The 55481-nt window shown below is 68.9% G+C and carries 58 protein-coding genes (2 of these 58 cut by a window edge); 29 read left to right on the top strand and 29 right to left on the bottom strand.

The features are described from left to right. Positions 1–645 carry the 5' portion of a response regulator gene (locus IEY82_RS07380; RefSeq protein ID WP_189123256.1) on the bottom strand. Its footprint begins 24 nt before the window's first position, so the window shows 645 of its 669 coding nt (coding positions 1–645); the start codon lies at positions 643–645; its stop codon lies beyond the left edge, outside the window. A gap of 232 nt (positions 646–877) precedes the next feature. On the opposite strand from IEY82_RS07380, the gene IEY82_RS07375 reads away from it, so the two are divergent. After that, on the top strand, positions 878–1363 hold the full coding sequence (locus IEY82_RS07375; RefSeq protein ID WP_189123255.1) for a hypothetical protein: 486 nt from the start codon (positions 878–880) through the stop codon (positions 1361–1363). A gap of 6 nt (positions 1364–1369) precedes the next feature. Here the strand turns inward: IEY82_RS07375 and IEY82_RS07370 are convergent, their stop codons facing one another. Further along, positions 1370–2557, bottom strand: a complete 1188-nt coding sequence (locus IEY82_RS07370) for a sensor histidine kinase (protein WP_189123254.1) — start codon at positions 2555–2557, stop codon at positions 1370–1372. A 164-nt stretch (positions 2558–2721) separates the two neighbouring features. Between IEY82_RS07370 and IEY82_RS07365 the strand changes: the two genes are divergently transcribed. From IEY82_RS07365 to IEY82_RS07355, 3 genes are all read left to right on the top strand, one after another. Continuing rightward, positions 2722–3909 (top strand): cytochrome P450, encoded by a 1188-nt coding sequence (locus IEY82_RS07365; protein ID WP_189123253.1) that lies wholly within the window; start codon positions 2722–2724, stop codon positions 3907–3909. 339 nt (positions 3910–4248) lie between these two features. Continuing rightward, positions 4249–4932: a hypothetical protein gene (locus IEY82_RS07360; RefSeq protein WP_189123252.1), complete on the top strand. Its 684-nt coding sequence runs from the start codon at positions 4249–4251 to the stop codon at positions 4930–4932. Between the two features lie 137 nt (positions 4933–5069). Beyond that, positions 5070–5321 carry a hypothetical protein gene (locus tag IEY82_RS07355; protein ID WP_189123251.1) on the top strand — a complete coding sequence of 84 codons (252 nt, stop codon included), beginning with the start codon at positions 5070–5072 and terminating at the stop codon, positions 5319–5321. Between the two features lie 76 nt (positions 5322–5397). On the opposite strand, the gene IEY82_RS07350 is transcribed toward IEY82_RS07355, so the two are convergent. The 3 genes from IEY82_RS07350 to IEY82_RS07340 form a co-directional block, all read right to left on the bottom strand. After that, a complete protein-coding gene (locus tag IEY82_RS07350) occupies positions 5398–6510 on the bottom strand; it encodes a winged helix DNA-binding domain-containing protein (RefSeq protein WP_189123250.1) in 1113 nt (370 codons plus the stop codon). Between the two features lie 3 nt (positions 6511–6513). Further along, positions 6514–6972 carry a phosphoribosyltransferase gene (locus IEY82_RS07345; protein ID WP_189123249.1) on the bottom strand — a complete coding sequence of 153 codons (459 nt, stop codon included), beginning with the start codon at positions 6970–6972 and terminating at the stop codon, positions 6514–6516. Between the two features lie 194 nt (positions 6973–7166). After that, positions 7167–8174, bottom strand: coding sequence for an aldo/keto reductase (locus IEY82_RS07340; protein WP_189123248.1), 1008 nt, complete (start codon positions 8172–8174; stop codon positions 7167–7169). 300 nt (positions 8175–8474) lie between these two features. Between IEY82_RS07340 and IEY82_RS07335 the strand changes: the two genes are divergently transcribed. Further along, complete coding sequence (locus IEY82_RS07335; protein ID WP_189123247.1) at positions 8475–9524, top strand: saccharopine dehydrogenase family protein; 1050 nt, start codon at positions 8475–8477, stop codon at positions 9522–9524. Positions 9525–9797: 273 nt separating this feature from the next. On the opposite strand, the gene IEY82_RS07330 is transcribed toward IEY82_RS07335, so the two are convergent. Next, positions 9798–10766: a hypothetical protein gene (locus IEY82_RS07330; protein ID WP_189123246.1), complete on the bottom strand. Its 969-nt coding sequence runs from the start codon at positions 10764–10766 to the stop codon at positions 9798–9800. Next, positions 10763–11095, bottom strand: coding sequence for a PadR family transcriptional regulator (locus IEY82_RS07325; RefSeq protein ID WP_263647712.1), 333 nt, complete (start codon positions 11093–11095; stop codon positions 10763–10765). Before IEY82_RS07325 ends, IEY82_RS07330 begins: the two co-directional genes overlap by 4 nt. A 131-nt stretch (positions 11096–11226) precedes the next feature. On the opposite strand from IEY82_RS07325, the gene IEY82_RS07320 reads away from it, so the two are divergent. After that, a complete protein-coding gene (locus tag IEY82_RS07320) occupies positions 11227–11664 on the top strand; it encodes a methyltransferase domain-containing protein (protein ID WP_189123245.1) in 438 nt (145 codons plus the stop codon). 354 nt (positions 11665–12018) lie between these two features. Here the strand turns inward: IEY82_RS07320 and IEY82_RS07315 are convergent, their stop codons facing one another. From IEY82_RS07315 to IEY82_RS07305, 3 genes are read right to left on the bottom strand one after another with little or no spacing between them, the layout of a single operon-like run. Next, on the bottom strand, positions 12019–12429 hold the full coding sequence (locus IEY82_RS07315; RefSeq protein WP_189123244.1) for a DUF2000 domain-containing protein: 411 nt from the start codon (positions 12427–12429) through the stop codon (positions 12019–12021). A gap of 50 nt (positions 12430–12479) precedes the next feature. Further along, positions 12480–13316, bottom strand: a complete 837-nt coding sequence (locus tag IEY82_RS07310; protein ID WP_189123243.1) for an SRPBCC family protein — start codon at positions 13314–13316, stop codon at positions 12480–12482. Next, positions 13309–13866, bottom strand: coding sequence for a winged helix-turn-helix domain-containing protein (locus IEY82_RS07305; RefSeq protein ID WP_189123242.1), 558 nt, complete (start codon positions 13864–13866; stop codon positions 13309–13311). The genes IEY82_RS07310 and IEY82_RS07305 overlap by 8 nt, the downstream gene beginning before the upstream one ends. A 60-nt stretch (positions 13867–13926) precedes the next feature. Here IEY82_RS07305 and IEY82_RS07300 point away from each other — a divergent pair, with 60 nt between their 5' ends. Both IEY82_RS07300 and IEY82_RS07295 read left to right on the top strand, forming a co-directional pair. Continuing rightward, on the top strand, positions 13927–14838 hold the full coding sequence (locus IEY82_RS07300) for a helix-turn-helix transcriptional regulator (RefSeq protein WP_225262371.1): 912 nt from the start codon (positions 13927–13929) through the stop codon (positions 14836–14838). Positions 14839–14898: 60 nt separating this feature from the next. Beyond that, complete coding sequence (locus tag IEY82_RS07295; protein ID WP_225262369.1) at positions 14899–15663, top strand: alpha/beta fold hydrolase; 765 nt, start codon at positions 14899–14901, stop codon at positions 15661–15663. 133 nt (positions 15664–15796) lie between these two features. Here the strand turns inward: IEY82_RS07295 and IEY82_RS07290 are convergent, their stop codons facing one another. Beyond that, the gene (locus IEY82_RS07290) at positions 15797–16816 is read right to left on the bottom strand and encodes a GDP-mannose 4,6-dehydratase (RefSeq protein ID WP_189123240.1); all 1020 of its coding nucleotides are present in this window, start codon (positions 16814–16816) and stop codon (positions 15797–15799) included. A gap of 258 nt (positions 16817–17074) precedes the next feature. On the opposite strand from IEY82_RS07290, the gene IEY82_RS07285 reads away from it, so the two are divergent. From IEY82_RS07285 to IEY82_RS07270, 4 genes are all read left to right on the top strand, one after another. Further along, on the top strand, positions 17075–18313 hold the full coding sequence (locus IEY82_RS07285) for a glycosyltransferase family 4 protein (RefSeq protein ID WP_372459689.1): 1239 nt from the start codon (positions 17075–17077) through the stop codon (positions 18311–18313). Between the two features lie 76 nt (positions 18314–18389). Beyond that, positions 18390–19106, top strand: a complete 717-nt coding sequence (locus IEY82_RS07280) for a class I SAM-dependent methyltransferase (protein WP_189123238.1) — start codon at positions 18390–18392, stop codon at positions 19104–19106. Beyond that, complete coding sequence (locus IEY82_RS07275; RefSeq protein WP_189123237.1) at positions 19103–20143, top strand: glycoside hydrolase family 15 protein; 1041 nt, start codon at positions 19103–19105, stop codon at positions 20141–20143. Before IEY82_RS07280 ends, IEY82_RS07275 begins: the two co-directional genes overlap by 4 nt. 157 nt (positions 20144–20300) lie before the next feature. Continuing rightward, positions 20301–21266 carry a DUF1702 family protein gene (locus tag IEY82_RS07270; protein WP_189123236.1) on the top strand — a complete coding sequence of 322 codons (966 nt, stop codon included), beginning with the start codon at positions 20301–20303 and terminating at the stop codon, positions 21264–21266. A 25-nt stretch (positions 21267–21291) separates the two neighbouring features. Here IEY82_RS07270 and IEY82_RS07265 read toward each other — a convergent pair whose 3' ends face one another. Then, positions 21292–21939, bottom strand: a complete 648-nt coding sequence (locus IEY82_RS07265) for a class I SAM-dependent methyltransferase (protein ID WP_189123580.1) — start codon at positions 21937–21939, stop codon at positions 21292–21294. An 84-nt stretch (positions 21940–22023) separates the two neighbouring features. Between IEY82_RS07265 and IEY82_RS07260 the strand changes: the two genes are divergently transcribed. The 9 genes from IEY82_RS07260 (at position 22024) to IEY82_RS07220 (ending at position 28142) form a co-directional block, all read left to right on the top strand. Beyond that, positions 22024–22476, top strand: a complete 453-nt coding sequence (locus IEY82_RS07260; protein ID WP_189123235.1) for a pyridoxamine 5'-phosphate oxidase family protein — start codon at positions 22024–22026, stop codon at positions 22474–22476. Further along, entirely contained in the window at positions 22473–22664 is a 192-nt protein-coding gene (locus tag IEY82_RS07255) for a ferredoxin (protein WP_189123234.1), read from the top strand. The genes IEY82_RS07260 and IEY82_RS07255 overlap by 4 nt, the downstream gene beginning before the upstream one ends. Before the next feature lie 17 nt (positions 22665–22681). Then, complete coding sequence (locus IEY82_RS07250; protein WP_189123233.1) at positions 22682–23767, top strand: Zn-dependent alcohol dehydrogenase; 1086 nt, start codon at positions 22682–22684, stop codon at positions 23765–23767. Between the two features lie 131 nt (positions 23768–23898). Next, on the top strand, positions 23899–24264 hold the full coding sequence (locus IEY82_RS07245) for a transposase (RefSeq protein ID WP_189123232.1): 366 nt from the start codon (positions 23899–23901) through the stop codon (positions 24262–24264). Beyond that, positions 24261–25181, top strand: a complete 921-nt coding sequence (locus IEY82_RS07240; protein WP_189123231.1) for an IS3 family transposase — start codon at positions 24261–24263, stop codon at positions 25179–25181. Before IEY82_RS07245 ends, IEY82_RS07240 begins: the two co-directional genes overlap by 4 nt. A gap of 24 nt (positions 25182–25205) precedes the next feature. Further along, positions 25206–25736 (top strand): hypothetical protein, encoded by a 531-nt coding sequence (locus IEY82_RS07235; RefSeq protein WP_189123230.1) that lies wholly within the window; start codon positions 25206–25208, stop codon positions 25734–25736. 431 nt (positions 25737–26167) lie between these two features. Next, positions 26168–26308: a hypothetical protein gene (locus tag IEY82_RS07230; protein ID WP_189123229.1), complete on the top strand. Its 141-nt coding sequence runs from the start codon at positions 26168–26170 to the stop codon at positions 26306–26308. A 168-nt stretch (positions 26309–26476) separates the two neighbouring features. Further along, positions 26477–27115, top strand: a complete 639-nt coding sequence (locus IEY82_RS40255) for an AfsR/SARP family transcriptional regulator (RefSeq protein ID WP_194518785.1) — start codon at positions 26477–26479, stop codon at positions 27113–27115. After that, positions 27054–28142, top strand: coding sequence for a M48 family metalloprotease (locus IEY82_RS07220; protein ID WP_189123227.1), 1089 nt, complete (start codon positions 27054–27056; stop codon positions 28140–28142). Before IEY82_RS40255 ends, IEY82_RS07220 begins: the two co-directional genes overlap by 62 nt. Before the next feature lie 108 nt (positions 28143–28250). Here the strand turns inward: IEY82_RS07220 and IEY82_RS07215 are convergent, their stop codons facing one another. Next, complete coding sequence (locus IEY82_RS07215; RefSeq protein ID WP_189123226.1) at positions 28251–29135, bottom strand: lanthionine synthetase LanC family protein; 885 nt, start codon at positions 29133–29135, stop codon at positions 28251–28253. Positions 29136–29179: 44 nt separating this feature from the next. Here IEY82_RS07215 and IEY82_RS07210 point away from each other — a divergent pair, with 44 nt between their 5' ends. Next, positions 29180–30100, top strand: coding sequence for an ATP-binding cassette domain-containing protein (locus IEY82_RS07210; protein WP_189123225.1), 921 nt, complete (start codon positions 29180–29182; stop codon positions 30098–30100). Here IEY82_RS07210 and IEY82_RS07205 read toward each other — a convergent pair. Further along, a complete protein-coding gene (locus tag IEY82_RS07205; RefSeq protein WP_189123224.1) occupies positions 30038–30463 on the bottom strand; it encodes a hypothetical protein in 426 nt (141 codons plus the stop codon). The genes IEY82_RS07210 and IEY82_RS07205 overlap by 63 nt on opposite strands. 143 nt (positions 30464–30606) lie before the next feature. Between IEY82_RS07205 and IEY82_RS07200 the strand changes: the two genes are divergently transcribed. Continuing rightward, the gene (locus tag IEY82_RS07200; RefSeq protein ID WP_189123223.1) at positions 30607–30846 is read left to right on the top strand and encodes a hypothetical protein; all 240 of its coding nucleotides are present in this window, start codon (positions 30607–30609) and stop codon (positions 30844–30846) included. Beyond that, complete coding sequence (locus tag IEY82_RS07195) at positions 30846–31256, top strand: type II toxin-antitoxin system VapC family toxin (protein WP_189123222.1); 411 nt, start codon at positions 30846–30848, stop codon at positions 31254–31256. Before IEY82_RS07200 ends, IEY82_RS07195 begins: the two co-directional genes overlap by 1 nt. A gap of 155 nt (positions 31257–31411) precedes the next feature. On the opposite strand, the gene IEY82_RS07190 is transcribed toward IEY82_RS07195, so the two are convergent. The 14 genes from IEY82_RS07190 to IEY82_RS07125 form a co-directional block, all read right to left on the bottom strand. After that, entirely contained in the window at positions 31412–33124 is a 1713-nt protein-coding gene (locus tag IEY82_RS07190) for an ABC transporter family substrate-binding protein (RefSeq protein WP_189123221.1), read from the bottom strand. Further along, positions 33121–35190, bottom strand: a complete 2070-nt coding sequence (locus IEY82_RS07185) for an ABC transporter ATP-binding protein (RefSeq protein ID WP_189123220.1) — start codon at positions 35188–35190, stop codon at positions 33121–33123. The genes IEY82_RS07190 and IEY82_RS07185 overlap by 4 nt, the downstream gene beginning before the upstream one ends. Then, complete coding sequence (locus tag IEY82_RS07180) at positions 35187–36026, bottom strand: ABC transporter permease (protein WP_189123219.1); 840 nt, start codon at positions 36024–36026, stop codon at positions 35187–35189. Before IEY82_RS07180 ends, IEY82_RS07185 begins: the two co-directional genes overlap by 4 nt. Next, positions 36027–37004: an ABC transporter permease gene (locus IEY82_RS07175; protein WP_189123218.1), complete on the bottom strand. Its 978-nt coding sequence runs from the start codon at positions 37002–37004 to the stop codon at positions 36027–36029. Positions 37005–37431: 427 nt separating this feature from the next. After that, complete coding sequence (locus IEY82_RS07170; RefSeq protein WP_189123217.1) at positions 37432–38436, bottom strand: sugar phosphate isomerase/epimerase family protein; 1005 nt, start codon at positions 38434–38436, stop codon at positions 37432–37434. Beyond that, entirely contained in the window at positions 38433–39590 is a 1158-nt protein-coding gene (locus IEY82_RS07165) for a Gfo/Idh/MocA family protein (RefSeq protein WP_189123216.1), read from the bottom strand. The genes IEY82_RS07170 and IEY82_RS07165 overlap by 4 nt, the downstream gene beginning before the upstream one ends. Before the next feature lie 11 nt (positions 39591–39601). Beyond that, positions 39602–40645, bottom strand: a complete 1044-nt coding sequence (locus IEY82_RS07160) for an ABC transporter substrate-binding protein (protein ID WP_189123215.1) — start codon at positions 40643–40645, stop codon at positions 39602–39604. Further along, positions 40642–41586 carry an ABC transporter permease gene (locus IEY82_RS07155; protein WP_189123214.1) on the bottom strand — a complete coding sequence of 315 codons (945 nt, stop codon included), beginning with the start codon at positions 41584–41586 and terminating at the stop codon, positions 40642–40644. Before IEY82_RS07155 ends, IEY82_RS07160 begins: the two co-directional genes overlap by 4 nt. Beyond that, entirely contained in the window at positions 41586–43073 is a 1488-nt protein-coding gene (locus IEY82_RS07150) for a sugar ABC transporter ATP-binding protein (protein ID WP_189123213.1), read from the bottom strand. The genes IEY82_RS07155 and IEY82_RS07150 overlap by 1 nt, the downstream gene beginning before the upstream one ends. A gap of 31 nt (positions 43074–43104) precedes the next feature. Then, positions 43105–44262, bottom strand: coding sequence for an ROK family transcriptional regulator (locus IEY82_RS07145; protein WP_189123212.1), 1158 nt, complete (start codon positions 44260–44262; stop codon positions 43105–43107). A 272-nt stretch (positions 44263–44534) separates the two neighbouring features. Beyond that, the gene (locus tag IEY82_RS07140; RefSeq protein ID WP_189123211.1) at positions 44535–45407 is read right to left on the bottom strand and encodes an SDR family oxidoreductase; all 873 of its coding nucleotides are present in this window, start codon (positions 45405–45407) and stop codon (positions 44535–44537) included. 81 nt (positions 45408–45488) lie between these two features. After that, positions 45489–46559, bottom strand: a complete 1071-nt coding sequence (locus tag IEY82_RS07135; RefSeq protein ID WP_189123210.1) for an MBL fold metallo-hydrolase — start codon at positions 46557–46559, stop codon at positions 45489–45491. A gap of 35 nt (positions 46560–46594) precedes the next feature. Beyond that, on the bottom strand, positions 46595–47881 hold the full coding sequence (locus IEY82_RS07130) for an MFS transporter (RefSeq protein ID WP_189123209.1): 1287 nt from the start codon (positions 47879–47881) through the stop codon (positions 46595–46597). Further along, positions 47878–48453: a winged helix-turn-helix domain-containing protein gene (locus tag IEY82_RS07125; RefSeq protein WP_189123208.1), complete on the bottom strand. Its 576-nt coding sequence runs from the start codon at positions 48451–48453 to the stop codon at positions 47878–47880. The genes IEY82_RS07130 and IEY82_RS07125 overlap by 4 nt, the downstream gene beginning before the upstream one ends. Positions 48454–48542: 89 nt before the next feature. Between IEY82_RS07125 and IEY82_RS07120 the strand changes: the two genes are divergently transcribed. The 5 genes from IEY82_RS07120 to IEY82_RS07100 all read left to right on the top strand — a co-directional run bounded on the left by IEY82_RS07120 (position 48543) and on the right by IEY82_RS07100 (position 55110). Further along, on the top strand, positions 48543–49187 hold the full coding sequence (locus tag IEY82_RS07120; protein ID WP_189123207.1) for a B3/B4 domain-containing protein: 645 nt from the start codon (positions 48543–48545) through the stop codon (positions 49185–49187). Between the two features lie 204 nt (positions 49188–49391). Then, the gene (locus IEY82_RS07115; protein ID WP_189123579.1) at positions 49392–53054 is read left to right on the top strand and encodes a multifunctional oxoglutarate decarboxylase/oxoglutarate dehydrogenase thiamine pyrophosphate-binding subunit/dihydrolipoyllysine-residue succinyltransferase subunit; all 3663 of its coding nucleotides are present in this window, start codon (positions 49392–49394) and stop codon (positions 53052–53054) included. Positions 53055–53164: 110 nt separating this feature from the next. Continuing rightward, positions 53165–53341 (top strand): DUF6104 family protein, encoded by a 177-nt coding sequence (locus tag IEY82_RS07110; protein WP_189123206.1) that lies wholly within the window; start codon positions 53165–53167, stop codon positions 53339–53341. Positions 53342–53572: 231 nt separating this feature from the next. Continuing rightward, positions 53573–54376, top strand: coding sequence for a DUF4097 family beta strand repeat-containing protein (locus tag IEY82_RS07105; RefSeq protein ID WP_189123205.1), 804 nt, complete (start codon positions 53573–53575; stop codon positions 54374–54376). Further along, on the top strand, positions 54373–55110 hold the full coding sequence (locus IEY82_RS07100; RefSeq protein ID WP_189123204.1) for a PadR family transcriptional regulator: 738 nt from the start codon (positions 54373–54375) through the stop codon (positions 55108–55110). Before IEY82_RS07105 ends, IEY82_RS07100 begins: the two co-directional genes overlap by 4 nt. A gap of 78 nt (positions 55111–55188) precedes the next feature. Here the strand turns inward: IEY82_RS07100 and IEY82_RS07095 are convergent, their stop codons facing one another. Next, positions 55189–55481, bottom strand: the 3' end of a protein-coding gene (locus IEY82_RS07095) for an oxygenase MpaB family protein (RefSeq protein WP_189123203.1). 565 nt of this gene lie beyond the right edge of the window; 293 of the gene's 858 nt are visible here — the last part of the coding sequence; the start codon falls outside the window, past its right edge; its stop codon occupies positions 55189–55191.

Below are 55481 nucleotides of genomic sequence, written 5' to 3'. Positions count from 1 at the left end.
GCAGCGAGGTGTGACCAACCCGTAGTCGTAGGCCAGGGCCACCGCCTGAGCGCGGCTCGACACGCCCAGCTTGGCCATCAAGCGATTGAGGTGGGTCTTGACGGTGGCCTCGGAGATGTGAAGGTGGTCGGCGATCTGGTGATTGGACATGGTCCGGCCGACGAGGTGGAGCACTTCCGCTTCGCGAGAGGTCAGGTTCTGCGGCGCCGGCCGCGGTGATGGGTTGGCGAACGCCTCCACCAGCAGTTTGGTGGCGGCGGGCGAAAGAAGGGTGTCGCCCCTCGCCACCGTGTGGATGGCGGCCAGCACTCGCTCCGGCGGGGTGTCCTTGAGCAGGAACCCGGCGGCCCCCGCACGCAGCGCGTTGTAGACGTACTCGTCCAGATCGAAGGTCGTCAGGATCAGCACCTTGGGCTGCGGGGCGGTCACGTCGGTGAGGATCTGCTCGGTAGCGGCGATGCCGTCCATGCCCGCCATGCGGATGTCCATCAGGATGACGTCGGGGCGGGTCGTCAGGGCCAGCTTGACCGCCTCCTCACCGGAGGCCGCCTCGCCCGCGACCGTCAGCCCCGGCGCGGCCCGGATCAGCGCGGCCAGCCCCGCGCGGATCAGGACCTGGTCATCGACGACGAGCACGGAGAGCATGCGCCAAACCTTCAACAGTCGGCGGCCCTCGCCGCCGCGGGCGGGGGAATGGCGGCCGTGACCGTGAACCAGCTCGCGGGAAGGGGGCCTGCTTCGAAATGCCTCGGTACAGCTTGACTCGTTCTCTCATGCGGATCAACCCATGACCATGAGGACCGCTCACCGGCGTCGCCGGTGAGCAGCCCTTGACGACGCTGATGATCACGCCCTACCCGAGCGAAAGTGGGACCATATGAGGACGCATTCCCGACTCCGCCGCACCACCGTCACCATGCTGGCACTGGCCGGCCTACTCGCGAACGTCACTCCCGCGGATGCCACCGCAGCGGACTCGCTGGGGCTCTCCTGCGGTCCGAACAACGGCGCCGGCCTCAACCCCTACGCCTACGTGCCGGAGAATGAGCGCGTCCGTGTGGCTCGGCGGGGATACGACGACGGATCGACCGAGGTGGTCAACCTGTATCGCAGCGCGAACATCGAGTACAACGGCGCACGCATCTGGTGGGTGTGGGGCACAGGTCTCTCCGCCGGCGACAAGATCTCGCTGGACTGGTCGGACGACGGCACACATTCCTGGTGGGCCTGCCACGGCACCGTGACGGCCGGGCACACCACGTGGAGCACGCGTGCCGTCGACAAGGCGGGCAGCCGCAAGTTCCGAGCCTGCGTCAAGCCGTACAACCGGGCCTGGGCCTGCACGTGGGGCTGGCACCCCTAACGGCTGTCACGGATCGGTCCACCTCAGGGTCGCCTCGACCCGGAACCCGCCGCCGGGCAGCGCACCCGCGCGCATCGTGCCGCCGAACATCTCGGCGCGCTCCCGCATGCCGATCAGGCCGTGCCCGAACCGACCTGCCTCCGTCCCCTGGTCGGCGCTGCCCACGCCGTCGTCGGTGACCTGGATGTGCAGCCCCTCAGGGACGTACCGGAGTAACACCTCGGCGCTGGCATCCTTCCCGGCGTGCTTGAGCGTGTTGGTCAAGGCCTCTTGCACGATCCGGTACGCGGCCACCCCCGTCTCAGCCGGAACTTGACGGGCCTCGCCTTCGATCTTTAGCCGCACCTCGATCGGCAGCCACTCAGCCAGAACGTGGATCGCGTCGATGCCGGGCCGCAGGGCCATCGGGCCCTCCCGCAGAAAGCCCAGCAGAAACCGTAACTCGGCCAGAGCGGTCCGGCCCGCGTGCCCGATCGCCTCAACGGCCGCGCTCGCACTGACCTTGTCATCGTCCAGCAGCGCGGCGTTCGCCCCTGCCGACTGGATCACCATGGCGCTCACGTTGTGCGCCACGATGTCATGCAACTCACGGGCGATCCGCATCCGCTCCTCGGCCAGCGCGGCCTGCGTCCTGCTCGCCTCCTCGCGGACCACCGCGCGGGCCACGGCCTCCGCCTCCGATCGCCGCAGCCTCCCCAGCCCCCACGCGGCGAAGCAGGTCACGAACGACACCACGTACAGGTCGTCAGGAGGCGCGGGCAGCGGGAACGGCAGCGGCCCCGTCCACATGCGCACGATCGTCAGCGCCGCGGGCAGCAGCGTCCCGCCCAGGAACAGACCCGTCCATGCGGAGGACGTCCACCGCCCACCGGTGTAGAGCACGAGCATCAACGCGGTCGGCGTGCTCAGCTCCAGCCACGCGGCGTTCCATTCCGCCCAGATGTCCCACCGGCCGCCGATGAACCACAACGTCCACACCAGCGCCAGCACCGGCACCGGGAAGCGGCGCCGCCAGGCCAAGGCCGCGTATGCCAGCAGGTCGCCCCAGAACGTCACCGGCAGCCGCTCGGGATGGGCGATGGTCTGGTCGCTGTAGGGCACCACCACCAGGAGGACCGTGCAGGCGATCGCCGCCAGCAGCGCATCGGCCAACTGGGGGTGATCACTCCACCAATCCAAGGCCCGCCGCATCATGATCTTACGCTACGGCCCTGGCCTTGACCGCGCCACGGGCAGGCGTACCGCAGTGCACGCTCGGGCGCTCCAGAACAGGCGGCGGTTGACGGCGACGGTGTAGCGTAATAGAACACGTTTCAGTACGGTCTCAACCAAGCGTTTGATCAAATCGCCTGAGGTGAATGTCTGTGCGGATCGACCTCGTCGACCAGGACCAGTACGCGGATTCCGGACCGCCCCACGAGCAACTCCGCTGGCTACGCGAAACCGACCCCGTGCACCGGCACGACGGCGATCCGCCGTTCTGGGCCGTCACCCGCTTCGACGACGTGGTCCACGTGTCGCGGCACTCCGAGCTCTTCTCCTCCCATCGACGGCTGGCGTTATTCAACGAGATGCCGGAGGAGCAACGCGCGCTGCAGCGGATGATGATGCTCAACCAGGACCCGCCGGAGCACACGCGGCGGCGCTCGCTGGTCAACCGGGGGTTCACGCCCCGCACGATCGGCGCCCTCGAACAGCACATCCGCGACATCTGCGATGACCTGCTCGACAAGGCCTCCGGTGAGATCGACTTCGTCACCGAGATCGCGGCCCCGCTGCCGCTGTACGTGATCTGCGAGCTGCTCGGCGCCCCGGTCACCGACCGCGACAAGATCTTCGGCTGGTCCAACCGCATGATCGGCGCCGAGGACCCCGACTACGCCGACTCCCCCGAGGAGGGCCAGGCGGCGGCCATGGAGGTCTACGCCTACGCCAACGAGCTGGCGGCCCAGCGCAGGGCCAACCCCAGGGACGACATCGTCACCAAGCTCATCCAGCCCGACGAGAAGGGCGAGACGCTCGACGAGAACGAGTTCGACCTCTTCGTCCTGCTGCTGGTCGTCGCCGGCAACGAGACCACCCGCAACGCGGCCTCGGGCGGCATGCTCGCCCTCTTCGAGCACCCGGAACAATGGGAACGCCTGGTCGCGGACCCGGCGCTGGCCGCCCCGGCCGCAGACGAGATCGTCCGCTGGGTCTCCCCCGTCAACCTGTTCCGCCGCACGGCCACCCAGGACGTGACCCTCGGCGGCAAGCAGATCCGCGAGGACGACAAGGTGGTCGTCTTCTACTCCTCGGCCAACCGCGACGCCTCCGTCTTCACCGATCCCGAGGTCTTCGACATCGGGCGCACCCCCAACCCGCACATCGGCTTCGGCGGCGGCGGCGCCCACTTCTGCCTCGGCAACCACCTGGCCAAACTGGAGCTGCGCATCCTCTTCGAGCAGCTGGCCCGGCGCTACCCCCGCCTGCGCCAGACCGGCGAGGCCCGTCGCCTGCGCTCCAACTTCATCAACGGCATCAAGGAGCTGCCCGTCGTCCTCTAGTTTTCACAACCCAACAGATGCTCCGACAGGCTGCCCCCGCGACTCGCCATTCTCATCCGAACACGCGGCGGTGTCCTTCCTCCGCCGACCTTAGGGCGCCACGCCAGTTGCTCTTGGTGAGCATACGATCAACGGGTGGCTTTATCGAGGATCGCAACGATCGTCCTGATGCTCGCCCTAACGGCCGGCTGCGGAGCCGGAGATGCGGTTACGGCCCGAACGCCCGCCGAGGCGGTGACTCAGCGGCTGGAGGGCTCAGCCGGTGTGAAGGTCGCCAGGCTCGTCCGCCTGGACTACGGCGAGAAAGCTCTCACCCCTCCAGCGGAGGACGACTTCGTCGTGCCGGTCAACATCGGTCAATACAGCGAGAGCCGTACCGCTGGCGTCCTCGGCGCGACCGCCTCCGACCTGACTGCGACCTACTACCGAACCAATGTCCCCGATGAGCTGAAAAGCGTTGTCCCGACCGACCTGTCCTTCATGACGACCAGGACGATCACGATCGCAGGCTCCGGCACCTATAGATACCGGGCTGATCGGCAGGACGTTCCCGCGGGCAAGTCCTGGCTTCACGGCCGCAGCTCCAAGTGCGAACAGTTGTTGCGCGCCATCGGCTCGCTCGGCGTACGCAGCCTCGTCTCACCCGAGGTGCTGCGAAAACTGGCGGCCCCGGCTCCCTCTTCGGGGGAGACCATCGACGGAGTCGCCACCGTCGTGCACGCCGGGAGCAGCTCGCTGGCGGAGTTCGCCATCGCGGCTCCACACGACGACCCCGTGATCGCCGCCCAATTTCGCAAGCAGAACGAGTTGACACAGGTCTCCTGGCAGTTGTGGGTCGGTCCCGACCGGCTTCCCCGTCGGGCGCACCTCACCTCGACCTATCCCATGGCTGAGGACAGGCAGCCCAAGACCACCGTGATCGAGGTCGACTTCACCGACTGGGGCAGCGATGTGCTCATCGACCCCCCACCGTCGGACCAGGTGCACGAGACCGGCACTTGTCTGGCCCCGGAGCCATACTGAGCCGTTGGAGCTCCGACCTCGGCAGCAGCTCATGGGACATGAACATCGCGGGTCGATGAGCATGACGCTCTGATTTCGCCACGACGAGCAGACCCGCCTCGATCAGACCGCTGGCGTGCAGGCAGAGCGTTGGGACAATGCCGAGCCGTTCGCCGAGCACGCCCGCCAGCGCCATCCCGAGCAGCGACGTGGCGGCCTGGGCGCTGGTGAGGAACCCGAAGACCGCGCCCAACCGGTCGTCGCTGGTGACCGTCTGGGCGAATGTGGTCTTCCCGCTCCCGCCGTTGCCACTGACGCCGGGGTGTACGTACCGGTGGATTCTCGAAGCCCAGGACGAGGAAGTGGCCTCGGTGGCTTTCACCGTCCGCACGGAACCGTCGGCGGCATAACAGGTTCGGTGCGGTGTGAGGGCAATCAAAGATCAGCGGTGGCCGCAGGGTCAGCGCTGCCTGAACACACGACAGGTCACGGCCAGCGCACCTCCAGGGTGCGTTCCACGAACTGCGCGTACTGCTCGAACGCCCGCTCAACCTCCGCCCGGTCGCTTCCGTGGAGCGGTGTGAGCGGCTGTACGGCGATCCGTACCTGGCTCTTCGTGAGGGCGCGTTTCCAGGTGGCCACGACCCGGCCGGCACGTACCACGGTGGACTGGAAGATCCCGTTGCCACCGGGGATGATGGCCGCCTTGTGCTCGTCGGCGACCATCAGCGAGCGGTCCTTGTAGCCCAGCAGGTATTCGTCGAACCCCGGCAGCACGAGCACCTCGTCGTCGCCGACCGTGGGAGGGGCGGTGTCGAGGAGCGCGGCGTCGAGGTATGTCTCCACCCCGTCGACGGTCACCCGGGCCAGCGCGTCGCCGGCCACGGCGATGCCGCGTTTGGCGTCGGCCGCGGTCAGGCCGGTCCAGCCCGCGAAGTCCTGCCGGGTGGTCGGCCCGTGGCCGCGGAAGTAGCGCAGGGCGATGGTGCCCAGCGCCTCGTCGCGCTCCGGCCGGTGCGGGTCGGGGACCCACTCGTCGAGCAGCACGAAGCTCTGCTCGTTGCCGAGGTTGGGGGCGATGCACAGCAGGCCCCGCTGGCTGGCGTACCACAGCAGGTGGTAGCCGCGCTGGCCATCGGTGTCGATGCCCTTGCCGGCCAGCACGGCCAGGCACTCCGACCGGCTCAGCCGCCCGCCGCCGGCCAGGGCCGCGCCCAGCACCTCCATGGCCTGAGCGGCGGTCTCCTCCGAGAGGCCGAGTTGCTCGCGCCGCCGCGCCGCGCCGTTCAGCACCCGGACGCCCATCAATTCGACCATCCAGCGGGCGTCGCGGGACGGGACGAAATGGATGGTGCCGCGCATGGGCCACGTGCGCAGCGCCTCACGCCGCTCCAGCGCGGCGGTGACGTCGGCGGCGGTGTGTCCGGGCAGCCGCGCGCCGAACGACCACAGACCGCTGGCCAGGTCCTGCGCCTGCATCGCTCCGAGCCAGGTCACCACCTCGGCCACGCCCGTCGTTCGGCCGGCACCGCCGGGCGACGGCCGAAGCAGCAGGCTGGACATCCGTAGGCCGAGCACCTGTTGGGGGGTGAGTTCCATTGATCAACCGTATCCTTCGCCGCCGACAATCCCACCGATGTGATCGCCTGTCGGCCCGCCCGGGCCGCTCGCCTTTAGCCGCATGGCCACCGCGTTGAGGCTACTGCCAGCAGTGAAGACGTCGTCGTAGACCATGACGCGTCGGCCTCGCACGCGAGCCGGGTCCGGCACATGTAGCGCGGCGTACAGCTCATGCGCCGCGATCTGACGCTCAATAAGCGAGGTCGTGTCTCGCATGCGGGGAGTGGCTCGCGTCTTCTCGATGAGCGGCGGATCCAGCACGAACGGGAGATCCTCATCGTCTTCGAGGATCGCCCGTTCGATGACGTACCCAGTGTGATCATTGCCTTTGCGTGCCTGTTGTGGCCCAAGATAGGCGGGCATCGGGATGATGGCGTCCACCTCGTCGACGAGCTCGGGGTGGGTGTAGAGGTGACCCAAGATGATCCGCGCGAAGATCATCCCCCACCCGTATGCCCCGCGCTTCAGTCGGAGAACCCCCTGCTCCAGGGTGCCGGCCTTGACCCCGACGACGGCCGTCCACTCGAAAGCACGCTGCGGGTCGCTGCAGAGCCTGTTGGAGCAGGTGAGCTCGCCACTCCGCAACGCCTGGTGGCAGATCCGGCAGTTGGGTTCGTTCGGCGGCTGGTCCCTGATCAGGCGCCGGCGGTGTCGAGGCGGGTGAATTGCTCGTCGGTGAGCTTGACGTCGAGTGCGGGCAAGGCCGCCTCGAACTGCTGGAGAGTACGCGGGCCGATCAGCGGCACGATCGCCGGCGAGTTCTGGTGCATCAGCCACGCCAGGACCAGCGTGTTCGGGGTGACGCCGACCTCGGCGGCCACTTCGACGATCGCGGCGAGCCGGGCGTCGGCGTCCGGGCCCAGGTACGGCTCCATCGCCCCATGGCCCCGGCGCTTTTCCGGGTCGTCGTAGATGCCCTTGAGGATCGGAGAGTAGGCGACGAGGGTCAGGTCGTCGTGTGCTCGCAGGTAGTCGAGTTGCTCGTCGTCCACGATGGAAACGTGCCGGTGCCCTGCCCGGCGCCGCAGGTAGGAGTGCTGCTGTTGGAGCGCGACCGGCGCCGGCCAGCCGTGCTGGGCGCACAACTGGCGGATTCGCTCCATCCGCCAGGTCCGCACGTTGGACCATCCGATGTAGCGGGCCTTGCCGGCCTGGACGATGCCGGCGAGCGCCTCCAGTGTCTCCTCCAGTGGCGTGGTCCGATCGTCCACGTGCACGTAGTACAGGTCGACATGGTCTGTGCCGAGCCGGCGCAGGCTGCCGTCGATCGCCTCGCGCAGGGTCGTCGCCCCGGCCCCGACGAACGTCCTGTAGGCGATCTCCCAGTCCGGCCGGCCGCCGGGCCAGACCGCATCCAGGTCGCGTGGAACGGCGCTGCCCTTGGTGGTCAGGAACACCTCCTCGCGCCGTCCGGTCCGGGCCAGCCAGCGGCCGATCAGCTCCTCGCTGTGACCGCCGTAACTGCCCCGCTCCTCCCACCAGGCGTAGCAGTCGGCGGTGTCCAGAACGTTGCCACCGGCCTCGACATACCGGTCCAGGATCGCGACAGCCTCGTCCTCCGGCGTGACGGTACCCATGATCATGCATCCCAGGGCGAGCTGACTGATCTGCTCGCCGGTACGGCCAAGCTCCACGATCTTCACGTGACTTTCTCCTCTGCCGCCGGTTGCCGCAGGTGAGCCGGGCGATCTCCGCATTCGTGTGCGGTCCCGTCTCGGGCATGCCATCGACGCTAGAAGCTCGAGCGCGCTCCAGGTCAAGCCCAGCGCCTGGCTCACGGCCATCTGTCCGGCGGCGGTCGGCCGTACGCCGCGGGGCGCGCGCCGAAACAGGCTCAGGCCGAGCTTGCGCTCAGACGGTGATGCGAGCCATGCGCGTGACTCATACATGAGATGCCGAAGTCTCAGTTGTGTCCATGGCACTCCGTTCCGGATGCTGATGGGGTGCTTCCAGAGAACGGGACGAACATCGTCATCCTTGGCGGATACGGCGCGGTAGGCAGGGCGGCCGCGTCAACCCTGGGCCAGTGGTTCCCCGGCCGCGTGGTGGTGGCCGGACGCGATCCCACACGCGGGGCGGGCCTCGCGCGAACCGGTGCCGTGCAGGTGGTGCGCGCCGACGTGAACGATCCGGCGGACGTGGATCGCCTGCTGCTGGACGCGGCCGTCGTGGTGATGTGCGTGGAACGTGCGAACGCCCGGGTGGCGCGCGCCTGCCTGGAGCGGGGCGTGCACTACGTCGATGTGAGCGCCTCTCTGCCGGTGCTGGAGTCGATTGCCGCGCTCGACGGGCTCGCGGCACGGCACGGCGCGACCGCCGTGCTGAGCGTGGGCGTCGCCCCCGGCTTGACGAACCTGCTGGCGCGGCACTGCGTGGATCGGCTCCCGTCGGCACGGGCCGTGGACCTCAGCCTGATGCTCGGCCTGGGTGGCGAGCACGGGGCCGACTCAGTGGACTGGGTCGTGCGTCATCTCGCCGAACCGGCCGCCCGGGGTCGGCACCGGGCGAGAACGGCGCGGGTGCGACTCGGGGACGCCGGGACGCGCATCGTCCATCCGTTCCCCTTCTCCGACCAGTTCACGATCGCCGAGTCCCTGAAGGTGCGGGCGACCACCCGCATCTGCTTCGACTCCCGGCTGGTGACCTCGGCCGTGTTCGCCCTGCGCCGCGCGCGGGTCTTCTCCCTGGTACGCCACCTGGGTGCCGGGCCGCTCGCCGCCTCGGCTCTGTCCCGGCTGCACTTCGGATCCGATCGGTTCGTCGTCCATGCCGTGGCGTCGGATGAAGCGGGCGACGCGGTATGGAGCACGATCACGGGCCGCGAGACCTGCAACGCCACCGGTGTCATCACGGCGTACATCGTCAAGGCCGTGTTCGACGACACCGCCCCGCACGGCGTGGTGCATATCGACCGCTTCCTCGACCCCGGCCCCCTGCTCGGCGAGCTGACCCGGCATCACATGACGGTGCGGCACAGCGCGCCGGGCACGTGACGGCATCGTCGGGCGTCCCCGCGAAGCGCCGCCCGTACTCGCGGATGAGTAGCCACGGGGCCCGGGCGTTGACGGCGAAGTGCTGGTCGAAGCTGTCCACGGTCGTGGTCAGGAGGTTCAGGTCACGCTGTTCGCAGTGGCACATCACCAGAGCCCTGACGGGCCCGAGGTCGCTCTCGACGGAGTCGAAGACGGCCGCTGGGGCGGCAGGGTCTGCGTAGGGCCGCCAGTAGGTGAACGCGATGTCCCAGCCGGTCTCGGCGAGGCGGCCGGCTACGAGCGGGCATCCGGCTCGAGCCACGTGCCCGGATCAGGCGCGCAGAAAGGATCACGTCCGGCCTGCCGGCGCGCGAGCATCGTCGCGACGGCGAAGGCGCTGAGCACGCAGCCGATCTGCGCAAGGGCGACAGAGGTGGGCAGGGAAGGGAGTTTCCCGAGGTCGCCCAGCGCCGCTACGGGCAGAAACAGCAGCAGTGACGCGCGCCGTCCCACTGCGGACCCTGCCGCGTATCCCGCTGCCGCCGCCATGATGACGAGCCACGGCACAGGTTTCCAGAGTGCCATCTCATGGTTGGTGGCCATGTCGAGCACGTGCCTGCCGACCTTGCCGGCGGCCAGCCCGATCAGGGCTAACGGCATCCAGAGCATGAGTGCGCGCCGGGAGATGAGCGACAGGCCCTCGCGGGCCGGACGGGTGAAGGCGACGGCGACCGCCACCGCTTGCGCCAGGAGAGGAAGGCTGACGTTCGGTAGTGCCAGGGACAGAGGAAAGGGCGATCCGCCCAGGTACAGCAGGAAAGCGAGTGCACCCAGTGTGGCGATCCCCCGGTGGCGGAGCGCCACCGCGAGCACCGGCAGGGCGAAGACGATGATCGGTCGAGCCCAGTACAGCAGCGACCACGGTTCTTGCGTCCAGTGGCGAACCAGGCCAGGCCCGATGCTCGGTGCCAGCGACAGGACCTGACGGGCCAGCGTGTCGGTCAGGATGAGAAGAGGCCACAGCGCCATGCCCGCGGCCACGGCGTCCCGCCAGGCGGGCGCCGACACCGTGCCGAAGGCCCGCCGGCAGTGCACGCGAACCGCGCCTGCCAGCAGATCGGCCGTGTCGGCGATGTGCGGGCGGCTCTGTCCGGGCCGTGATCCGGCCAGCAGTACGCCGATCATCTCTTCCTCGTGCCGGGTGCGATGATCACGGGGATAGCAGGCCAGGAGCCGCCGGTATCGGGTTTCGAGGGAGGTCACGCCGTTCCTCCGAGGCCGGCGGCACGCAGCCGCGTGGAAGCCGCTCGCGCGTGACGGCGCATCCGCTCGGCCTCCGCCGCCAGCCGGGTCGCCCCGTCATCGGTCAGCTTGTAGTAGCGCCGGACCCTGCCGTCCACGATCTCCTCACGGTCCTCGGTGATGAGGCCCTCCTCCCGCAGGCGGTCGAAGGCGGCGTAGAGGGTGCCGGCGCGCAACCGTACCCGGCCCTCGGAGATCTGTTCGACGTCGGCGATGAGGCCATACCCATGTTGAGGGCCGGCGGCGAGCGCGGTGAGGATCAGAAAAGTGGGCTCCTGCATCGATCTCATTCGATCACTATATACCGATGATCTTTCTATCAGATGCCTGATCGACAACACCCGCCGCGGACGCGGAACGCCTCAGCCGCGCCCAGGCTCGAGAAGCTCGCACAGGCCGGCCGTCATCTAGTCTTCCGCTCATGCCGCCACGTCTGTCACCCCGCCTCGCCGCGATCGTGCACGCGCTTCCCCTTCAGCCGCACTCACGTGTCCTCGAAATCGGGTGCGGCCCCGGGGCGGCCGCACGAGCGGTCGCAGCCCTGCTCACCACCGGCCACATCCTGGCCATCGACAGATCCGCCACCGCCATCGCCCAGGCCGCCGCCGCCGCCGCGACGGACGAGATCACGTCCGGCCGCATGAGCGTCCGTCAGAGCGCGGGCGAAGACTTCGTCCTGCGGCCTCACGAAGAGCCGTACGACATCGTGTTCGCCGTTCGGGTCGGAGCCCTCGACGGGCGACATCCCGAGGATGGCCGGCGGGTGCTCCGGCGCATCGCCGCGGCGACCACGGCGGAGGCCCGGCTTTTCATCGACGGTGGCGATCCGCTTCGCGAACTACCCATCCCGCGGGCTTGAGCCGACCGGGTCGCTGCGACGGGGCTCAGGTGGCGGGACAGCGGGTCCTCCGGGCGGCCACCTTGCCGGGCCAGAACACTTACCTGAGCTCAGTCCTTGCCCTGCGACCAGCATGGCAAGGACTGAGCTCATTGGCGCTTTCGAACGCGGATAAGGATGGAGGTCCCGAGTCCACAGGCCAGGACGACAAGCACAAGAGCGGCGAGCGCCTGCCAACCAAGCGCAGGGCCAGCGACCGTGGCTCCAGTCCAGATCGTCACGCCGAGTGCGAGGATGGCGATCAGTACGACTACGGGCGAGGGCAACGGTTTTCTACGCGGCACGCCATCCAGCGTTCCCCAGGAGCCGTAGGCGTCAAGGATGCAGCGCCAGCCCCTTGAGCACCTTGTCGACCGCGTTCCTGGGCCCGTGCACGGCCAGCCCGGCGAGCGACAGGTCCGCCGCCTCGACCGCGCGCACCGCGGCCCGGTTGTCCTCGTCGTGGCCCGTCTTGAACATCTCGTCGATGTAGACCGCCACGTCGAACCCCCTGGCCATCGCCTTCTCGCGGACGCGGCCGAGCGCCTCGGCGTCGGCCGCGTAGACGAGCACCGGCTGGCGGAACATCGGCAGGTAGCCGTTGCCGGAGGCGTCGGCGTAGGGCTCGCCGATGGTCTCGGGCACCCCGCCGGCCACGGCGCTGGCCAGGAAGGCGGTGACGTTGAGCCGCTGCCAGACGGCCAGGTCCGCGCGGACCACGATGCCGATCTTCGTGTCGAAACGCATGCGGCCAGCCTCCCGTCTCCGCCTCCGCCGGGTCTTGAACGCTGGTGCGCCTACTGCAGCCAGATGGGCGTCCAGTCGGGTACCTCGTGGAAGCGGCGCAGCTCGGCCAGCCCGGACAGGATGCCGCCCCAGGCGGCGAAGGGAGGCTGCGCCCCGTCGAAACCGCTCTGCATCAGCGTGAGCCGGGTCTTGCCGCCGGACCCCTCCAGCTCCCAGGTGCCGACCCCGGAGTCGCCCCAGTCGACCGAGAGCTTACGGCCGGGCTCCAGCTCCAGGATCTTCGCCGGGTCGGGGTTGTCGAACCCGCCCATGGCGTAGCGCCCGCCGACGTGCGGCTCGATCGCGATGGGGAAGCCGAACCAGCGGGTGACCGACTCCGAGTCGATCAGCGAGTCGAACACCTTGTCCGGCGTCGCGTCGATCAGGACGTCCGCCCGCAGGCCCGTCTTACCGGTGAAGTCGATCTTCGGCGTGAGCTCGCGGCCTTCCAAGTGCTCGAGCAGGTTGGCCAGCGTCAGGTACCAGAAGGTCTGCAGGACGCCGCGGATGCTCGTGCCCGCCAGGGCCTCCTGGTGGTCGTAGTCGCTCTGCGACACCGAGACGATCGTCGCCGACGGCCCGTCCTCCTCGACGGCGAACTCGGTGGTGGCCTCCACCCCGTCGAGCGTCCAGGCGAAGCGCACCGTACGGTCGTCGGCGTGCAGCAGCCGCTGGTGCGGCGCGTCGCCCTCGGGGGTGTGGCGGCCCCAGAACTCGTAACGGCCCGGCAGCTCGACCTCGGCCTTCTCGGCCAGCCAGATCCGCATGGCCGCGGGGTCGGTCAGCGCGTGGCGCACCTCCTTGACCGGCGCGTGGATGCGGGCACGGATGATCGTCGGCTCAGTCATGCGCTTCTCCCTTGGGGTAGCAGGCGACGGCGAGCTTGAAGGCGTCTCCCTCGGCTCCGCCGTACCGGGTGAACAGGTCCTGCAGCATGGTGTGCAGGTCGTTGAGGAACTCCTGGCGGTGCTCCGCCAGGACGTGGATCTCCCCGGACAGCCCGATGGAGGGCAGCTCGGGGGCGGTGCGGTCGAGCGCGGCGATGTCGGCCTGGACCTCCTCCATCAGGTCCAGCAGGTAGCCCAGGCTCAGCTCGTCGCGCGCCTTGCGCAGCCCGATCCGGCCCACCAGGCGCGGCGACAGCCAGTAGGAGCGGGCCGCGGCCTGGTAGATGCCTTCGAGGATGCCGCGCACCTTGCGTTCGGACACGAGGTCGACCAGCCCCGCGTCGACCAGGCGCTTGACGTGGTAGTAGACCCGCTGCGGAGTCTGCCCGAGCTGCTGCGCCACCTCGGTGCAGGTGCGCGGCTCGGCCAGCTGCCGCAGCACTTCCACGCGCTGCGGCTTGAGCAGGGCCTCGGCCTGCTCGATCTCTTCCAGATACAGGACGTCTCTCATCGCAAAAACAATCCTTTAAGTAAAATGAGGCTTTGTCAATGGGGGCGGCACAATGACAGGGTGACGGATGACTGGTCCCGCTACTGGCGCTCCCCCGACCAGCGCGTCGAGGCCATGCACGCCCACTTCGAGCGGCACGTCTACCATCGCCACAGCCACGAGACCTACTCCTTCGGCGTGACGGAGGAGGGGGCCCAGGCGTTCACCTGCCGCGGCTCGGCCCACACCAGCGCGGCCGGCATGGTGATGGCGTTCAACCCCGACGACCCGCACGACGGGCACTCCGCGACCGCCACGGGCTTCACCTACCGGATGGTCCACCTCCGCACCGACCTGGTGTCGGACCTGCTCGCCGACCTCACCGCCCGGCGCGCGGGCCTGCCGCTCTTCGCCGCCCCGGTGCTCGACGACCCGGCGCTCGCGCGCTCGCTGCGCGCCCTGCACACCGCCCTGTGCGGCTCTCCCTCGGGCGGCGCTCCGGACGACGGCCCGCCCTCTGTCCGGCCGGTCGCCGTCCCGGCGCTGCGCCGCGACGAGCAGCTCGCCGCCACGGTCTCCGCGATGGTACGGCGAGCCGCCACCGCCCCGGTCGTCCCGCCGGCAGGGCTCCCCGGCTCGGCCCGCGTCGCCCGGCGGACCCGCCAACTCCTGCACGAGCGCCACCTGGACGACCTGACCGTCGACGACCTGGTCGAGGCCACGGGCGCCAGCCGCTTCACGGTCTACCGGGCCTTCCGCACCGCGTACGGCATGGCCCCCAGCGACTACCAGCGCCAGCTGCGGCTACGCGCGGCCAAACGCCTGATCGCGGACGGCCTGCCGCTCGGCGAGGTCGCGGCGCGCACCGGGTTCGCCGACCAGAGCCACCTGACCCGCTGGTTCACCCGCTACTTCGGCCTCACGCCGGGCGCCTACCGCCAGGCCACCGGCACCACCACCAAGCCGTTGGGTCGGGCCGCCGGCGTGCGATGAGTTTCCGGCCGCCGCACCGTACCAATGCCGGAGACCCACACACGGCAAGGAAAGGGCGGCATGATGGCCGACTACATCGATGTCAACGGCGTGCGCACCTGGTACGACGAGCGCGGCGCGGGCGACCCGCTGGTGCTCCTCCATGGGGGCCTGACCGACAGCCGTGACTTCAACGGCAACCTCGACGCGCTGGCCGAGCGGTTCCGGCTCCTGCTACCCGAGCGCAGGGGCCACGGGCACACCCCTGACGTGCCGGGCCCGTTCGCGATGGAGGCGTTCGCGGACGACACCGCGGCGTTCATCGAGAAGACCGCCGACGGTCCCGTACGGCTGGCCGGATACAGCGCCGGAGCGATCGTGGCGCTGTGGACGGCCGTGCGCCGCCCCGACCTGGTCGAGCGGCTCGTCCTGATCAGCGGCGCGTTCGATCCGGAGGGGATGATCCTGCGGCCGAGCGCTGACGCTCCGCCTCCCGCGCAGCTGGTCTCCGCCTATGCCGAAGTGTCTCCGGACGGGGCGGACCACTTCCCCGTCGTCCTGGAGAAGGTGGTCCGGTCGGTGGACGCGGAAGCGCCACTGGCCCCGGACGACCTGGCCGCCGTCACCTGCCCCGTGCTGGTCATGGCGGCCGACGACGACATCGTCACTCTGGAGCACACTCTGCGGATGTACCGGGCGCTTCCCGCGGCGCAGCTCGCCGTCGTGCCGCGGACCTCTCACCTGCTGCTGCACGAGCGGCCCGAGCTGTGCGCCCGGCTGGTCGGCGACTTCCTGGCAGAGGAGCCGGCTCCCACCTGGATGCCGATCCGCCGAGCCGCGGGTTAGGGCTGGACGAGCCGCAGGCGGGCGCCGTAGCGGCGGCCCGCCACGTGCGGGTCAGCGGGCGTCACCCTGGAGGCCCTCAGCCCCGTGCGGCGTCTGGCGTGCCCTTGGCGGTGCCGTAGAAAGAGGTACTGATCTAAGGCCAGGAACCGTCACCGGGGTCGCCGCCGTCGGTCAGCAGGCGCAGGTCCGATTCGACCATCATCGCGACCAGCTCCTCGAACGACATCGTGGGCTCCCAGCCGAGCTGCACCCTGGCCTTCTTGGGGTCGGCGCAGAGCAGGTCGACCTCGGCCGGCCGGTGCAGGCCCTGGTCGGTGACGACGTACCGCTCCCAGTCGAGCCCGGCGGCGGTGAAGGCCGCCTCCACCAGCTCGCGGACCGACTTCATCCGGCCAGTGCCGATCACGTAGTCCTCGGGCTTCTCGGCCCGCAGCATGAGGTGCATGGCCCGGACGTAGTCGCCCGCGAAGCCCCAGTCGCGCCGGGCCTCCAGGTTGCCCAGGCGCAGCTCGCCGGCCAGGCCGAGCTTGATGCGGGCCACGCCGAGCGACACCTTGCGGGTGACGAACTCGGCGCCGCGCCGCGGCGACTCATGGTTGAACAGGATCCCGGAGACCGCGTACATGCCGTAGGACTCGCGGTAGTTCTGGGTGAGGAAGTGGCCGTACGCCTTGGCCACCCCGTACGGCGAGCGGGGGTGGAAGGCGGTGCTCTCGGTCTGGGGCGTCTCGCTGACCTGGCCGAACATCTCAGATGACGAAGCCTGATAGAAGCGGATCTGGCCGTTGGGCGAGCCGCCCCGCGACACGCCCGAGCACACCCGGATGGCCTCCAGCATGCGCAGCACGCCCATCCCGGTGACCTCGGCGGTCAGCTCGGCCTGCTCCCACGACATCGGCACGAACGAGATCGCCCCGAGGTTGTAGACCTCGTCCGGCTGGGCCCGCTCCACCGCCGAGATCAAAGATCCCTGGTCGAGCAGGTCGCCCCGGACCACCTTCACGTCGGCGAGCAGCCTGCGCATCCGCGACACCCGCGGATTGGCCTGGCCGCGCGCCAGCCCCCAGACCTCGTATCCCTGACCGAGCAGGTGCTCGGCCAGATAGGAACCATCCTGGCCGGTGATGCCGGTGATCAGAGCGCGCCTGGCCAACGGGGTCCTCCCCTTATCACTAACCGCCTCCATTGGGACCGGAATGTACAGCTAAGCGCCTTGTCACAGCACCCCATCAAACTGGAACACGTTCTACCGAACATCGCTCGGTCATGCCAACATCGCAGATCGCACGGTGTGCGGGGCAGGTTAGGAACAATTCCAGCCGACCTACCGAATGGTAGCCTTCTCGGACTAAGGTCATCTTTCACGGTACACGCCCGACTCTGGGTGCTACCGGAGTGGAAAGGGGTGTCCGTGAGCGACGCGCTGCGGATCGCGCTGCTGTCCTACCGCAGCAAGCCCACCTGCGGCGGTCAGGGCGTCTACCTCCGCCACCTGAGCCGCGAGCTGGTGGCGCTCGGGCACCACGTCGAGGTGTTCTCCGGCCAGCCCTATCCCGAGCTCGACGAGGGCGTGATCCTCAACAAGGTGCCGAGCCTCGACCTCTACCGCGACGAGGATCCGTTCCGGACCCCGAAGCCCGGTGAGTTCCGCGACTGGATCGACTGCCTCGAGGTCGCCACCATGTGGACCGCCGGCTTCCCCGAGCCGCTGACCTTCACCCTGCGCGCCCGCCGCGAGCTGAGCAAGCGCGTCGGCGACTTCGACGTCGTCCAGGACAACCAGACCCTCGGCTACGGCCTGCTCGGCATCCAGAAGCTGTTCCCCGTGGTCGGCACCATCCACCACCCGATCAGCGTCGACCGCCGCATCGAGCTGGAGGCGGCCAAGGGCGTCAAGAAGCTGACCATGCGCCGGTGGTACGGGTTCGTGAAGATGCAGGCCAAGGTCGCGCCCCGGCTCAGCCCGATCCTGACGGTCAGCGAGTCGTCGCTGGCCGACATCCACCGCGACTTCAACGTGCCGCAGGCCAACATGCGGCTGATCCCGCTCGGCGTCGACACCCGCTACTTCCACCCACGTCCCGACAAGCCCCGCCGCAGGGGCTCGATCGTGGCCGTGGCCAGCGCCGACTCGCCGATGAAAGGCGTCGCCACCCTGCTGCGGGCCGTGGCCAAGCTGGCCACCGAGCGCGACGTCAACCTCACCGTGGTCAGCAAGCCCACCCCGGGCGGCCCCACCGAGCAGCTGGTCAAGGAGCTGTCGCTGGAGGACCGGGTCCGCTTCGTGCACGGCATCTCCGACGACGAGCTGGGCGAGCTGATCGCCACCTCGGAGGTCTCGGTCGTGCCGTCGCTCTACGAGGGCTTCTCGCTGCCCGCGGTCGAGCACATGGCCTGCGCCACACCCCTGGTCGCGAGCCGTACGGGAGCGCTGCCGGAAGTGGTCGGCGACGCCGCGATCCAGGTGAGCCCCGGCGACGCCGAGGAGCTGGCGTCGGTGCTGCGCCGCCTGCACGACTCACCCGAGGAGCGCGAACGGGTGGGCCGGGCCGGATACGACCGGGTCATGGAACGCTACACCTGGCACGTCGTCGCCAAGAAGACCGTCGAGGCCTATCGCGAGGCCATCGCGGCCCGCCGCCCCCGCTGAGCCCCCGCTGAGCCCCTGATGCGCCCCCCCGATGAGCCCCTGATGAGCCCCCGATGAGAACGAGGAGACCTGTCTAGTGCTGACCGTGGACTTCGCCCGGCTGCCCGTCGGACCCGGCGTGCGCGTGCTCGACCTCGGCTGCGGCGGCGGCCGGCACGCCTTCGAGGTGCTGCGCCGGGGGGCCGACGTCGTCGCCTTCGACATGGACAAGTCGGAGCTGGACGACGTGGCGGCCATGTTCGTGGCGATGGACAAGGGCGGTGAGGTGCCGCTCGGCGCGACCGGCGAGACCGTCCAGGGCACCGCGCTGGACATGCCGTTCGAGGACGACGGCTTCGACCGGGTGATCGCGGCCGAGGTGCTGGAGCACATCCCCGACGACATGACCGCGATGCGGGAGATCTTCCGGGTGCTCAAGCCCGGCGGCACCGCCGCGATCACCGTGCCGAGCTTCCTGCCGGAGCGCATCTGCTGGGCGCTGGACGAGGCCTACCACACCGCCCCCGGCGGCCATGTCCGCATCTACACGCTGGCCGAGCTGTCGGCGAAGCTGAAGTCCACCGGCTTCGAGATCGGCCCCCACCACCACGCGCACGGCCTGCACGCGCCCTACTGGTGGATCAAGTGCGCGGTCGGCGTCAACAACGACGACCACCCGCTCGCCAAGGCCTACCACGAGCTGCTCGTCTGGGACATCATGAAGCGCCCGGCCGCCACCCGGATCGCCGAGACCCTGCTCAACCCGGTCATCGGCAAGAGCGTGGTGCTGTACGTCCGGAAGCCCGCGGCGTGATCGGTCGCGACAAGATCGTCCAGACGGCTCAGAGCATCGCGGCGATCCAGCAGGACGACGGCGGCATCCCCTGGCCCGAGGGTCACGTCGACGCGTGGAACCACATCGAGTGCCTGATGGCCATGAGCGTGGCCGGCCTGGACGAGCCGGTCCGCCGGGGCTACGACTACCTGGCCGCCCACCAGCGCGACGACGGTTCGTGGCCGATGAAGCTGGTCGACGGCGTCGCCGTGGAGCGCGGCGGCGAGTCCAACCACGCCGCCTACATCGCGGCGGGCGTCTGGCACCACCACCTCGTCACGGGCGACCAGGCGTTCACCAAGGAGCGCTGGCCGATGGTCAAGGCGGCCCTCGACTACGTGGTGGGGCTGCAGACCGAGCGGGGCGAGATCGTCTGGGAGCGCGACGCCCGGGGCCGCGCCTCGTCGTACGCGCTGCTCACCGGCTGCTCCTCGATCCACCAGGGGCTGCGCTGCGGCGTGCTGCTGGCCGACCATCTGGGCGACCCGCAGCCGCACTGGGAGCTGGCCGCCGACCGCCTGGCGCACGTGCTGTCGGCCCATCCCGAGGCGTTCGCCGACAAGAGCCGCTTCTCGATGGACTGGTACTACCCCGTGCTCGGCGGCGCCGTGCGCGGCGCCCAGGCGTTCGAGCTGCTCGACCGCGAGTGGCCGACGTTCGTGGTGCCGGGGCTCGGCATCCGCTGCGTGTCGGACCAGCCGTGGGTGACCGGCGCCGAGACGTGCGAGCTGGTGCTGGCCCTCGACGCGCTGGGCGACCGCGAGCGGGCGGTCCGGCTCTTCGCCGACATGCAGCATCTGCGGCACGAGGACGGCTCCTACTGGACCGGCTGGCAGTTCGCCAACCACAAGCACTTCCCCTACGAGCGCTCCGGCTACACCGCCGCCGCGGTCGTCCTGGCCGCCGACGCGCTGCAGGGCCTGTCCGGCGGCGCCGCGCTGTTCCGGGCGGTGGCCGCGCCGTCCGTCACGCCCTCCGATCCCGACCTCTGCGGCTGCACCCCCGCGCGCACCTGACCGCCCCGCCGTACGGGAACGCAAGGGGTTTTGCGGGTTCTTTGCCGGGAGGGGCGGAGCGGCTCCTCCGGCGTTCGGAATGGGGTGACTAGCTTCGGGTGTGGCCGTACGAGGCGTCTTCGGGGGAAGCGTGGGCGACACGGGCACAACAGCGTTCTTGCACCAGGACAGGACCGAACCGACTCTGAGTCAGGCTCGCGGCTGGCGAAGGCTGCTGGCCCGCGAGGAGCACGAGGCGGATCTCGGGCGGCGGAGGTTCGTCCTCAGACACGGACCGGCGGGAACGATCATCGAAGACGCCGAGAAGTCCTATCTGTTCGGTTTCAACGCGGTCGTCTCGCAGGAGCTCGGCAAGATCGAGGAGCTGCCGCCGCGGCAGCGGGCCTTCGGCTACGAGGGCGCCGGCGCCGCCTGCACCGCGCTCGACCTCCTCACCCTGACCCGGGGCCGGCGGCTGCACGAGCTGCTGGCCGGCCCCGCCGCGCAGCACCAGTACGCCGTCCACCTCGGCGCCGGCCGAGGCTACGCGCTGCTGCGCCTGCGGCCGGTCCGGCGCGCGAAGCGATCCCATCCGCTGCTGCGCTGGCTGGCCGTGGACGGCTACGGCTTCCAGCGCAGCCTCGACCACACCGACCGGATGGTGGGCGAGCGGGCCCTGCCGGACCTGCCGACCAGGGCCTTCCGCGGGACCTTCGACCAGGGGCTGGGCCGGCTGCTCTGGTATCACGACTGCGCCTCGCCGGACGACGTGGCGGCCCGCGTCTCCGCCTACCCGGCGGGCCGGCGGGCGGACCTGTGGAGTGGCGTGGCGTTCGCCGCGACGCGCGTGGGCGGGGCCGGCCCCGCGGACCTGGAACGGCTGGCCGAGCACGCGGGAGCGGACGGCTTCCGGGCCCACCTGGCGCAGGGGTGCGCGTTCGCCGCGGCCGCCGGCCTCTGGGCCGGGCCGCCGCCCGAGCACGTGGAGCAGGCCGTACGGGCCCTGACCGGCGCCGAGTCAGGCGAGGTCGCCTCCTGGGTGGACGACGCGCTCACCGCCCTCGGCCACGATCCGCACACCCACGACGACTTCCTGGCCTGGCAGGCCGGCACCCGCCGCGCCTGGGCCGGGCGGCACGGCTAGGCGAACCGGCCGCGCCCCGACCGGCTCAGTGATCGGGCCGGGCGCCGATGCCGGGCGCCACGCGCTCCAGCACGCGCAGCGACCCCTCCACCGACACCTCCTTGAACGCGCCCGACGCCAGGGCGCGCAGGTAGACCCGGTAGGGCGCCTGCCCCCCGGTGGCGGGGTCGGGGTAGATGTCGTGGAAGACCAGCGCCCCGCCCTCCATGACGTGCGGCGCCCAGCCCTCGTAGTCGCGCGTCACCGGCTCCTCGGAGTGGCCGCCGTCGATGAACAGCAGGCCGAGCGGGGTCGCCCAGAGCCTGGCCACCTGCTCCGACCGGCCGACGATCGCGATCACCTCGTCCTCCAGCCCGGCCGCCGCGATCGTGTGACGGAACACCGGCAGGGAGTCCATCTTGCCGAACCGCGGATCGACCAGCGTCGGGTCGTGGTGGGCCCAGCCCGGCTGGATCTCCTCCGAGCCGCGATGGTGGTCGACGGTGACGACCACGGACCCGGTCTGCCGGGCGGCCGCGCCGAGGTAGACGGCCGACTTGCCGCAGTAGGTGCCGATCTCGCAGATCGGGCCGCGCCCGCCGTATCTCAGAGCGGCCTCGAACAGCGCGATGCCCTCCTTCGGCGGCATGAAGCCCTTGGCGTGCTCGGCTGCGTACAGCAGTTCGGGCGGCATCGTCATGGCATCGACCCTAACGGAACCGAACAACATTCCAGGGCCCTCTTGCCCGGCTTTATGCAACCTGTTCTACTTGGCAGCGTGAATCAGCGCGCTCGCATCTCGATGTCCGAGGAAGCCGTCACCGCGTTCCTGGAGGGGTCTCGCAAGCTGCAGCTCGCGACCATCAACCCCGACGGCACGCCGCACCTGGTGACCATGTTCTACGGGCTCGACGAGGGACGCATCGCCTTCTGGACGTACGGGAAGTCCCAGAAGACGCGCAACCTGGAGCGCGACCCGCGGGTGAGCTGCCTGATCGAGGCCGGCGACGACTACGCGGAGCTCCGGGGCGTCCTGGTGTACGGCGAGGCCAAGCGCATCGACGACCGCGAGCGGGTGCTGGCCATCGGCCTGGACGTCGCCCGCAGGATGACGCCCGGCGTGGCGGACGAGTTGCTACTGCCGTACGTCGAGCAGACCGGTCGCAAGCGGGTCGCATTCGTCGTGGAGCGCACCAAAGTGGTCTCATGGGACCACAGGAGGCTCACGTGAAAGTCACAGTTGACGAGATGGTGTGCGAGGCCAACGCCGTGTGCATGGGGCTCGCACCCGAGGTGTTCGATGTGGACGACGACGACCAGCTCCACATCCTGCTGCCCGAACCACCACCCGACATGCTCGACCGCGTCAGGCACGCGGTCCGATCCTGCCCCAAAGCCGCACTTTCCCTTGAGGAATAGCTGGAGGAGGAACCCCCATGCGCGCCGCCCTTCTGCACGCCGTAGGCGACGACAAGCTGGACATCCGCGACGACGTCACGCTGGCCCCGGTCGGGCCCACCGACGTCCGCGTGCGGATCAAGGCGACCGGCGTCTGCCATTCGGACCTCTCGGCCATGACCGGCGTGCTTCCGCAGCCCGTTCCGCTGGTCCCCGGGCACGAGGGGGCGGGCGAGGTGGTGGAGGTCGGTGACCACGTCACCTCGGTCCAGCCGGGCGACCACGTGGTCATCAGCTGGCGCCCGGCCTGCCAGGAGTGCGACCTGTGCCTCGGCGGCCAGCCGTTCCTCTGCATGAAGTACGTGATCGAGTCGTTCAGCAAGGGCAACTTCCGCTTCGGCGGCGACACCACGGCGTTCGGCATGGCCGGCTGCGGCACCTGGGCCGAGGAGATCGTCGTTCCCTGGCAGGGCGTGGTCAAGATCGACGCGGACGTGCCGTGGGAGGTCGCGGCGCTGATCGGCTGCGGCATCACCACCGGCGTCGGAGCCGCCATCAACACCGCCCGGGTGCGGCCCGGCTCCACCGTCGCGGTGATCGGCTGCGGCGGCGTCGGCCTCTCGGTCATCCAGGGCGCCCGCGTCTCCGGCGCCCGGACGATCCTCGCGATCGACCCGCTGACGTCCAAGCACGAGCTGGCCAAGAAGGTCGGCGCGACCCACGCCGTCACCCCCGACGACGTGCCCGGCGCGCTGGCCGAGCTGACCGGCGGCAGCGGCTTCGACTACGGCTTCGAGGTGGTCGGCAAGTCGGCCACCATCCAGAGCGCCTGGCAGGTCACCCGGGCGGGCGGCGACGTCATCGTGGTCGGCGCGGGCGCGATGGACGACATGGTGTCGATCTCCGCCTTCAGCCTGCTCTTCGAGGGCAAGAACCTGCTGTCCAGCCTGTACGGCGAGGCCGACGTGCGGCACGACTTCCCCTACTTCGCCAACCTCTACAAGGCCGGCAAGCTGGACCTGGAGTCGATGATCAGCTCCCGCATCCGGCTCGGCGACCTCAACGACGCCGTGGCCGCCCTCAAGAGCGGCGAGGTGCTCCGCCAGATCGTCGTCATGGACTGACCCGGGCCATACCAGGACGCCTCCGGAGCCGCCTGACCTCGGCCCTGACCTTCGAAGTCGGGGTGGCAGGAAACGAGGAAGGTGCGCTTCCCCTCCTAGCGTAGAGACCGAACCCGAGATGAGGTTGGGTCGTGGGAGGCACCAGGCGGAGGTTTGATCCGGAGTTTCGGGCGGGTGCGGTGCGCATCGTCAAGGAGACCGGCAAGCCCTCGCATGTCGCGCGAGACCTTGGTATCAACGCATACACACTGCACAACTGGGTGCAGATGGACCGGCTCGCCACCGGACAGGACGGCGGCGGTGTCACGAGGAGCACGACGCTGAAGGAATCGGCGGAAGAGGAGCTGGCCCGGCTGCGGCGGGAGAAGGCCGAGCTGGTCAAGCAGCACGCCCGGGAGAAGGCCACGTGGGAGAAGGACCGCGAGCAGCTGGAAGACGAGCGTGATGTCCTCAAGCGTTCAGTGGTCTCGTGGGTCGAAGAGGCGATGGGCCGGTGAGCGTGGCGGCTTTCATCTGCTCCCAGAAGACCGAGTACGGCATCGACCACATCGTCTCCGGCCGGGCGCTGGGGGTGTCGCAGGCCTGGTTCTACAAGTGGAAGAAGCGCATCGGCCAGGTGGCACCGACGGCGCGTGAACAGCGGCGGGCAGCGCTGGATGAGGAGATCAAGCGCCTGTTCGACGCCTCGGGCGGCACCTACGGCTCGCCCCGGATCACGCGGGACCTGCACGCCGGTGGCTGGAGGGTGTCGGAGAACACGGTCGCGGTGCGGATGGCTGAACTCGGGCTGGCCGGCCAACCGCCGAAGAAGCGCCGGTCGCTGACCCGGCAGGGGAAGCGGAAGGCCGCGCCGGATCTGGTGGGCCGGAAGTTCACCGCGGTTGCCCCGGACGTGCTGTGGGTGGGCGACGGCACGATGATCGACACCGATGAGGGGCCGTTGTACCTGGCCACCTTCGAGGATCTGTTCTCCCGCCGGCTGCTCGGCTATGCGATGTCGGAGCACCATGACGCGGCGTTGACGGTGGCATCGCTGCAGATGGCGGTGGCCGTCCGGGGCGGGGACGTGGACGGGGTGATCTTCCCTTCCGACCGTGGATCGGAGTACACCGCTGCCCGCTACCAGGCCGAATGCCACAAGCACGGGGTGGTGCAGTCGATGGGCCGGGTGGGGTGCGCGCTCGACAGTACCGCTTCGGAGGCGTTCAACAGCACGCTCAAGGTCGAGTACGTGCATCGGCAGCGCTTCCGTACACGGGCCGAGGCTCGCCTGAAGATCGCGACCTGGATCACCGACTTCTACAACGCCAAGCGGAGGCACAGCGCCAACGATGGGCTGCCACCCGTCACATTCGAGCGGCAGATCAAGAAGAGGCAAGCGTCAGCGGCCCTGCTGAGGGCCGCTGTGGCATAGGAGCATCTCTACGCTTTGAGGGGATTGACAGTTGCCGAAACCCCATACACCGCCTTCACCAGCAAGAACAACAAGGCCGTCACCGCCCGCCTGATCGTGCGCCGGGTCAAGAAGCTCAACGCTCAAGCCGATCGCGGCCAGGACGAACTGTTCACCACCTACCGCTACCACCCGATCTTCACCGACAGCCCCTACACCCTGCTCCAGGCCGAGGAACACCATCGTGATCACGCGGTACAGGAGCAGGTCAACGCGGATCTGATCGACGGGCCGCTCGCGCACCTGCCCTCGGGCCACTTCGCCGCCAACGCCGCCTGGCTCACCTGCGCGGCCATCACCCACAACCTGCTGCGCGCCCTGGGCTGCCTGGCCTCGGCCTTCCACGCCCGAGCCCGCGGGACCACCCTGCGCCGCCACCTCATCAGCGTGCCCGCCCGCCTGGCCCGGCACGGCCGCGGCCACCTCACCTTGCACCTGCCGCGGCATTGGCGCTGGGGTCTGGCCTGGATGAACACCTTCACCACCACCCACGACCCGCCACCGCACCCGGCCTGAGCGCCGCCTCCAGATCACCGCCACCTCACACGACCACGACGGTCACCGCCACCGCGCACATCCCACCCCCGAAACCCGAAGGACACCGGACAGGCCGCGACCTGCGCGCGGCAGCCCTCCCACGCCCGAAAACCCAGCCCCTCAACCGCGGAATCCATCCTCACGGAGGAACCGGACCGAAAATCGATCACCGTGAATCACACAGCGGATTCAGGCTCAGAATCGATGGAAACGGTTCAGCAAGCCACCGTCCGTCACCATATGTACACGAATGTGGATCTTGCTGACTTACTCCATAGAAGTTACGCTTTGCATGCTTTCCTGACCCACTCTAAGACTTTGTATCAAAAAATGTGTTAGACGCCAGATTGGGCCGGGTGACGTCTATTATCCCAAACGTCAATAGTAAGGGTAGAATGAAGCAGGTAGACATGTTCAAGCTGATCAACAGAAATTGCATCGTCGTTGCCACCCTGATTGGTGGCGGTGTCGCCTTCACCGCCAAGGCGCCGTTGGCCTTATCCGGCGGCAGCAACCCGGAGCCAAGCCCTCCGCATCGGAGGGAAATGTGATCTTCCGCCTGCTTGGCCCCTTGCGCTTGGGGCCGGACGGATCCCGACCGGTTACCATCTCCCCCATGGCGCTGGGTATTCTCGCGGGCACTGGTGCTCAACGCCGGGCGGGAGTTGTCAGCGGCCCGGCTGGGTAGCCTAACCTGGGACGATCCACCGCAGTCGGCAATGTCGAACCTGCGTACCCATATTGGACGGGCACGCGTTTGTCTCCGGCAACACGACCTCGTTCATCGGCTGTTCACCACCCGCGGCGCGGGCGAGGCCAGCACCACCTACCGGCTCATTGTGCAGCCCGGAGAGTGTGACGTGCAGGTGTTCCAAGACCGGGTGGCCCACGCTCGGGCTGTCCTCGCGCACGGACGGCTCGACACCGCAATGGACCTGTTCCGGCAGGCACTAAGCATGTGGGAGGGCCCTGCATGCTCCAATGTGTCCGGCAGCGCGATCCTGAGGGCGGGCCTCACCCATCTCGACGAACAATGTTTGCTCGCCTGGGAGGATTACATCGAGGTCGGACTCCGCCTCGGCATGGAACGGTCCCTGGTCCGTGAGATTCGCAGCTTGGTCACGGAATATCCGACGCGGGAGGGCATTTCTGGGCAGCTCATCAGAGCGCTCTATCTGAGCGGTGACCCCCATGGCGCGTTGATCGAGTACGAGAGGCTCCGCTGTCTGCTACGAGAAGAACTGGGCATCGACCCCTCTTCGCCGCTGCAGCGCCTTTACCTCACCGTCCTGAGACATGAAGACCGAACGATACGGACCCCCGGAGACCTTCGTCGGTCGCTTGGGCACTCTACATGAATGCTCCACCCAAATCGACCCGAAATGCTATGGGAGCTTTTTGATGGAAATGATATTAAGGAGCGCGGCCCTACTCGTCTCCCTCGTAGTACACGCGTTCACCCTCGCGTTCATCGTCATGGGGTGCTGGATCATCTACGTGAACTCTGATTTTTTGTTCGCCTGGATGGCGGGCCTGGTTTTCGTGGGTATCGGCGTGCTGCTGCGCCCGCGGCCACGTCGCCTGCCCGCCGACGCCGAATCGGTGGCTCGCTCCTCAGCACCTGAGCTGTACCGTGTCGCGGAACGGGTAGCACGAGTCGTGGGCGTGGAGCCGCCGGCAACTGTGGCGCTCAGGGACCTCACCATAGCCAGCGAGTACCTGCGCGTGGGACGAGGCAGTCAGGTGCTCGTGATCGGCCTTCCTCTGTGGCTTGTACTGTCGGCAAAGCAGCGTGTGGTGTTGCTGGCCGCAACCTATGCTGAGGCGCACGATGACAAGCTGATCATCGATGGGGCGCTTTCCACTCTGGCCGTGTGGCGCGAGTCGCTGCTGAAGGGTGGTGGTGCCCCCGGGCGCGCGGAGGCGCACACACAAATCGGGGCCACGTTCGGCATGCACGGCACTCCACCTGGCACCTACGAGGGCATGGGAGCAATAGGCCAGGTTCTGGGCAAGGTCCTTGGCCTACCCGTGCTACTCCTGGAGTGGACGTTGATCAGGCTGGTACGCGGAGGTCGCAGTAGTGCGGCCCGACAAGAGCTTGCGCGGGCGCACCGCATCGCCACGGACGCAGAGTTGACCGAGTTGGCCGAACTAGTGCGCAATAACCGGTTTCTGGCTCCGGTGCAGGCCGCTGCGTTGCGTGGGGCGAGTGTTTCGGAAATCCGGCAGTCCGCGCTCGCCAGTGCGGAGGCTCTTGCCTCCTGCACGAATGATCGGAACGCTACTCCCAACCTGCTCACTTCGGACGCATCGGCCCGCATCGACGATGAACTGAGGGGGCACTACGCGTGCGCCATCAAAGGGTTTGGGCTGATCTCCTGAAGTTGCGCGAAGGCGTTCTGGGCTGCTCCGTAACTCCGAACATGGACCGAGTAGGATTCTTGCGAGCCCGGAAGGCAAAATAAATGGCGAAGAAGCCGAAGCAGTATGTTAGGCGGTGACCACAGCACGCTCCCACATCATGGGCTCGTCACTACCGAATGCCGCCAGCACGGCGGCCACACCTGCCGCGCCTTCCAGGAATCCTGGATTGTCCTGTGCACGCCCTTGGAGATCGACTTCTCGAAAGCCGTACGGAGCGGACGGATCATGCATGTCGAGCAGTTCGTCCAGCTCGCGGTTCAGGTGCTCAATCAAAGCGGGATCCGACCGTGACGCGTCTCGGGTAAAGCGGTGTAGAAGATGAATGAGCCCTGCCTTTCCATGGCAGAAGTTAGGCGATGGGATACCTCGGGACCCCGTGTCTCGTCCGAGGGCAGCGTGGAGGATGGCAACGGCGGTTTCCTCCCAGTCCGGGCGGGCACATGCGCGTGCCGCAAGCTGGAGCGCACGGGCCGCTCCCGGGTTCCCGTAGCACCAAGCCGTGCGCGTCGGACGTTCCGGACGATGCACTCCGGAAGGCAGCACGTGATAAGGGACGTCGAGTCCTTCATTGGAGAGCACGATGCTGGCGCACAGACACTCGGCCAGCGAGGTGATCAACGGCCGCAGATCGAGGTCGGCCCGTCCCGTTAGCTGGACGAGGCAGGCGAGGCTGAGAGGGCCGGCAATGCCGTGCGCGACGCCCAGGTTGAGGTAACCGCTGCGCAGCTCCGGGTGCAGGCCATGGTCTTTGCCGAGGACCCGATGCGCCGGTGTCCACAATCCTCCTGGTGAAGGCTGGCAGGTCCAGTCGGTGAGCCGCTGCATGACGCGTTCCAGAAGCGTAGCGGCCCCGGCAGAGTACTGCGCTGCCATGGTCAGGTGTGCGGCGACGCCGCAAAGTCCATTAATTAAATCATAGTCTGCTTCAGCGAGACCGCCCTCGGCAGGCAACTCGTCCAGTGCCGTATCGACCCGGGAGAATGCCTCTGTCTGCGGTGGGTGCCGCGGTCTTCGGCGTCCAGTTGGCGAACCGCTCCCTCGGGTCACTCGTGCTCTCACTGAACGGGTGTTACGAATCGGGGCTGTACTTCCTCGACCTGGTCGAGTTCCTGAACGCCACGTCGGCCCGGCGCAGACCGGCACTCGCCCCGGCGCCTCCCGAGGTGAGTCATTTCGAGGTGGACAACATCAGTTTCTCCTACCCCGGGGGATCATCCGCCGCCGTACGCGGGGTGTCCCTTAATGTGCGCCGAGGTGAGATGATCGCACTGGTGGGCGAGAACGGCTCGGGCAAGAGCACGGTTGCCAAATTGCTGGCAGCACTCTACGACCCGGACCAGGGGCAGATTCGCTGGGACGGCGAACCGGTGACCGAAGCCCGCCGGGAGGAACTGTGGAACCAGGTCGGGTTCATCGCTCAAGACTTCACCCGCTGGCCCTTCTCCGCCCGCGACAACATCACCATGGGTAAGCCGGTCGATCTGGGTTCGCTGCGCCTCGCATCCTCCCGGGCTGGAGCCGATGTGGTGATCGAAAGCCTAGACGCGGGGTACGATACGCTCCTGGACCGCCGCTTCAAGAGTGGTCTGGAACTGTCGAAGGGACAGTGGCAGCGCATGGCCGCAGCGCGCGCCTTCTATCGCGATTGTGCCCTCCTCATCTGTGATGAGCCGACTGCAGCACTGGACGCCCGTGGAGAGCAGGCGTTCCTACATGCGCTTCGGGAGTACGCCAGGGAGAAGGCGGTGGTGCTCATCACCCACCGACTGGAGAACGTCCGTCACTGCGACCGTGCATACGTCCTCGTGCACGGCAGGGTAACGGAATCCGGGGGCCACGACGAGCTAATGTCCCTACGGGGCGCCTTCTACGAGCTGTACCAGCTCCAGGCCGACAGGTGGGCAGCCGTTCCCTGACACTCGAGGGCGTTTGCTGCACCAGGTGACCCTGCTGTTAACTAGCGGCACGCAGATTTCGGGTCCGTTTTGAACTATTGTGACCGAGTTCATGCCGTGCGCGGCCATTTCTCCTCTCGTGCCGGCCGCAGATGGAGTGGTCTGTGTCGATGCAGCCAAGGGCGTGGCCGGGGGCGGCACCATCGCCGTGAGCACGGTCGCGGCTGCTTCGGCGCTCGTCTTCGTATTCTGCACGGTCTGCTGAGACAGGAAGGATTTGCCGCCAGGGAAATCCGCCTCGTCGTCCACGTAGATGACGGTCGGCTGAGCGCTGAAGCCCGCGTCGGGAGTGGCCATCTCGATGGCGTCCTGCAGGCGCTCCATCTCCATACGACATAACGGCCACCAGCTCACGAACCGCCCTGCGAACTCCGCTCCATGCCGGAGGTCACCGCACCCGGCATCGAACCGGCTGCTCCATACTCATTAGCAAGATCATTTCAGTGTCACCACGTACACTTCCATGTATGAGTGCGCTGCACGAGGAGTATGACGACCTTCACCGCCTGGTCGATCGCCTGTCGCCGACCCAGGCAAGAGCCTTGCGTGCTGTAGCACTTGAGCTGGTTCACGATCAGCCGGACGAGCAGGCCACCGTTCTCGGCGAAAGGCGACGGACGCTGTCCTTCGCGGGCATCATCGCCGACGAGGCAGACAGCGCTCAGCGATCAGAGGACATCCTTCGCGATCGCTTCCGGCAGCGCTGATGCTGATCTGCGACACCGGGCCGCTGTATGCGGTCCTCAACCGCAAAGACCAAGACCACGAGCGCTGCCTCGCCCTGCTTCAATCGCATTCTGGTCCACTCATCGTTCCGGGCCCCGTGCTCACCGAGGTCTGCTGGCTCCTCGAGTCTCGCGTCGGCCCAGACGCCGAAGCTCGGTTCCTGCGCTCCATCGTCGATGGTGAACTAACCTTCGAGCCCTTGGTGATCGACGACGTTGCGCGCATGGCCGAACTTGTCAGGACTTACTCCAACTTCCCGCTGGGCGCTGCAGACGCTTCTGTAATCGCGGTGGCCGAACGCCTGAACGCCGCCGAAGTCGCCACCCTCGACCACCGGCACTTCTCCGCCGTCAAGCCGAAGCACGTCGCCAACTTCACCCTGCTTCCCTGACGCGTACCATCACACAGTTACGCCCAAGAAGACCTCCTGGGCACCTCGCTGTCACTCAAGCCGGGAGCCCGGTCAACCGGTGATCCGTCACCTCGGCGAATATCGACGAAACCCCCGGCCGGAGAGCCGGCCGGGGGTTCGGGTCGCGGGGAGCGTCAGCCGGTGAAGCCGACCGCCGCCCAGTCCACGGTCTTGTACCCCCTGGAGCCGTAGTTGGCGAGCGTCTTCTTGCTCGCGATGATCTCGGGCCGCTGGTACAGCGGGATGGTGTGCACCATGTCCCAGATCAGCTTGTCGGCGGCGTTGGCCTTCTCGATGGCCTTGGCCGGGTCAAGCTCGCTCACCGCCTCCTCGATGGCGGCGTCCAGAGCGGGGTCGCTGCCCTTGGGGAAGTTGCTCTCGGAGCCGGTCTTGTAGATCTGCGGCAGCGAGCCGATCGGCAGCGGCGTGCCGATCCAGGAGAACGGCACCAGGTCGAAGTCGCCCTTGATGATGAAGTCGGTGAAGAACTTGTCATCGGGGACCGGGCGGATCGTGATCTTGATCCCGGCCTCCTTGAGCATGGCCTGGGTCAGCTCACCCTCCGTCTTGGCGTACGGCACGCCCGCGGGGACGACGAAGCTCAGCGCGAACTCCTTGCCGTCCTTCTTGCGGTACTCGCCCTCCTGCTTCCAGCCGGCCGCGTCGAGCAGCTGCTTGGCCTTCTCCACGTTGTACTTGCCGAGGTCGCCGGAGTTGTCGACGTAGCCCTTGTGGTTGTTCATGAAGACGTGGTTGCCGAGCGTCTGCAGCGGCCAGTCCATGTCCTTCAGGTCGGACTCGGTGATCACGTCACGGTCGATCCCGTACGCGATGGCCTGGCGGACCGACTTGTCCTTCAGGAACTCCGACTGGTTGTTGACGGTGATGTGCCGCCAGTTGGGGCTGAACGCCTTGCGGATGTCCACGTCGGGGACTTCCTTGGCCCGCTTGAGGTCGGCCGGGCTGCCCGGCGGGATCTCGACGGCGTCGAGCTCGCCGTTGGCGAAGGCGTTCACCTGCGCGGCGGGCGTCTCGATCGTCCGGAAGATGATCTTGTCGAGCTTGGACTTCTTGCCCCACCACTTGTCGTCGCGCACGACGGTGAGCGTCTTGGTGCCCTCGTCGACCTTCTCCACCTTGAAGGGCCCCGCGGTGACCGGGATCTTCTGCAGGTAGTCCTTCTCGTACCCCTCCGGCTTCTCCATGTGCGAGGCGGGGAGGAGGTGCGCCGTGCCGCGGTTGAACAGGCCCTGCCATTCCGGATACGGCTTGGAGAAGGTCACGATGGCGACCTTGTCCGAGTCGCCCTTGGTGACCGACTCGATCCGGTCCCAGCCGTCCGTGGAGGCCGGCTTGTACTTCTTGTCCTTGCCGTTGTTGATCTTCCAGGCGACCTCGAGGTCCTTCCACGTGATCGGCGTGCCGTCCGACCACACGGCCTTGTCGTTGAGCGTGTACGTGACGACCTGCTTGCCGGAGGTCATCTCGTTCTTCACGTCGGTCACGAAGTCGGGATTCGCGGTGTGGGTGGCACCATCGTCCGACAGCATCAGCTGCGGCATGATCGTGTCGAGCATGTCCGCGGTGTCGGACTGGTTGCCGTCGACGTGGTTGGGGTTCCACTGCGACGGCCACTGCCCGATCGCGAGGGTCAGCGTGCCCCCGTCCTTGACCTGCTCGTAGGCGACCGGGTTGATGCTGATGGCCGGGGTCTCGGCCATCTGCTGCTGGGCCTGCTGCGACTGCTCGGCACTGGGCTTCTTGGCGTCGCCGCCGCCACCACCGCAGGCCGCGACGGCCATGGCCAGGACTGCGAGCCCCGCCGTGGCCTGGTAACGAACCTTCACTTTTCCTCCTGGTCTTCCGAGGCCGGGATGACCTCGATCTGCTCCGCGTAGTGGCAGGCGGCGCCGTGGTCCACGGCGTTCGCGAGCCGGTCAACTCTGGGCTCTTCGTCCACGCAGCGCTGCCGCTCGGCCTCGCCGAGGCGGGCGAACTTGGGGCAGCGGGTGCGGAACCGGCATCCCGATGGGGGATCGGCCGGGCTGGGCAGGTCGCCTTCGAGCAGGATCCGCTTGCGGGTCCGTTCCATCTCGGGGTCGGGCAGCGGGATCGCCGACAGCAGCGCCTGGGTGTAGGGGTGCGCGGGACGGTCGTAGACGTTCTCGACGGCGCCGATCTCGGCGATGCGGCCGAGGTACATGACCGCGACCCGGTCGGCGAGGTGCCTGACCACCGCCAGGTCGTGCGCCACGAACAGGTACGACAGCCCCAGGGTGTTCTTCAGCTCCTCCAGCAGGTTGACGACACCGGCCTGGATGGAGACGTCGAGCGCGGAGACCGGCTCGTCGAGCACGAGGAGCTTGGGGTCCAGCGCGAGCGCCCGGGCGATGCCGATGCGCTGGCGCTGGCCGCCGGAGAAGTGCTGCGGGTAGCGCGCGGCGTACTCCGGCGCCAGCCCGACCAGTTCGAGCAGCTCGGCGACGCGCCCCTTCACGTTCGTGTGACCGTGGGCGCGCAGCGGTTCGGCGATGATGTCGCCCACCGGCATGCGTGGGTCGAGCGCGGCCATCGGGTCCTGGAAGACGATCTGCAGGTCGGCGCGGAGCGCCTTGCGCGCCGACCTGTCCAGCTGGGCGCTGTCCCTGCCGAGCACGACGACGCGGCCGCTCTGCGGGGCCGCCAGCTGCATGATCTGCTGCAGCGTGGTCGTCTTGCCGCAGCCGGACTCGCCGACCAGGGCCAGCGTCTCGCCCTCCGCGATGTCGAAGCTGATGCCGTCGACCGCGTGCACGGTGCCGACCCGGCGCTTGAACACCGCGCCCTTCATGAGCGGGAAGTGCCGGACGAGGTCGGTGAGCTCCAGCACGGTGGCGCGCTCGTCGCGCGGCACGCGCACCACCTCGCTCGGCGGGATGTCCGGGACCGGGAACACGTCCTCGCCCGTCAGGCCCTTGTACTCGATCTCGTTCGAACGGAGGCAGGCCACCTGACGGCCGCCGCCGATCGCGACCAGCGGCGGCTCCTCCTCCTCGCACACGTCGATCCGCATCGGGCAGCGCGGCGCGAACGGGCAGCCCGGCGGCAGCGCCGCCGGAGAGGGCGGGGTCCCCTCGATCGGGACCAGCGGCCCCTCCGCGCCGTCGATCCGGGGGATCGACGCCAGCAGCCCCATCGTGTACGGCATCCGCGGCCGGTAGTAGATGTCGTCCACGGCCCCCTGTTCGACCGGCTTGCCCGCGTACATGACGAGCACCCGGTCGGCCATGCCCGCGATGACCCCCAGATCGTGGGTGATCATCACGATGCCGGCGCCCGTCTCCCGCTGCGCGGTCTTCAGCACCTCGAGCACCTGGGCCTGGATGGTCACGTCCAGCGCGGTGGTCGGCTCATCGCAGATCAGCAGGTCGGGGTCGTTGGCGATGGCCATCGCGATCATCGCGCGCTGCCGCATGCCGCCGGAGAACTCGTGCGGGAAGGCCTTGGCCCGCACGTTCGGGTGCGGGATGCCGACCAGGTCGAGCAGCTCGACGGCGCGCTGGGCGGCCTTGTCCTTGCCGAGCTTCTGATGGACGCGGACGGCCTCGGCGATCTGGTCGCCGATGGTGTAGACGGGGGTGAACGCCGACAGCGGGTCCTGGAAGATCATGCTGATCGACTTGCCGCGGACCCTGGTCAGCTCGCTCTCGTCGACCCCGACCAGTTCCTGGCCGTGCAGCATGACCGAGCCGCTGACCTCGGCGTTCTGCGGCAGCAGGCCCATGACGGCGAGTGACGTCACGGACTTGCCCGAGCCCGACTCGCCGACGATGCCGAGGACCTCGCCGCGCGAGACCTCGTAGCTCACCCCGCGCACGGCCTGGATGTCGCCGGGGAAGGTGACGGTGAGGTCGCGGACCTCCAAGATGCTCACGAGTTGCTCCCGGGGTCGAGTGCGTCACGCAGTCCGTCGCCGATCAGGTTGATGCTCAGCACCAGGACCACCAGCAGACCGGCCGGGAACGCGAACAGCCACGGGTAGCCGGTGGCGTTGCGGGATCCCTCCGCGATCAGCGTGCCGAGCGAGACGTCGGGCGGCTGGATGCCGAAGCCGAAGAACGAGAGCGCCGCCTCACCGATGACCGCGCCGCTGACGTTGAGGGTCGCGTCGATGATCAGCAGTGAGGACAGGTTCGGCAGGATGTGCCGGAAGATGATCTTCCAGCGCGGGATGCCCATGTAGACGGCGGCCAGGACGTACTCCCGCTCGCGCAGCGAGAGCGTCATGCTGCGCACCACCCTGGAGGTGATCATCCAGGCGAACGCCGCGAGCAGCACCACGAACCAGAGCCAGGAGCCGCCTTTCAGCCTCGGCGAGATGATCGCGATGATCAGGAAGCTGGGGAGCACGAGCAGCAGGTCGACGCCCCACATGAGGAGCCGGTCGATCCGGCCGCCGAAATATCCGGCGAACGCGCCCACCACCGCCGCGAGGGCGGTGGAGATGAGCGCCACCAGCAGTCCGATGATGATCGACTTCTGCATGCCGCGCAGCGTGACCGCGTACATGTCCTGGCCGATCGAGGTGGTCCCCCACCAGTGGTCGGCCGAGGGAGCCGAGAGGAAGGCCCGGAAGTCCTTGTCCGTCCACTCGTACGCGCCGATGAACGGGCCGATGTAGGCCAGTGCCACCAGCAGGATCAGGGCAATGCAGCCATAGCGGGCCTGCTTGTTACGCAGCAGTCGGCCGAGTACAACTTTCGAACGCACCTAGTTCACCCGCACTCGAGGATCGAGGGCCGCCACGAGCAGGTCCGACAGGAAGGAGGCGACCAGGACGCAAAGGGAGGCGAAGAGACTCACCGCGGCGACGGCGTTGACGTCGTTCTGGTTGATCGAGTCGACCAGCCAGGCACCCATGCCGTGCCAGGCGAAGATCTTCTCGGTGAAGGTGGCGCCGGTGAGCATCGTGCCGAACGCGAAGGCGAAGTACGTGGCCGCCGGGATCAGCGCGGTGCGGAGCGCGTGCTTGAACAGCGCGGTCCTGCGCCGGAGCCCCTTGGCCATCGCCGTCCGGACGAAGTCCTGGTTCAGCACGTCGAGCATCATGTTGCGCTGGATGCGGCTGTAGAAGGCGATCGAGCCGAGGCTGAGCGAGATGGTCGGCAGGATCAGGTGGTTCAGCCGGTTGAAGAACTGGTCCCAGCCGGACAGCTTGGGGTTGTACTCCCCTGTGTACTCGATCAGCGTGAACCCCAGCCCGCGGTTCAGGCTGTAGGTGGCGATCGCGAGCAGCGTGGCCAGCACGAACACCGGGATCGCCATGATCACGAAGGAGCCGACCCCGATCAGGCGGTCGCTGAACCTGTACTGCCTGACGGCGGAGTAGGCGCCCAGCCCCACGCCGAGGACGAAGCCCACGACGGTGCCGATGAACAGCAACCGGAGGCTGACCCCGATCCGCCGGCCCATCTCCTCGTTGACCGAGCCGCCGTTCCAGGTCCTGCCGAAGTCTCCGGTGACGACGCCCGAGGCCCAGGTCACGTACCGCTGGAACACGGGGGTCTTGTCGTTGAGGTTGTACTCGTCGAGTGTCGCGTCGACGACAGCCTCGGCGACCGGGGGTTGGCGCCCCTCGTACGCGCCGCGAGGGTTCATCGTGGTCGCGGCCAGCATGTACGCCAGGCTGGCCGCGATCATGACCAAGATCGCATTGGTCGCGAACCTGCGTAGCAGGTACCTGCCCATCACCCTCCGTTCGCGCTGAACGAGGGCCGAGGCCACGCCGGGAAGACAGCCCTCACAGCAGAAAAGCCACCTTCACGTCAGCGGAAAGCCACTTGACGCGAGGATGACTAGCGAATCGGAGAATATCGGACAAAGAGTTACGACCGACAACAGTCGGTCGTAACAGTCAGGTAACCAGCCTTACCCTGCTTGGCCAATAGGGCCACTGACCTGCATAAACACCCCTTTATCGCTATCGGTCGGCTATGTCACAAAATCGGGACATAAGCCGGACAGAATGGTCGCCGACTGCCCTCACTGCAGCCGGCGACAAACTTATGTCACGAAATTCGTACATAAATTACGGCGGCACAGCCCCTCCACCAGCCCCTCAACGCGCCATGTCACAGAATCCGGACATATTGCTACACGCAGGGAGGCCCCGGGATCAGGTGGTGGAGAAGGCGGCGTCGAACGCGGTGGTCGGCGGGGTGATGGAGTTGAGCTTGCGGATGAAGCCGAGCGCCTCCCTGGCCCCGTCGAGCCGGTCCATGCCCGCATCCTCCCACTCGATGGAGATCGGGCCCGTGTAGCCGATCGAGTTGAGCGCCCGGAAGCAGTCCTCCCACGGCACGTCGCCCCGGCCGGTGGACACGAAGTCCCAGCCGCGCCGCAGGTCGGCCCACGGCAGGTGCGAGGACAGCCGTCCGCGGCGGCCGTCGCCGACCCGCACACGGGTGTCCTTGCAGTCGACGTGGTAGATCCGGTCGGCGAAGTCGAGGATGAACGCCACCGGGTCCAGGTCCTGCCAGACCATGTGCGACGGGTCCCAGTTGAGGCCGAAGGCCGGTCGGTGGCCGATCGCCTCCAGGGTGCGCTGCGTGGTCACGTAGTCGTAGGCGATCTCGCTCGGGTGGATCTCGTGCGCGAACCGCACGCCCACCTCGTCGAACACGTCGAGGATCGGGTTCCACCGGTCGGCGAAGTCCTGGTAGCCGGCCTCCACCATCGACGCGGGCACCGGCGGGAACATGGCCACCGTGTGCCAGATCGACGAGCCGGTGAAACCCACGACGGTGTCGACGCCCAGCAGGGCCGCGGCCCGCGCGGTGTCCTTCATGTCCTCGGCCGCGGCCTGGCGCACGGACTCGGGATCGCCCGACCCCCAGATGCGCGCCGGGAGGATGGCCCGGTGCCGCTCGTCGATGGGGTGGTCGCAGACGGCCTGGCCCACCAGGTGGTTGGAGATGGTCCACACCTTGAGGCCGTGCTTGTCGAGCTGGGCGTGCTTCCGCTCGACGTACGACGGGTCGGCCACGGCCTGCGCCACGTCGAAGTGGTCGCCCGAGCAGGCGATCTCCAGGCCGTCGTAGCCCCACTCGGCCGCCAGCCGGCACACCTCCTCGAACGGCAGGTCGGCCCACTGGCCGGTGAACAACGTGACCGGTCTCATGTCTCCTCCACGACTGTGTAGCGGCTGGAGTCAGCCGCGCTGCGCTCGACCGCCGCGAGCACCCGCTGCACCCGCAGCCCGTCGGCGAACGACGGTGACGGGTCGGCGCCCTCGGCGATCGCCTCCAGGAAGTCCTTGATCTCGTGGGTGAAGGTGTGCTCGTAACCGAGGCCGTGCCCCGGCGGCCACCAGGCGCCCACGTACGGGTGGTCGGGCTCGGTGACGAGGATCCGGGTGAAGCCACCGCCTCCTTCGCTGACCCACAGCTCGTTCATCGCCTCGAAGTCGAAGGCGAGGCTGCCGAGCGAGCCGTTGATCTCGATGCGCAGCGCGTTCTTGCGGCCGGTGGCGAACCGGGTGGCCTCGAAGGAGGCCAGCGCGCCGCCGGAGAGCCGCCCGATGAACAGCGCCGCGTCGTCGACCGTGACCGGGCCCGTGGCCGAGCCGCCGCCCGAGCCGCTCAACCCGGCCGACGACTCCGGCAGCGGGCGTTCCTTCACGAACGTCTCGGTCAGCGCCGAGACGCCCACCACGTGCTGGCCGGTGACGAACTGGGCGGTGTCGATGATGTGCGCCCCGATGTCGCCGAGCGCGCCCGACCCCGCCTTGTCCTTCTGCAGCCGCCACACGAGGGGGAACTCGGGGTCGACGATCCAGTCCTGCAGGTACTGGGCGCGTACGTGCCGGATCTCGCCGAGCCGGCCCTCCTCGACCAGCCGGCGGGCCAGCGCGATCGCGGGAACCCGCCGGTAGTTGAACGCGACCATCGCCCGGCCCGGCGCCCCGGCCGCCGCCTCGACCATGGCCTCGGCCTCGGCGACGGTGTTGGCCAGCGGCTTCTCGCAGAGCACGTGCTTGCCGGCGCGCAGCGCCGCGATGGCGATCTCGGCGTGGGAGTCGCCCGGGGTGCAGATGTCGACGATCTGCACGTCGTCGCGCCGGACCAGCTCTCTCCAGTCGGTCTCGACGTCGGCCCAGCCGAGGCGGGCGGCGGCGGCCGACGTGCGCTCCTTCGACCTGCCGGCCAGCACCGCCATCCGCGGCGCCAGCGGCAGGTCGAAGAAGGCCCCCGCGTTGCGCCAGGCCTGGGAGTGGACCCGGCCCATGAACGCGTAGCCCACCATGCCCACGCCGACGGTGGTTCTTTCTGACATGCGGCCCCCGATCAGGATTCGAAGCCGAGCGGCAGGTACTTCTCTACGTTCTCCTTGGTGATGGTCTCGGACGCAAGGGTGATCGACTGCGGAACTTGGTTCTCCACGAGGTCACTCATGCCCTTCCCCTGAGCGATCAGACGGGCGAGTTTGATCGCCGAGGAGGCCATCGTGGGGCTGTAGGTGACCGTCGCCTCCAGCACCGAGCTGCCCGACTGGATCTCCTTCATCGCGTTCAGCGAGCCCGCGCCGCCGACCATGACGAACTCGCTCCGGTTCGCCTCCTTGATCGCGGCCAGCACGCCGACGCCCTGGTCGTCGTCGTGGTTCCAGAGCGCGTCGATCTTCTTGTGGGCCTGCAGCAGGCCGGCCGCCACCTGGTTGCCGGTCTCGACGGTGAACTTGGCGTCCTGCTTGGCGGTGACGCTGAAGCCGTACGTCTTGAGCGCGTCGGCGAAACCCTTGCTGCGGTCCTGCGTCAGCGGCAGGGTGGCGATGCCCTGGATCTCCAGGATGACCGGATTGGAGACGCCCTTCTCCTTGAGCTTGGCGCCGATGTAGTGGCCGGCGGCCACGCCCATGCCGTAGTTGTCGCCGCCGATCCAGGTCCGGTAGGCCAGCTTGTCGGGGAAGACGCGATCGAGGTTGATCACCGGGATGCCCGCGTCGGTGGCCTGCAGGGCGACCTGGTTGAGCTGCTGGCCGTCGTTGGGCAGGATCACCAGCGCGGCCACCTTGGCCGCGATCAGCGACTCGACGGCGGAGATCTGCTGGTTGATGTCGTTCGTCGGGTCGACGGGCCGGAACTCGACGTCTGTGTACTGCTTCGCGGTGGCCTCGGCGTTCTTGGCGATGGCCGCGATCCAGCCGTGGTCGGCCGCCGGGGCGGAGAAGCCGATCACCACCTTCGTGCCGGGCTGGTCGTTGCCGCTCGCAGCCGGGGCCGGCGCGGCGGCGCTGCTCGGGGCGGCGGCCGGCTCGTTGCTGGTGCAGCCCGTGGCTAACAGGACGGCTCCGCCGACGAGGAAACCTCTGCGCGCGACGTTCTCGGTCATCGAATCTCCTTAAGGTTCCGCCGCTGGAGGAGGACGGCGACGACGATGATCAGGCCCTTGGCGATGAGCTGGTCACTGGTGTTGAGACCGTTGAGGATGAACAGGTTGGTGATGAGCGTGAAGATGAGCAGGCCGAGGATGGAGCCGATGATCGTGCCCCGGCCGCCGGTGAGCAGGGTGCCGCCGATGATGACGGCCGCTATGGCGTCGAGCTCGTACAGGTCGCCGTGGGTGGACGAGCCGGTCGTGGTGCGCGCCATGATGAGGATCGCGGCGATGCCGCAGCACAGGCCCGACAGCGCGTACAACAGCATGGTGTGCCTGCGCACGTCGATGCCGGCGAGCCGGGCCGCCTCGGGGTTGCCGCCGACCGCGTACGTGCGACGGCCGAACGTCGTGCGGTTGAGCAGGATCCAGCCGAGCACCACGACCAGCGCGAAGACGTAGACGAGCAGCGGGATGCCGAGCAGCCGCGTGGTCGACAGCTCCACGATGGCGGAGTTGCCGGTCTGGATGAGCTGGGTCTTGCGGTCGGACATCCGCTGGGCCAGGCCGCGGGCGGCGACGAGCATGGCCAGCGTGGCGATGAACGGCACCAGCCGCCCGTAGGCGACGAGCAGCCCGTTGACCAGGCCCGCGCCCGTGCCGACCAGGATCGCGCAGACCGCCATGACGAACGGCCCGAACTCCTGCGTGGCCAGGGTGGTCGCCCAGACCGAGGCGAGGGCCATGATGGCGCCCACCGACAGGTCGATGCCACCGCCGATGATCACGAACGTGGCGCCGACCGTGATCACGCCGATCGTGGCGGCCAGCGACAGCATGCTGACCACGTTGGACGTGGTGGCGAAGTTGTCCGGTTTGGTGATCAGGCCGACGATCACCAGCAGGCCGATCGCTACGAACAGGCCTAAATGCCGCATCTGGCCCAACCGGCTCATCAGGCGGCCCTCCCCTCCATGATCATGTCGAGCACGCGGTGCTCGTCGAGGTCTTCGGCGGCGCCCTGGTGGATGACGCTCCCCTCGCGCAGCACCAGGACGCGGTCGGCCAGGCCGAGCACCTCCGGCACCTCGCTGGACACGAGCAGCACGCCGATCCCCTGCTCGGCCAGGCCGCGGATCACCGCGTAGAGATCGGCCCGGGCGCCGACGTCCACGCCCCGGGTCGGCTCGTCGAGCAGCAGCAGCTTGCGCCCGCCGAGCAGCCAGCGGGCCAGCACGGCCTTCTGCTGGTTGCCGCCGGACAGGGTCTTGATCGGGCGTTCGGGGGCGGGCGGCCGGATGTCGAGCGCCTCGACCAGCCGGGTGGCCTCGGCCCGCTCCCGGGCGCGGTCGATCCAGCCGAACCGGGCGAACTCCGGCAGGCTGCCCAGCGTGATGTTGGCGGTCACGCTCTGATCGAGCAGCAGCGCCTGGGCCTTGCGTTCCTCGGGGGCCAGGCCCATGCCCCGGCGCACCGCGCGGACCACACCGCCGCGCCGTAATCGCTCTCCGGCCAGCACCACCTGGCCGGTCGCGGGGCGCGCGCCGTACACGGCCTCCAGGATCTCCGAGCGGCCGGAGCCGACCAGCCCGGCCAGGCCGACGATCTCGCCCGCCCGCACCGAGAGCGTCACCCCGGCGAACGCGCCGGGCGAGGTCAAATCCTCGACCCGCAGCACCTCGTCGCCGGGGCGGCGCGAGGCGCGGGGCGGGAAGACGTACTCGACGTTGCGGCCGGTCATCAGCGAGACGATCTGGGAGGTCGGCGTGTCACGAGCGGGCAGGCCGACCGCGACCGTGCGGCCGTCCTTGAGCACCGTGACCCGGTCGCCGATCTCGCGGATCTCCTCCAGCCGGTGGGAGATGTAGACCACGGCCACGCCCTGGGCGGTCAGCTCGCGGATGATGCGGAACAGGTTGGCGACCTCGTCGTGGGCGAGCGCGGCCGACGGCTCGTCCATGATGATCAGCCGGGCGTCGTGCGACAGCGCGCGGGCCATCGACACCACCTGCTTGGCGGCCGGCGACAGCCGCCCCACCTCGGCCGACGGCCGGATCTCGGGGTGGCCGAGCCGGGCCAGCACCTCGCGGGCGCCCCGGTTGCCGGCGGCCCGGCGTACGAAGCCGAGGCGGGCGTGCTCGTGGCCGAGGAAGATGTTCTCGGCCACGCTGAGCCCGTCGACCAGGTCCAGCTCCTGGTAGATGGTGGCGAAGCCGAGCCGGATGGCGTCGTTGGGGCTGCCGGGGCTCACCGGTGCGCCGTTGAACTCGATCGTGCCCTCGTCGGGCCGGTGGACTCCGGCCAGCACCTTGATGAGCGTGGACTTCCCGGCGCCGTTCTGTCCGAGCAGGCAGTGCACCTCTCCGGCCCGGACGTCGAGGTCCACCCCGTCCAGTGCGCGCACACCGGGGAACTGCTTGACGATTCCCCTCATGACCAGCATCGAGGTCTCCCTGGTAGGCGTTCCAGTCGAGCTAGGCGTTGACGATGCGGTTGATGTTGTCGGGTGACAGGTAGTGCTCGATCGCCAGGATCCCGGCGCCCAGCGCGGCGGCGTTGATCCCGGTACGGCTCGGCACGATCGACAGGTGGTGGGTGGCCAGCGGCAGCGACCTGCGGTAGACGGTCTCCCTGATGCCCGCGAGCAGGTGCTCGTGGACCCGCGACAGGGCGCCGCCGATGACGATGACCTCGGGGTTGAAGAAGTTGACCAGACCGGCGAGCACCTCGCCGATGAGCCGGCCGGCCTCCCTGACCAGCCGCAGCGCCTGGGTGCTGCCCGCCTGTACGAGCGCGACCACGTCGGCGCCCGTCTCGGCGGGCACGCCCAGCTCGGTGAGCCGGCGCGCGACGGCGGCGCCTCCGGCGACGGCCTCGAGACAGGCGCTGTTGCCGCACCGGCAGCCCGCGTCCTCGTGGCCGGACACCCGGATGTGGCCGATGTCGCCCGCCGAGCCCTGCGCGCCGCGGTGCAGCCCGCCCTCGGCCACGATGCCGCAGCCGATGCCGGTGCCGACCTTGACGAACAGCAGGTGGCGGGTGTCGGGGAACGCGTTGCGCTGCTCGCCGAGCGCCATCACGTTCACGTCGTTGTCGACGAGCACGGCGCAGTCCGCGAAGTGCTCGGGGATCGGGTAGTCGTTCCAGCCGGGCATGATCGGCGGGTTGTTGGGCCGGCCCGTGGCGAACTCGACCGGCCCCGGCACCCCCATGCCCAGCGCCCTGAGCGCCGTCCGGGGCCGGCCCGCCACGCTCAGCAGGCGGCCGAGCCGGTCGTCGACGTGGGCCAGCACGATCTCGGGCCCCTCGGCCACCAGCAGCGGGTCCTCGCACTCGGCCAGCACCTCGCCGGACAGGTCCATCAGCACGATCCGGCAGTGGGTGGCGCCCAGGTCGACGCCGCCGAACACGTGGTCCTCGGTCTGCAGGCGGAGGTGGCGCGGCGGGCGGCCACCGGTGGACTCGCCGCTCTCGGTCTCCTCGACGAGGCCGCGCTCGATGAGCGCGTCGACGCGCTGGGAGATCGTGGAGCGGGCCAGGCCGGTGAGCCGGGCCAGGTCGGACCGGGTCGTCGCGGTGCCCGCGCTGATCAGTGTCAGGACATCGCCCGGGGAGCCCGGGATGGAGGTCATGCCGCGACAATAAGATCACAAATGCGGCAAATCAAGAGTGAGAACCGCCCGAACTTGGCCGACTTCCGCCAGTGATCGAACAAAGCTTGATTCTTCTGGCCGAAAGCTCGCCGGGGCTGGGACACTTCGGGCAGGGGCCGCAAAACGAAACGGTGGGGCCCCTCCTTACCCGGAGAGGTCCCCACCGCCAAGGTGAGAGTCGTCGAGCGACGTAGCCGCCGGAGCGACACGAGCCCTTAGAGCGATATGAGCCGCTAGAGCGATATGAGCCGCTAGAGCATCGCCTTCATCGAGTCGCCCGCCGTGAGCACGTAGGGCTGCTCGGCCATGACCGCGTCCCAGTTGTCCGCGAGCGCCTCCGGCGTGAGGTCGTCGGTCTTCCAGCCGGGCCCCTCGGCCACGAACACCCGCGCCACCCGGCCGCCGCCGACAGTGAACACCTCGCCGCTCGCCTCGCACGACTCGTGCACCAGGTAGGCGACCAGCGCGCTGACCCGCTCGGGCGTGAACTTCGCCTCGAACTCGGCCGGCAGCAGCGCCTCGGTCATCCGGGTCCAGGCGATCGGCGCGATGGCGTTGGCCCTGATGCCGTTGCGGGCCCCCTCGATGCCGATCGTCTTGGTCAGGCCGACCAGGCCCATCTTGGCCGTGGAGTAGTTGGCCTGGCCGAAGTTGCCGAACAGGCCGGCCGGGCTGGAGGTGTTGACCACGCGGCCGTAACCGGCCTCCTTCATGTACGGGTAGGCGGCCTGGCTGACCAGGTAGGAGCCGCGTACGTGCACCGCGAGCACGCTGTCGAAGTCCTCGGGCGTCATCTTGCCGAACGACCTGTCGCGCAGGATGCCCGCGTTGTTGATGACGATGTCGATCCGGCCGAACGCGTCGACCGCGGCCTGGACGATCGCCCTGGCGCCCTCGGGGGTGGCGACGTTGTCGGTGTTGGCGACGGCCTGGCCGCCGTTCTCGGTGATGAGCTCGACCACCTCGGCGGCCGGACCCGTGGAGGCGCCGGTGCCATCGAGCGCGCCGCCCAGGTCGTTGACGACGACCTTCGCCCCCCGTTCGGCCAGCAGGAGCGCGTGCGACCTGCCCAGGCCGTGGCCCGCTCCCGTGACGATCGCGACTCTGTCATCGAACCGAAGCATCGAACCTCCAACACAGGAGAACATCGTTCTAGTACGAGCACAATATCCCGAACGGCGGGCCGTGACCGGCCGAGCCTCGCGTCAGAATCGGCCGGAGGCGGCGAACCACAGGTCCGGCTCACCGGTGACGCGGCGCACCTGCCCCCGGGCCTCCAGCCAGACCAGGTGGGCCAGCGTCTCGTTGTTGGCCGAGCGGCGCATGAACGCCGGGATCGTCTCCCAGGGGCGCGACCAGGTCAGCCGGGTGGCGATGTCCCAGCAGCTGATCCCGTCGGCGGCGCCGACCACGCCCTCGATCTCGGCCAGCCGCTCGTCGTGGTGGCTGATCACGTAGTCGACCCGTTCGCCCAGCTCCAGGAACCGGAACTCGTGCGCGGGCAGCACCTCGTCCACGTCGAGCTTGCCCACGACGGCCAGCGAGTCGAGGTAGTCGGCCAGCGGGTTCGGCGAGGACTGCGGGTGCACGGCCACGATGGGCGTGATCTTCGCCAGCACGTGGTCACCGGAGAACAGCACCTTGCGGGACGGCGACACGAAGCAGAGGTGGCCCGGCGAGTGTCCGGGCGTCCAGATCGCCCGCAGGTCCCAGCCGGGCAGGCCCAGCTCCTCGCCGTCCTCGACCAGCCGGTCGGGCTTGGCCATCGCGACCATGTGCCTGATCATCATGGACGCCCCCGCCAGCTCGTCCAGCGTGGGGGCGGGCACGCCGCACCGGTCGAGCAGCGCCCGCTCCTTGCGCACCAGCGAGTCGATGGCGCTCTCGTCGTAGCGCTCGTGCAGGAGACTCGCGTCGGCGGGGTGCAGCGCGATCCAGGCGCCCGACGCCTCCCGGACCCGCCCGGCCAGGCCGTAGTGGTCGGGGTGGATGTGCGTGACCAGGACGCCCTTGACGTCGGTGATGGCGTAGCCGGCGGCGCCCAGTCCGGCGACCAGGGCCGCGTAGGCCTCGTCGGTGTCCCACCCGGCGTCGATGATCGCCACGCCGTCGGCCAGCTCCAGCGCGTACACGAGCACGTACCGCAACGGGTTGATCGGGATCGGCACCGGGATCGACCACAGTCCGGGCCGGACCCGCTCCACCTCCGGGATCGTGCCGCCGAGCCACGCCGCCCGCTGCGCCTCGTTGGATGGGGTCACCACAAACTTCGCCATGCCCCTGATTGTGCCCGTGTTCCCAGAACCACGTTCTACTGGGGTCGCCCCGCGCCGAGCGGGGCGGAGGCGCTCTCCCGCGTGCCGAGGGCGGGCATGCGGACGAACAGCAGGGCGGAGACGAGCACCAGAGCGGCGGCCACGGACCAGGCGGCGGCCGGGCCCGCCTGGGTGGCGAGCGCGCCGAACCCCAGGTTGGACAGGCCCGCGCCGGCCTGGAGCGACAGCGAGCTGGTCGAGGTGACCGTGTTGCGCTGGGCGGCGGTGACCGCGGTGTGGGTCAGCTCCAGGCAGAGCATCCCGGCCACCGAGAGCCCGGCGAACATGACCACGTAGGCCAGCCCGGCCGTCGCCAGCCCGGCCACGCCGTCCAGCCCGGCCGTGGCCGCGAGGCCGCCGATCGAGAGCGCGGTGAGCGCGACGCCCGCCGCCGCCCCGCGCGCCGAGCCGCCCGCGACCCGGGCCGCCCACGGAGCGATCGAGCTGCCCGCCGCGCTCCCGGCGAACCCGAGCGCGGCCACGACGGCGTAGGCGGCGCCGCCGAGCTCGGCCGTGCCCGCCAGCTCGGCCAGCCGGCCCGGAGTGAGCAACTCGACGGCGGTGAGCGCGACCCCCGAAGCCGCGGCGGCCAGCATCAGACGGCGCAGCAACGCGCCGCGAACGGCCATCCGCAGGCCCCCGGCCACGGTCCGCGGCACCTCACGCAGCACGGCGCCGAGCGAGCGGCGCGCGTGTGACGGCTCGGGCATGGCGAGCACGACCACGACCAGCAGCACACCCGCGGCCACCGCGCCCAGCAGGGGCGGCAGGGCCAGCGGGGGGATCGGGCCGCCCGGCCCCAGCAGCAGCGGCGCGAAGCCGCCCGCCAGCACCCCCAGGCAGAGCGCCGCCGACTCCATGGCGCCGCCCCGCGCCAGCCCCGGCTTGAGATCGGCGTCACGCCCCTCGACGTCGTGCAGCGTGTCGACGTACCAGGAGGTGGCGGGCCCGCTCGACAGAGCGCGGGCCACCCCCTTCAGCACTCCCGTCACCAGGAACATCCACACGGTGGTGGACACCGCCATCATCACCAGCGCCGCCACGGTGAAGGCGGCCGACAGGGCGAGCACCATCCGCCGCCCGGCGACGTCCGCCAGCCCGCCCGTCGGCAGCTCCAGCGCGATCGTGACGGCCGAGAACACCGTGGTGACCAGGCCGACCTGGGCGAGGCTCAGCCCCCGCGAGGTCATGAGCAGCACCATGACCGCCATCGTCAGGCCGACAGGTAACCAGGTCAGAAAGCTGACCACCAGGTAACGCCGCAGCGCGGACCGGCCGGTCATCGACTGTCTCCCTCTTCTCGGGCCGCTCGGGGGAAGCCGCCGGCCCAGAGATGGACCGGGGCGGCGTCCAGGGCGCCGGCGTGGCGCTCGACGACTTCGCGCACCAGGTCGTCGATCCGCTTGTCCAGCTCGCGCAGCCCGGCCGGCGGCAGGGACACGAGGTGATCGCTGAGCCCGGCGACCTCGACCCAGTCGTCGGACCAGGAGGAGTCGTCATACTCCTCGACCGCGCGGGCGAGCGCCTCCACCTGGCGCCGATGCATGATCCTCACCGCTTCGACCCCCTCGGGCGTGGCGGACATGCGCAGGTCGTCCCAGGAGGTGTAGCGGTGCCGGGCGCGCCAGCGGCGCTCCCTGCCGTCGCGCCGCGCCGGGTCCTCCTCGATGAACCCGTACTTGGCCAGCTCGCGCAGGTGGTAGCTGGTGGAGCCGGAGCTCTCACCGACGACGCGCCCGAGCTCGCTCGCCGTGGCGGGGCCGTCGCCGCGCAGCAGCCCGAGCAGCCGCACCCGCAGCGGGTGGGCCACGACCTTGAGCACCCTCGGGTCACTGATCTCGTACGACTCTTCCATGCTCTGAAGGGTAGACCGCAAAGACAATTTTGCAAAGGGTATTTTGCGGTATGCCGTCCACGTAAGGTGGTGCTCGTAAAATCGGCGGCATGCTTGACGACATCTGGGTGGACGAGTCCGTCTTCGCGCTACGTCCCGACTTCGCGGTGCTCCTCGTCACGACCCACGGCCTGCGCAACGGCCCCAGTGACGACCGATCCCGCGCCTGGCTGGCCGACGCCTCGGCGTGCTCCGCCCAGCCGGAGAAGATCGAGGCGTGGCGCGACGCCTACCGCGCGTTCGGCGCCAAGCCCTCCCGCACCCGCCCGTCGGTCGACGCGCTCTCCCGCCGCCTGCCACTGCCGGAGATCAACCAGGTCGTCGACGCCTACAACTCGATCAGCGTGAAGCACGCCCTGCCGATCGGCGGCGAAGACCTCGACCACTACTCCGGCCCGGCGCGGCTGATCAGGGCGGTGGGCGACGAGGAGTCCGAGGAGGCGCTCGGACGGCCCGAGCCCGGCGAGGTGATCTGGCGCGACGACACCGGCGTCACCTGCCGCAGGTGGAACTGGCGTCAGGGCGCGCGCACCCGGCTCACCGAGGAGACGGTCAACGCGCTGTTCATCCTGGAGCGGCTGGAGCCCATGACGATGGAGGAGTTGAAGACGGCCGGCGAGGAACTGGGCGACCTGCTGTCCGAACTATCCCCCGAAGTGCGGGTCCATACCAGATTGCTGTCCGGAGGAAGATAAACCCCCCGTCGAGTTGTTGATACCAAAAGGTAATAATGACGACACCGCCTGGACTGACTAGGGGGACGTGACCTCTCGTGAACCTCCTGAGAGGATCAGTCGTGGCGGCGCGGCCTCTGCTGCGCGCGCCGGCTGCCAGGACGAGTAACCTTGGACAAGTTCTCTATCATCAACGCCGATCTGCGGAAGAGGGCGATTTCCGCCGTGTCGTCTGAGTCGTCGCGGACAAACCCGCTGGCAAGCTTTGGTCAGAACGAATGGCTTGTCGACGAGCTGTACCAGAAGTACCTCCAGGACCCCGAGTCTGTTGACAAGGCCTGGTGGAATTTCTTCGCTGACTACAACCCTGACTATGGACCGGGCCGGGCCCCGGCCAGGGAGGCGGCAAACGGCACCACGACCGCGCCTCCTCCCCCGGCGCCACCGAAGGCGGCTCCCCCGCCCAAGGCGGCGGCCGCCCCGGCCCCCGTTGTGAAGCCGAAGCAGCCGGCCACGCCGGTGCCCAAGGGCGCCGAAGAGGTCAAGCTGCGCGGCGCCGCGGCCCGCACAGCCGCCAACATGGACGCCTCACTTGTCATCCCCAGCGCGACCAGCGTCCGCGCCATCCCCGCCAAGCTGCTCGTCGACAACCGCATCGTGATCAACAATCACCTCAAGCGGGGTCGCGGCGGCAAGGTCTCCTTCACGCACCTGATCGGCTACGCCGTGGTCAAGGCGTTGAGGTCGATGCCGGAGATGAACTACTCCTACGCCGAGGTCGACGGCAAGCCGACCCTGGTCAAGCCCGAGCACGTCGCCCTGGGCCTGGCCATCGACGTACAGAAGAGCAACGGTGACCGCCAGCTCCTCGTGCCGTCCATCAAGGCCGCCGAGGAGATGGACTTCCGGCAGTTCTGGATGGCGTACGAAGAGGTGGTCCGCAAGGCGCGCGCGGGCAAGCTCGGGGTCGACGACTTCACCGGCACCACGATCTCCCTCACCAACCCCGGCACGATCGGCACCGTCCACTCCGTGCCCCGCCTGATGCCCGGCCAGGGCACGATCATCGGCGTCGGCGCGATGGAATACCCGGCCGAATACCAGGGCGCGTCCCCCGACACGCTCTCCCGGCTGGCCGTTTCCAAGGTCATCACGCTGACCAGCACCTACGACCACCGGATCATCCAGGGCGCGCAGTCGGGCGACTTCCTGCGCACGGTCCACCGGTTGCTGCTCGGCGAGGACGGCTTCTACGACGAGATCTTCGAAGCCCTGCGGATCCCCTACGAGCCGGTCCGCTGGGTCCAGGACATCTCCGCCTCGCACGACGACGACGTGGCCAAGTCGGCCCGGGTCATCGAGCTGATCCACGCCTACCGGGTGCGTGGCCACCTCATGGCCGAGACCGACCCGCTCGAGTACAAGCAGCGCAAGCACCCCGACCTCGACATCCAGTCGCACGGGCTGACGCTGTGGGACCTCGAGCGCGAGTTCGCCACCGGCGGCTTCGGCGGGCGTCCGCTGATGAAGCTCCGCGAGATCCTGGGCGTGCTGCGCGACTCCTACTGCCGCACGGTCGGCATCGAGTACATGCACATCCAGAACCCCGAGGAGCGGGCCTGGATCCAGGCCCGGGTGGAGAAGCCGCACACCTCTCCGGCCCGCGACGAGCAGCTCAACATCCTCAGCCGGCTCAACACCGCCGAGGCGTTCGAGACGTTCCTGCAGACCAAGTTCGTCGGCCAGAAGCGCTTCTCGCTGGAGGGCGGCGAGTCCCTGATCCCGCTGCTCGACTCGGTGATCAGCGACGCCGCCGACGAGGACCTCGACGAGGTCGTCATCGGCATGGCCCACCGCGGCCGGCTCAACGTGCTGGCCAACATCGTGGGCAAGTCCTACGGGCAGATCTTCGGCGAGTTCGAGGGCAACATCGACCCGCGCACCGCGCACGGCTCCGGTGACGTGAAATACCACCTCGGCGCGTCGGGCACGTTCACCGCCCCCAGCGGCAAGACGATCACCGCCTCGGTGGTCGCCAACCCGTCCCATCTGGAGGCGGTCGACCCGGTGCTCGAAGGCGTCGTCCGGGCCAAGCAGGACCTTTTGGAGCGCGGCGAGGAGGGCTTCACGGTCCTGCCGGTCCTCGTCCACGGCGACGCGGCCTTCGCCGGCCAGGGCGTCGTGGCCGAGACGCTCAACCTGTCGCAGCTGCGCGGCTACCGCACCGGCGGCACCGTGCACGTGGTGGTCAACAACCAGGTCGGGTTCACGACGTCGCCGGCGTCGTCCCGCTCCTCGGTCTACGCCACCGACGTCGCGCGGATGATCCAGGCGCCGATCTTCCACGTCAACGGCGACGACCCGGAGGCCGTGGTCCGCGTGGGCGAGCTGGCCTACGAATACCGCCAGGCGTTCCGCAAGGACGTGGTGATCGACCTCATCTGCTACCGCCGCCGCGGTCACAACGAGGGCGACAACCCGGCCTTCACCCAGCCGCTGATGTACGACCTGATCGACGCCAAGCGCTCGACCCGCAAGCTCTACACCGAGGCGCTGATCGGCCGGGGCGACATCACGGTCGAGGAGGCCGAGCAGGCGCTGCGCGACTACCAGGCCAAGCTGGAGCAGGCGTTCACCGAGACCCGCGAGGCGACCAGGAAGCCGCTGGAGGCGGGCGCGATGCGCGTGCCGCCGGCCGAGGTCGTCAAGTGGTCGCACGCCGACACACCCACCGCGATCAGCGACGAGACGCTCAAGCGCATCGTCGACACCCAGCTCAACCTGCCCGAGGGCTTCACCCCGCATCCGCGCCTCGCGCCGGTGCTCCAGCGGCGTGGCCAGATGGTGGAGCATGGCACGATCGACTGGGCCATGGGTGAGACGCTGGCGTTCGGCTCGCTGCTCATCGACGGCCACCCGGTCCGCCTGGTCGGGCAGGACTCCCGGCGGGGCACGTTCACCCAGCGCCACGCGGTGCTGGTCGACCGGATGACCGGCGCGGAGCACACCCCGCTCAAGACCTTCAACCAGGGCACCACGAAGTTCTACGTCTACGACTCGCTGCTCAGCGAGTTCGCGGCGCTCGGCTTCGAGTACGGCTACAGCGTCGTACGTCCCGATGCCCTGGTGGCCTGGGAGGCGCAGTTCGGCGACTTCGTCAACGGCGCCCAGACGATCATCGACGAGTTCATCTCGTCCGGTGAGCAGAAGTGGGGCCAGAAGTCCGGCGTCGTGATGCTGCTGCCGCACGGCTACGAGGGTCAGGGTCCCGACCACTCCTCGGCCCGCATCGAGCGGTTCCTACAGGTCTGCGCGCTCGACAACATGACGGTCGCGCAGCCCACCACCCCGGCCAACTACTTCCACCTGCTGCGCTGGCAGGTCGAGTCGGGCCGGCACAAGCCGTTGGTGATCTTCACGCCCAAGTCGCTGCTCCGCCACAAGCGGGCGACGTCCGACGCGGCCGACTTCACCACCGGCACCTTCCAGCCGGTGCTGAGCGACACCACGATCGACCCGGCCAAGGTCACCAAGGTGGTGCTCTGCTCCGGCAAGATCTACTACGACCTGCTGGCCGGGCGCGAGCAGGCGGAGCGCGACGACGTCGCGATCGTCCGGCTGGAGCGGCTCTACCCGTTCCCGGCCGACGAGCTCACGGCCGAGCTGGGGCGCTACGGTTCGCAGGCCGAGTTGGTCTGGGCGCAGGACGAGCCGATCAACATGGGCCCGTGGCCCTACCTCACGCTCAAGCTGGCGGAGGACCCACAGCTGCTCGGCGGTCGCCCGCTGAGCCGTGTCTCCCGGGCGGCCAACAGCTCGCCCGCGACGGGTTCGCACTCCACTCATGACAACGAGCTCCAGGAGATCACCCACCAGCTGTTCGGCTGATCCCACCTGGTGAGCCCCCGCCCCTTCGGCGGGGGCTCACTGCTCACCACGCCACGTGCCGCGCGCAGGGGCCCCCGCGCGCGACCGGGGAACGAGGCAGGAGAAACACCATGTACTTCACCGATCGGGGGATCGAGGAGCTCGCCACGCGGCGCGGCGAGGAGGAGGTCAGCCTGCTCTGGCTGAGCGAGCGGCTGCGCGAGTTCGTCGACCTCAACCCCGAGTTCGAAACGCCGGTCGAGCGGCTGGCCACCTGGCTGGCCCGGCTCGACGACGAGGACGATTGACGCGCTCCCCGGCCTGAAGGCCGAGGATTCGGTCCGTGCCGTGTCTGCGGCACGCCCGGCCTAAGCCGGACAGACGACTGGCACGGACAGCCGCCCTGCCGTACGCAAGAGGGTCTCCCCGCCGAAAACAGCGCATAAAGTTCTCTCGACGAACGCGATACATCTTGAGTTCTCGCTAAACGCGACATATCGTGTTGTTGTACGCGATAAGTCGCCAGGAGGACGAGGATCATGCAGTTGTGGACACTCGAGGGGCCGGAGCGGCTGACGTTCGGCCCGGTCACCTCGCTGGACGTGCGGATCGTCGCCGGCAGGCTGGCCGTGCTCGCCAGTGAGGGCCCGCCGACCCTGGAGGTGACCGAGCTGGACTCCGCCTCTCCCCTGATGGTCACCTACGATCCGGACACCGGCGAGCTGAGCGTCGCCTTCAAGGACCTCACCTGGGACGGCCTGCTCGGCTGGCTGCGCCCTGACCGCCGCCGCACCGTCGCGACGCTCACCATGCCCAGGCAGTGCGCCGTCAACGCCGGAGTGGTCTCCGCCTCCGCCGTGGTCGCCGGGTTCGAGAACACCACGCAGGTCAAGGGCGTCTCCGGGGGCATCGTCCTCGACGGGGTGAGCGGCGCGGTGCACGCCAACACCGTCTCCGGCGACGTCGAGAGCCGCTCGATGGAGGGCGACCTGGCGTTCAACAGCGTCTCGGGCGACCTCACCGTGGCCGACGGCACGCCGCGCCGCCTGCGGGCCAACAGCATGTCCGGACGGATCACCGCCGATCTCCAGCTCCGGCCGACCGGCCGGGTGAGCCTGACCACCGTCTCGGGTGACATCCTGGTCAGGCTGCCGGAGGACGTGGAGGCGGACGTGACCATCAGGTCCACCTCCGGGCGGCTGGTCAGCACCTTCGACAAACTGTCCGACAAGAGCGGTCCCGGCGCGAAGTCGCTGTCGGGCCGGCTGGGTGGCGGCATGGCGTCGCTGTCGGCGACCACGGTCTCCGGCGAGGTCGCGCTGCTCAAGGGGGAGAACGCATGAGCCCGGTGTTCGGTCACGGCCGCCTCAGGCTGTACCTGCTGAAACTGCTGGAGGAGAGCCCGCGCCACGGATACGAGGTCATCCGGCTGCTGCAGGACCGTTTCCTCGGCGTCTACTCGCCCTCCCCCGGCACCATCTATCCCCGTCTGGCCCGCCTGGAGGAGGAGGGGCTGGTCACCCACGAGGTGATCGACGGCAAGAAGGTGTTCTCGATCACCGACAGGGGCCGCGACGAGCTCAACGCGCGCCTCGACGAGCTCGACGACCTGGAGCAGGAGATCTCCGCCTCGGTACGCGACATCGCCCGCGAGGTGAAGGAGGACGTGCGCGACACGGTCAAGTCGCTCCGCGAGGAGCTGACCAAGATGGCCAAGGACGTCCGCGTCGGCCCCAGGGACGACGGCACGCGGCTGGGCGACGAGCAGAAGGCGCACTTCAGGCGGCTCAAGGAGGAGCAGAAGCGGCAGTGGACCGAGCACGCGGCTCAGTGGCAGAACGAGGGCGAGCGGCTCACCGGCGAATGGCGCCGGATCTGGGCCGAGGTCTGGGCCACGGTCGGCGGCGCGCCCGCCAACCGGGCCGCGCTCGACGCCGAGCTGGGCGGCCTGCTGGCCGACTTCGTGGCCAGGGTCCGCCAGGAGGCGTCGGACACCCGGCTCACCCGGGAGACCGTCGACGAGGTCCGCGTGGTGCTCGACGAGGCCTCCGCCCGCATCCGCGACATTCTCCGCTGACCGGTCACGCCCGGCGGGTCAGGCGGAGCCTTCGGGCGCGCAGAACCGCCCGGCGAGACAGCCCGAGCGATCGGCGGGTCAGGCCGAGCGGAGCGCCCGCTCCAGCCCCTGACGGCTGCGGGCGGCCCGGCGGGCGTGATAGGCGATCGGCATGTACCTGAGACGCTCCGGCAGCCGCGGCGTGAGCGCCGCCACCGCCCGCCCGATCTGCCTCAGCCGCCGTTCGTCCCGCGCCGTCCAGTCCAGCCCCAGCTTCTTGCGCACGGCCGGCGGCAGCGTGCCGACGGTCACGAAGTAGTTGAACCCGCCCGAGCCGACGCCCACCGGGGTCCAGACCCGGCGCAGCGGCTTCGGCAGTCCCGGCGGCGCGG

This window comes from Nonomuraea cavernae (genome assembly GCF_014646355.1).
GTDB classification, from domain to species: domain Bacteria; phylum Actinomycetota; class Actinomycetes; order Streptosporangiales; family Streptosporangiaceae; genus Nonomuraea; species Nonomuraea cavernae.
This window is presented reverse-complemented; position numbering and strand designations above follow the sequence as displayed.

Excerpts from the sequence above, each read along its gene's own strand:
- IEY82_RS07375 (WP_189123255.1), top strand. The coding sequence starts at position 878 with ATGAGGACGCATTCCCGACTCCGCCGCACCACCGTCACCATGCTGGCA.
- IEY82_RS07370 (WP_189123254.1), bottom strand. The coding sequence starts at position 2,557 with ATGATGCGGCGGGCCTTGGATTGGTGGAGTGATCACCCCCAGTTGGCC.
- IEY82_RS07365 (WP_189123253.1), top strand. The coding sequence starts at position 2,722 with ATGTCTGTGCGGATCGACCTCGTCGACCAGGACCAGTACGCGGATTCC.
- IEY82_RS07355 (WP_189123251.1), top strand. The coding sequence starts at position 5,070 with ATGCCGAGCCGTTCGCCGAGCACGCCCGCCAGCGCCATCCCGAGCAGC.
- IEY82_RS07350 (WP_189123250.1), bottom strand. The coding sequence starts at position 6,510 with ATGGAACTCACCCCCCAACAGGTGCTCGGCCTACGGATGTCCAGCCTG.
- IEY82_RS07345 (WP_189123249.1), bottom strand. The coding sequence starts at position 6,972 with ATGATCTTCGCGCGGATCATCTTGGGTCACCTCTACACCCACCCCGAG.
- IEY82_RS07325 (WP_263647712.1), bottom strand. The coding sequence starts at position 11,095 with ATGAGATCGATGCAGGAGCCCACTTTTCTGATCCTCACCGCGCTCGCC.
- IEY82_RS07320 (WP_189123245.1), top strand. The coding sequence starts at position 11,227 with ATGCCGCCACGTCTGTCACCCCGCCTCGCCGCGATCGTGCACGCGCTT.
- IEY82_RS07315 (WP_189123244.1), bottom strand. The coding sequence starts at position 12,429 with ATGCGTTTCGACACGAAGATCGGCATCGTGGTCCGCGCGGACCTGGCC.
- IEY82_RS07310 (WP_189123243.1), bottom strand. The coding sequence starts at position 13,316 with ATGACTGAGCCGACGATCATCCGTGCCCGCATCCACGCGCCGGTCAAG.
- IEY82_RS07305 (WP_189123242.1), bottom strand. The coding sequence starts at position 13,866 with ATGAGAGACGTCCTGTATCTGGAAGAGATCGAGCAGGCCGAGGCCCTG.
- IEY82_RS07295 (WP_225262369.1), top strand. The coding sequence starts at position 14,899 with ATGATGGCCGACTACATCGATGTCAACGGCGTGCGCACCTGGTACGAC.
- IEY82_RS07265 (WP_189123580.1), bottom strand. The coding sequence starts at position 21,939 with ATGCCGCCCGAACTGCTGTACGCAGCCGAGCACGCCAAGGGCTTCATG.
- IEY82_RS07250 (WP_189123233.1), top strand. The coding sequence starts at position 22,682 with ATGCGCGCCGCCCTTCTGCACGCCGTAGGCGACGACAAGCTGGACATC.
- IEY82_RS07230 (WP_189123229.1), top strand. The coding sequence starts at position 26,168 with ATGTTCAAGCTGATCAACAGAAATTGCATCGTCGTTGCCACCCTGATT.
- IEY82_RS40255 (WP_194518785.1), top strand. The coding sequence starts at position 26,477 with ATGTCGAACCTGCGTACCCATATTGGACGGGCACGCGTTTGTCTCCGG.
- IEY82_RS07220 (WP_189123227.1), top strand. The coding sequence starts at position 27,054 with ATGAAGACCGAACGATACGGACCCCCGGAGACCTTCGTCGGTCGCTTG.
- IEY82_RS07205 (WP_189123224.1), bottom strand. The coding sequence starts at position 30,463 with ATGGAGCGCCTGCAGGACGCCATCGAGATGGCCACTCCCGACGCGGGC.
- IEY82_RS07200 (WP_189123223.1), top strand. The coding sequence starts at position 30,607 with ATGAGTGCGCTGCACGAGGAGTATGACGACCTTCACCGCCTGGTCGAT.
- IEY82_RS07195 (WP_189123222.1), top strand. The coding sequence starts at position 30,846 with ATGCTGATCTGCGACACCGGGCCGCTGTATGCGGTCCTCAACCGCAAA.
- IEY82_RS07175 (WP_189123218.1), bottom strand. The coding sequence starts at position 37,004 with ATGGGCAGGTACCTGCTACGCAGGTTCGCGACCAATGCGATCTTGGTC.
- IEY82_RS07170 (WP_189123217.1), bottom strand. The coding sequence starts at position 38,436 with ATGAGACCGGTCACGTTGTTCACCGGCCAGTGGGCCGACCTGCCGTTC.
- IEY82_RS07165 (WP_189123216.1), bottom strand. The coding sequence starts at position 39,590 with ATGTCAGAAAGAACCACCGTCGGCGTGGGCATGGTGGGCTACGCGTTC.
- IEY82_RS07160 (WP_189123215.1), bottom strand. The coding sequence starts at position 40,645 with ATGACCGAGAACGTCGCGCGCAGAGGTTTCCTCGTCGGCGGAGCCGTC.
- IEY82_RS07155 (WP_189123214.1), bottom strand. The coding sequence starts at position 41,586 with ATGAGCCGGTTGGGCCAGATGCGGCATTTAGGCCTGTTCGTAGCGATC.
- IEY82_RS07150 (WP_189123213.1), bottom strand. The coding sequence starts at position 43,073 with ATGCTGGTCATGAGGGGAATCGTCAAGCAGTTCCCCGGTGTGCGCGCA.
- IEY82_RS07145 (WP_189123212.1), bottom strand. The coding sequence starts at position 44,262 with ATGACCTCCATCCCGGGCTCCCCGGGCGATGTCCTGACACTGATCAGC.
- IEY82_RS07140 (WP_189123211.1), bottom strand. The coding sequence starts at position 45,407 with ATGCTTCGGTTCGATGACAGAGTCGCGATCGTCACGGGAGCGGGCCAC.
- IEY82_RS07135 (WP_189123210.1), bottom strand. The coding sequence starts at position 46,559 with ATGGCGAAGTTTGTGGTGACCCCATCCAACGAGGCGCAGCGGGCGGCG.
- IEY82_RS07130 (WP_189123209.1), bottom strand. The coding sequence starts at position 47,881 with ATGACCGGCCGGTCCGCGCTGCGGCGTTACCTGGTGGTCAGCTTTCTG.
- IEY82_RS07125 (WP_189123208.1), bottom strand. The coding sequence starts at position 48,453 with ATGGAAGAGTCGTACGAGATCAGTGACCCGAGGGTGCTCAAGGTCGTG.
- IEY82_RS07120 (WP_189123207.1), top strand. The coding sequence starts at position 48,543 with ATGCTTGACGACATCTGGGTGGACGAGTCCGTCTTCGCGCTACGTCCC.
- IEY82_RS07110 (WP_189123206.1), top strand. The coding sequence starts at position 53,165 with ATGTACTTCACCGATCGGGGGATCGAGGAGCTCGCCACGCGGCGCGGC.
- IEY82_RS07105 (WP_189123205.1), top strand. The coding sequence starts at position 53,573 with ATGCAGTTGTGGACACTCGAGGGGCCGGAGCGGCTGACGTTCGGCCCG.
- IEY82_RS07100 (WP_189123204.1), top strand. The coding sequence starts at position 54,373 with ATGAGCCCGGTGTTCGGTCACGGCCGCCTCAGGCTGTACCTGCTGAAA.